Genomic DNA, 57,310 nt, shown 5'->3' on the forward strand with positions numbered 1-57,310 from the left:
GGGGTTGCCTCCGGCGTGGGGCTGGCGGAGGGGAGCGTGCGTGGCACCTCCGGGCTCTGGGCCCCGGCGGACTGGGCCGGGCCGCTGCCCAGGGAGGGGATGATGATCAGGGCCAGGCACACCGCCGCCGCCGCGGCCAGCAGGGGGATGGGATTGCGGCGGCGAGGCCGCTTCTGGGCCCGCTTGGGTTGATAATTCGTGGGCAAGTCGCACACCTCGTGTCTTATGTAATTTGTGTGGAAGCGTTCGTGCGGGGGCCGTCCCCCAGGATCAGCGCCCGGAGGGCGGGGAAGCCGTCCGCCTCCCAGGTGGGAACGACGGCCGGATCGCCGGGCAGGCGGCGGGGGTTGAACCAGGCCGTGTCCAGCCCGGCGTTTTTCCCGCCCTGGATGTCGGTGAGCAGGTTGTCCCCCACCATGAGCACCCGGGAGCGGTCGGGCTCCCCCAGGGCGCGGAGCACCGGGGCGAAGAAGGCGGGGTCGGGCTTGCTGGCCCCCACCTCCTCCGAGATGAACAGCCAGGGCACCACGTCCCGCAGGGGGGACGCCTCAAACCGGGCCCGCTGGGCCATGGCCACCCCGTTGGTGACGATGGCCAGGGTGCAGCAGGGGGCCAGCGCCCGGCACAGCTCCTCCGCCCCGGGCAGCAGGAAGGCCCCCTCCCCCAGGTGGGTCAGGTAGGCGTGGTTGACGGCGGCGGGGTCGCCGGAGCGGCCCAGGGCGCGGAGCAGCCGGGCAAACCGCTCCACCACCAGCCACTCCCGGGACACCTCCCCCCGGTCGAACTGGGCCCAGAGCGCCCGGTTGACGGCCAGGTAGGTCTCCTCCGTCTCCGGCGTGGCGGGCAGGCCGTACTCCGCCAGGGTGGTGCGGAGGGCCTCCGCCTCCGCACGGTCAAAGTCAAACAGGGTGTTGTCCGCGTCAAAGAGCACATAGTCGTAGCGTGGCATGGCAGCCTCCTTTCACCGCCGGGGTTCCCGGCGGCGGTAGCTGGTAAACAGCCGCACGGAGGAGGCCACCAGCAGCACCCCCACCGCCAGCGCCCCGGCCAGGCCCAGGGTGTGCATCAGCGTCTCCAGAAAGAGCTCCGTCTCCCCGTTGACGGCGTGCTCCATGGTGTAGTAGATGCCGCCGCCGGGCACCAGGGGAAACAGAGCCACCAGCAGGTAGCTGGTGACAGGGCACTTGCGCACCCGGGCCATCCCCTCCGACCAGGCGGAGATGACCAGGGCGGCAAAAAAGGATTGGATGATGTCGCTGTGCACCAGGGGGGCGGTGAGCAGGTAGCACAGCCATCCAAGCCCCCCGCCGCCGGCGCAGATGAGCATGCCCGCCGCGCCGTGGATGTTGAAGAGCAGGGAGAAGCCGATGCAGGCCAGGAAGGCGTAGACGCAGGGCATAAAGTAGGTGACCGTCTCCATCACAGCGCCCCACCTCCCCCGATGAGCCCGGTGACGCCCAGGCCCAGGGCGGTGCCCAGGGCGATGGCCGCCCCGATGAGCAGGGCCTCCGCCCCCTTGCTGATGCCCGCCACCATGTCGCCGGCCATGATATCCCGCATGGCGTTGGTGATGGCGATGCCGGGCACCAGGGCCATGAGGGCGCCGATGATGATCAGATCCCGGTGCGCCCCCAGGCCGGCGGCGGTGAGCAGCACCGCCGCCACGGCGGACACCGCGGCCCCCGCGATGGTCTTGAAGAACTGGTTGGCGCCGAAGCGGGCCATCAGGGTGGAGCACAGGCCGATGACCACCCCGCACAGCCCGCCGCATATCCCGTCCCGCCACGTGCCGCCGTAGAACAGGGAGAACATGCCGCAGCCCAGGAAATGGGCCGCCAGCTGGACGGGGAGGGGGTAGACCACGTGGAGGCGGGCGATGGCCCGCATGCGCCGCAGCGCCTGGTCAAAGGGGGGCGTCTCCTGGCACAGGCGGCGGCACAGGCCGTTGTACTTCTCCAGCAGGTAGATGTCGGTGCCGTGGGGGGGCATGCGCCGGATCTGGGTCAGGGGCCGCCCCTCCGGGGAGATCAGGCTGACGATGATGCAGTTGGGGATGGCAAAGACCTCTCCCCGGGGCACGCCGTAGGCCTCCAGCAGGCGGTGAATGGACTCCTCCACCCGGTAGATCTCCGCGCCGCTCTCCATGAGGCGGTAGCCCATCTCACTGACCATGTCCAGCAGCTTGTTGTAGTCCAGCTCCAATCCGGCATGCACCCGTCCTTTCGGAACCTCTGCCGCCGGGCGGGGCCGCCGCACCGATCTACAGACGGGGCAGCGGGGGGAAAAGTTGCGCCCCCCGGCGACAAATTTTGCGTTGTTTTTGGGGTACAGGGTGTCGAACCCTATACAGAGTAATCGTATCACGAAATATCCCCGCTGTCCAGAACAGACTTGTCCTTTTTTGCCCGGGCCGCCGGGATGTGCCGGGTGCCCTCTTTGCCCTGGGGTGGGAGCGGCTCCTGCCGGTGGGCGGAGCCGCTCCGGAGGCCGCGGAGGGTTAGCCGCCCAGCAGCTCCACATTCCGCCGGATGCGGGCATTGTCCGGCTCCAGCGCCAGGGCCTGCCGGGCGGCCTCCAGGGCCTCCGCCCGCCGCCCGGTGCGGTACAGGCCGATGGACAGCAGATCCCATGGCAGGCTCCCCCAGGCCCAGCCCTCGCAGATATAGGTCTGGGGCCGCGTCTCTATGGACAGGGCGGCGCGGCACAGGTAGGCCACCCCGTCCCACTCGCCGGACTCATAGAGCTGCCAGGCCAGCTCCAGCCACGGCTCCCGCAGGTGGGGCGCCTCCCCCACGGCCCGCCACAGCCACCGGCGGGCCTCCGCCTTCTCCCCCTTCTGCACGAGAGCCCGGGCGATGTAGCGCATGGAGGCGCACCGCTCGTCGGCCCAGACGGCCGAGGGCAGGGACAGGTGCCGCTTCAGGGTGCGGATGCAGTCGTCCCACCGGCCGTAGTATAGATATTCCCGGCCCAGGTAGTGGGTATTCCGGTCGTCTCCGGGAGCTTCTTCTACCGACAGCTCCAGCAGGGGCAGATACTGCCCCCGGGACTTGGACGGGTCGGGGTGGTGATCCAGCTGCACCCCCGGCGCCGCCGCCTTCCCGCCCGGCGGAAAGCCGGGCAGGCGCTCCAGCACCTCGTGAACCGGGTGCACCCACCGCCAGCCCTGCCGGGAGTGGATCTTTTCACTCCAGAACACCGTGTCCTCCCTCCCGTCGGGGCGGAAGCTCCAGGTGTAGCGGTAGGACGCCTGGACGGTGTCCGGCCCCCAGGCGCCCTCCAGCGCCGCCCGCCAGCCGGGGCGGAACACCTCGTCCAGATCGGTGCATACGCAGATGTCCGCGTCCTCCGGCACCAGGGCCAGGGAGCGGTTGCGGGCCGCGTCAAACCGCCAGGGGATGATCTCCTCCACCGCCACCACGGCGCCCAGCGCCCGCAGGCGCTCCGCCGTGCCGTCGGTGGAGCCGGTGTCCAGCACGTACACCCCGTCGGCCTCCCCCATGGAGGCCATCCACCGCGCGGCGAACCGGGCCTCGTTTTTGCAGATGGCATAGACTGCTACCTTCATATCAGAGTCCTCCGGATCAGATGCGGGGGCGGCGCAGATGCGCCGCCCCCGCTTTTGGGGCGTTCAGGAGTTGGCCAGCAGGCCGACGGCCCGCAGGTTGGCCAGCAGCTGGTTGAACTGGGTCAGCAGGGTGTTCTGGGTGGCGTTGGCCACCGCGGCCGCCGGAGTGACCGCCGGGCCGCTGGGGCCCGTGGGGCCGGCAGGGCCGGTGGGCCCGGTGGCACCCGCGGCGCCGGTGGGGCCGGTAGGCCCGGTGGCTCCCGCGGCGCCGGCAGGGCCGGTGGGCCCGGTGGGGCCCGCAGCACCGGCGGGGCCGGTGGGCCCAGTGGCACCCGCGGCACCGGCTGGGCCGGTAGGCCCGGTGGCACCCGCAGCGCCGGCAGGGCCGGTGGGCCCGGTGGGGCCCGCAGCACCGGCGGGGCCAGTGGGCCCGGTAGCGCCGTCAGGGCCGGGGATGCCCTGGGGGCCGGTGGGCCCGGTGGGGCCCGGCACGGGGCAGGGCGGCGGACAGGGCGGACAGCCGCAGGCGTGGCTCTCCATCCCGCAGCGGAAGCGGTTCATGGGGCTCTCCTCCAGGGGATAGCCCTGGGAGGGCGCGCAGAATTTAGACACGGGACATTCTCCTTCAACAGGCAGATTGCGGGGGAACGCTCTCCCGCCCTCCATCCTATGCGCCGCCGGCCGGAAACGGCACAGGGCCGGGGCCGGCATACGCCAGTCCCGGCCCTGTATTTTGGCCGCTGAATATGGCTCCCACTCAGATCGATAACCGAAAATCCTCAATCTTCTGCCTGATAATCGTCTCCGGCGCTCTGCCCGCGAGTCAGGAGCGCCACCGTCTCCACATGCTGGGTGCGGGGGAACATGTCCACCGCCTGGGCCTGCCGGAGCACGTAGCCGCGCCCGGCGAAGCGCTTCACATCCCGGCCCAGGGTGGCCGGGTCGCAGGAGACGTACACCACCCGGTCCGGGGCCATGTCCGCGATGGTGTCCACCACGTCCCCGGCCAGGCCCTTGCGGGGCGGATCCACGCAGATCACGTCGGGCCGCACCCCCTCCGCCGCCAGACGGCGGGCGGCCTCGCCGGCATCGGCGCAGAGGAAGCGGGCGTTGGTGATGCCGTTCCGGGCGGCGTTGGCGACGGCGTCGTCCACCGCCTCGGGCACCACCTCCGCCCCCCAGACGGCCCTTGCCCGCCGGGCCATGGCCAGGCCGATGGTGCCGATGCCGCAGTAGAGATCCAGCACCGTCTCCGCCCCCGTCAGGCCGGCCAGCTCCACCGCTTTGCCGTAGAGCACCTCGGTCTGGTTTGGGTTGACCTGATAGAAGGAGGGCACCGACAGGCGGAAGGTGAGGCCGCACAGGGTGTCGGTGAGGGCGTCCTCCCCCCACAGGGTGCGGTAGGAGTCCCCCAGAATCACGTTGTTGTGCTTCTGGTTCACCCCCAGCACCACCCCGGCCAGGCCGGGCTCCGCGTCCCGCAGGGCGCGCACCAGCTCCGCCTCCCGGGGCACCCCCCGGCCGTTGACCAGCAGGCAGCACAGACTCCGCCCCGCCCGGTTGGTGCGCACATACACGTGGCGCACCAGGCCGGTCTTGGCCCGCTCGTCATAGGCGGGGACGGCGTACCGGGCCATCCAGTCCTTCACCGCCGTGCGCAGGCGGCCCGCCGCCTCGCTCTGGAGCAGGCAGTCGGCCACGTCGATCACCTCGTGGCTGCGGGCCCGGTAGAAGCCGATGGCCCCCTTGGCCACGGGGAACTGGGCCTTGTTGCGGTAGCGCTCCGGGCTGGCCGCCCCCAGCACGGGGGGCAGGTCAATCTCCGCCCCGCCCAGGCGGCGCAGGGCGTCGGACACCTTGATGCGCTTGGCCTCCAGCTCCTCGGCGTAGCTCATGTGCCGCAGCTGGCAGCCGCCGGGGAAGTGGGGCAGTCGGGGCGACGCGGGCGGGGAGGGGTAGCACCTCCTGTACCGCCCCCACAAGACGGTGCGGCCCACGTGGTGAGGCACCATGCACTCTTCCCCCCGGATGCCCCCCTGGACAAACACCACCTGACCGTCCAGCCGGGCCACCCCGGCCCCGCCGCTGTCATAGCCGTCGATGGTCAGCCGGCAGAGCTGCCCCTCCCGGGGCCTGGTCTTATCCATAGACACTCACGTCCTCCATGCTTTCGTAGCTGAGGGTCACCTCAATGGGGCTGTTCACCCCGGGCAGCTCGCCGCCGGCCAGCCAGAACACATAGCCCTCCGCCGACAGGTAGAACCGCTCCGGCTGCCAGGCCACGGTGACCGCGTCCCGGCTGTCCTCCAGGCCGTACTGGGACACGAAGGCGTCCACCGCCCGCTCCCGCACCGTGTCGGCGTCGGTGAACACGCGGCTGAAGCCCAGCTTCTCCCCGGTGGCGGCGTCGAAGGTCTCGGCCAGCAGGAAGGCGGAGGGGTGGGCCGCCCCCTCGGCGGCGACGTACAGCTCCCGCCGGATGCTGATGAGGTCCTCATCCTCATAGGCCACGGTATAGGTCATCTCCTGGGTGGTGGGGGAGAAGGGGAAGCCGGCGGCCTGGGACACGTCGTAGTCCGCCACCGCCATCTCATACTGCTCCTCCGCCTCCAGCATGCGGCTGGAGCCCTCCTGCTTGTACCAGTCGTTGATGGCCGTCCCGGCGGGGCAGGCGTCGGTGTTCTGCACCAGGGGCAGGGTGAAGGAGGCCGTCAGCACCGTGGCCCCGTCGCCGGCGGTGAAGGTCTTGGCGAACACCTGGTCTCCCCACACGGGGGCCTCGGCCGCGGGGGTTGGGGTGGGGGTGGGCTCCGGCGTAGCAACGGCCGTGGGAGTGGGCTCGGCGCTGGGGGTAACGGTGGGCTCCGGCTCCGGGCCGGAGCAGGCCGCCAGCGTGAGCATCAGAGCGCCGGCCAGCAGGCCGGACAGGATTGCACGTCGTTTCATAACAGTCTCCTTTTCCAGGGGGTGGGTGGATCCTCTTCCATGCCTATTGTAATGCGCACGGAACAAAGCCACAAGCCTTGAAAGCAAAGATTTCAAGGCCCATTGGCTTTGTTCAGGTGCAGGGCTTTGGGTCTGTTTCAGCCCCAAAGCCCTGCACCTCCTGTGTCGGCATAGATATGCCGCCGCAGGAGGACGCATTGCAACAGTGTCTGAATGCTTCTCACAAGCGCCGAAATCGGCGATGGTGAGAAGCATTGCGCGGCAGTGCCGCGCGAATCGACCGCAAAGCGGTTGATTCACCAGACATTATTGTACCATCCCCCGGCCGGGCCGTAAATGGGAAAAGCCGTTTTGTAAGGTTTCGTAGCTGTTTTGTAAAAAACGGAGGGGCCCCGCCGCGCAAGCGGCGGGGCCCCTCCCCTTTGGAAAGAGAAAGATGGAAAGCAGGGCTCAGTCCCCCAGGGGGATGATGTTGAGGTAGATATCCACATTGCCGCTGAGGATCCTGATCTCGTCGCCGGAACCGGTCAGATACCAGGAGCCGGGCTGCAGCTCGCCGTTCTCCACCATGCCGCTGTCGCTGTTGGCGCCCACGCCGGCGTAGACGGGCACGGAGAGCTTCACCCAGCCGTCGGTGGAGCCTTTCAGGGTGCCGGACACAAAGTTGTCCGCCCAGTGCCACTCCCCGCCGTCTGTGCGGGTCTCATAGTCAATGGTCAAGCCATACTCCGCCAGGGCGTCCAGGCCGGCCTGGGTGCCGATGGGGGAGGCGCCAAAGCCGTAGCTCAGCGGGTCGTCGGGGTCGTCGGTGAGGTCGTCGCCGATGTAGAGAATGCCGTCGTAGGCGGTGGGGATGTGATTGTACACCTGATCCCCCTCCACGCCCCAGATCACCACGGGGGCGGCGTTGAACTCGTCGGGTTCATTGATCACGAAGCGGTAGGTGCGCTCAAAGGCCTCGCCGCCCCGGGGGGTGAAGCGAACCACCACGTCCTGGGTCTCCGCGGCCTCAAACCGGCCCTCGAACACCCGGTCAGCCTCGTTGTAGGTGATGCCGGCGGGCAGGGTGCCGGAGACGATCTCGGCGGTGAACTGGTCGGAGTCCTCCACCTGCCAGCGCAGCTCCTCATAGATCTCGTTGTAGAAGGTCTGCACCGTGCCGTCCTCCATGGTAACGTCCTCGGGGGCATGGGAGAGAATGTAGACCACATCCCGGGTGTCGGGGGCCGCGACGGAGGAGCCGGCGGTGCCGTTGACCACGGCGGCCTGCTGGGCGGCGTCGTAGCCCACCTCCAGGCCGAAGGCCTCGCTCATGGCCCGGATGGGCACGTAGGTGGTGCCGTTGTAGGCGAACACATCCACGGCGTTGCCGTTGACGTCGGTGGGGGTGAACTCCTCTCCGTTGACCAGCACCTTCATGCCGGTGAGCACCTCAATGGTGCGGGTGCCGCCGGCGGCCAGGGCGGCGGTGCCCAGGCCCAGGCACAGGGCCAGGGAGACGGCCAGAATACGGGTTGACTTTTTCACGCAGACACATCCTTTCATGGTACAACTGCCCTTTTTTGTACAAAAAAGGGGGAACTATGGCAAGCATACCACAGTTCCCGCCTCTTTTGGTGTGCGCCGCCGCACACTTTTGGGGATTATTGGCCGGTGATGGCAAAAGCGGCGCCGGGGCAGTCGGCGGCGATGTCCTCCACCCGGGCCTGGGGAACCAGCACCCCGTGGAGCCGGGGCAGGGCGGACAGGGCGGAGAAGTCCTCCACCCCGTCCAGGCCGCTGAAGGAGAAGGTCTCCAGCCCGATACAGCCCGCCAGGGGCGACAGGTCGGCGGCGGTGCAGTCAAATACGTTCAGGTTGCGCAGGCTGGGCAGGTTTTCCGCCCCCTCCAGCCCCGCCAGGCCGCCGTGTATGCGCAGATCGATGACCGGGCAGCCGGCCAGGACGGTGAGATCGTCCAGCCCCGCATCCCCCAGCTCCAGCACCGCCAGGTAGTCCAGCCCGGCGGCGGCCTCCAGGGCCTCCGCCGGCGGTGACCAGAGGAACAGCTCGTCCAGCGCCCTCAGCGCCCCCAGGGGGAACCAGTCCCCGCCGGAGACGGTGCGCCGGGCCAGAGACAGGGTGTCCAGGGGCAGCTCCGCCAGGAAGGACAGGCTGTCCAGTCCGGTGTCCGCCCCGTGGCCGGCGGACAGGTTGAGCAGCCGCAGCCGCCCCAGATCCGCCAGGGGGGAGGCGTCGGCCACGGGATTACCCCCCAGCCACAGCTCCTCCAGGCTGTCCATCTCCGCCAGGGGCGACAGGTCGGTGATCTGGTTGTCTGACAGGGCCAGCACCTCCAGCTCCAGCCTCGCCAGGGGGCTGATGTCGGTGATGGCCTGCCGGCACAGGTAGAGCTCCGTCAGGTTGGGCATGTGGGCGAGCAGAGACAGGTCGCTCACATCCCCCGCCGGGGCGGAGTACCGGCTCACGCTGTCCAGGGTACTCTCCAGCCGGTAGCCGTAGGCCGTCTCCGCTCCGAAGGTCTCCCAGCCCACCAGGGCCAGCCGCTCCACCCCCTCCAGGTCGGCGTAGGTGATCTCCCCGGCGGGCATGTCCAGCTCCGCCCGGACGGCCTTTTCCAGGCAGGCGGAGGAGAACGCCACCGCCCGGTCAGCCTGCCGCCCGGACAGGGCCAGGCCCCCCACCCCCAGGCAGAGGGCGATACAGGCCGCCCCGGCCAGGGCAATCCGCAGGCCCCTCCGGCGCTCCGGCCCCCGGAGGGCCCGGCCCAGGGCGGCGGCGGTGGGGTAGCGGTCGGCGGGGGAGAAGGCGGCGGCCTTGGTCAGCACCCGCCTGAGCCGCCGGGAGACGGGGGCCCCCTCCAGGGCGTCCCGCCCGTAGGAGCCGGTGAGCAGCCAGCTCAGGGTGGCCCCCAGGGCGTAGAGATCGGCCCGGCCGTCGGTCTGAGCGAAGCCGTACTGCTCCGGCGGGGCGGTGGAGCGGCTGCCCATGAGGCGGGTGTCGCTCTCCCGCTCCGGCTTGTACTGCCGGGCGATGCCGAAATCGATGAGGCCCACGGCCCCATCCTCCCCCAGCACGATGTTCTCCGGCTTGATGTCCCGGTGGATCACCGGGGGCTCCAGGCTGTGGAGCCGCTCCAGCAGGGCGCACACCTTTCGTCCGATGGACACGCACTGTTCCTCGGTGCAGCCCCCCGCCTTCTCCCGCCACTGCGCCAGGGTCTGGCCGGGCAGGAAGCTGCGCACCAGGTAGTGCCGCTCCCCCTGGGCAAAGCAGTCCGCCGCCAGGGGCGCCGCCCCGGCCAGGGCCGGGTAGAGCCGGGTGAGCAGGCGGAACTCCTCCTCCAGGTTCTCCCCCTCCCCGGACGCCGCCTTTAATACAAAGGGGGCCCCGTCGCACCGGCGGCGGAGCTTCCACACGCTGCGGCCGCCGTGCTCGGACAGGAGGGCCTCCGGCTCGTACACCAGCCCCACCCGCTCGGGCAGCTCCAGGCCGTCCAGCACAGCCCGATACTCCCGGCAAAATTGCTCCGTGTGGCTCACAGCAGCCCCTCCTCCCCCAGGGAGAGGAGCAGTTCGTCGGTCTCCTCCAGGCTCAGGCGGTGGCTCAGGCCGTAGAGCACCGCCGCGTCGGCGCGGCTGCGGGGGTAGAGCTCCGGCCGCCCCGCCCGGCGGAGGAGCCGCTGGGCCTCCTCCGCCCCCAGCTCCAGGGCCAGGGCCAGCCGCAGCAGGAAGTTGCGGGTGGGCGGCCGGGTGCCGTTGAACATCTGGTAGCCGTAGGAGCGCTCCAGGTAGCAGGCCCGGATGGCGTCCGCCGCCCGCCACCCCCGCTCCTCCAGCAGGCGGGAGAGGGTGCTGCTCAGCTCGAGCCGGGCAAATTCGGCGCCGGCAAGCAGCGCGGGCGTCTCTGACGCCCGGATGGCGCTGTGCAGCTCGTCGGTGGATTTCATGGCGGAATTGTCCCCCCTTACGGCCCTTCGGCCTTGTCTCTGTGTGCTCTTTGGGGATATTTTAAGGGATTTTATCCCATTTGAAAAGAGTTTACCACGTTTTCTTTCCCCACAGGTGTGCAAAACCGCACACTTTTTCATTCTCCCCCTTCCTGCCGCCGGTTTGTTCACAATTTCCCCTTTTTTATTGACAGAGGATATGATATACTAGGACACTGAATCAGCACGAAAACCCCCGGGGCCGCTGGCTTTGGGCGGAACAAGAAAGGTGAACAAGACCCATGGGACTGTTGAAGAAGCTCTTTGGCACCAGCTCGGAAAAGGAGCTGCGCGCCATCAAACCCATCGTGGACAAGATTGAGGCCCTGGACGGGGAGTATTCCAAGCTGACCGACGAGCAGCTCCGCGCCAAGACGGCGGAGTTCAAGCAGCGCGTGGCCGACGGCGAGAGCCTGGACGACATCCTGCCCGAGGCCTTCGCCGCCTGCCGGGAGGCGGCGTGGCGGGTGCTGGGCATGAAGCCCTACCGGGTGCAGCTCATCGGCGGCATCATCCTCCACCAGGGCCGCATCGCCGAGATGAAGACCGGCGAGGGCAAGACCCTGGTGGCTACCCTGCCCGCCTACCTGAACGCCCTGGCCGGGGAAGGCGTGCACATCGTCACCGTCAACGACTACCTGGCCAAGCGCGACAGCGAGTGGATGGGCAAGGTGTACCGCTTCATGGGCCTGACCGTGGGCCTGGTGATCCACGACGTGCCCCCCCGGGAGCGCAAGGCCGCCTATGACGCCGACATCACCTACGGCACCAACAACGAGTTCGGCTTCGACTACCTGCGGGACAACATGGCCATCTACAAGCAGGAGCTGGTGCAGCGGGGCCACGCCTTCGCCATCGTGGACGAGGTGGACTCCATCCTCATCGACGAGGCCCGCACCCCCCTCATCATCTCCGGCCAGGGGGATCAGTCCACCCAGCTGTACACCATTGTGGACAGCTTTGTCTCCAAGCTGAAGGGCCAGCGGGTGGCCAGCGTGGACACCAAGGAGGAGGAGGATCCCGACATCGACGCGGACTACATCGTGGATGAGAAGGCCCGCACCGTCACCCTCACCGCCCGGGGCATCGCCAAGGCCGAGCAGGCCTTCAACCTGGAGAACCTGGCCGATCCGGAGAACACCACCCTGTCCCACCACATCAACCAGGCCATCCGGGCCCGGGGCCTGATGAAGCGGGACATCGACTACGTGGTGAAGGACGGCGAGGTCATCATCGTGGACGAGTTCACCGGCCGCCTCATGTACGGGAGAAGGTACTCCGAGGGCCTGCACCAGGCCATCGAGGCCAAGGAGCACGTCACCGTGGCCCGGGAGTCCAAGACCCTGGCCACCATCACCTTCCAGAACTACTTCCGCCTGTACGGCAAGCTCTCCGGCATGACGGGCACCGCCATGACCGAGGAGGAGGAGTTCGGCACCATCTACTCCCTGGACATTGTGGAGATCCCCACCAACAAGCCGGTGCAGCGCGTCGACCACCCCGACGTGGTGTACAAGACCGAGGCCGGCAAGTTCCGGGCCATCGTGCAGCAGATCGAGGAGTGCCACGCCAAGGGCCAGCCCGTGCTGGTGGGCACCATCTCCATCGAGAAGTCGGAGGAGCTCTCCGGCATGCTCAAGAAGAAGGGCATCAAGCACAACGTATTGAACGCCAAGTTCCACGAGAAGGAGGCGGAGATCGTCGCCCAGGCCGGCAAGTTCGGCGCCGTCACCGTGGCCACCAACATGGCCGGCCGCGGCACCGACATCATGCTGGGCGGCAACGCCGAGTACCTGGCCAAGGCGGATCTGAAGAAGGCGGGCCTCAGCGACGAGATGATCGCCGAGTCCACCGGCTACGCCGAGACCGACAACCAGGAGATCCTGGACGCCCGGCGGATGTTCGCCGAGGCGGAGGCCAAATACAAGGAAGAGATCAAGGTGGAGGCGGACAAAGTCCGCGCCGTGGGCGGCCTGTTCATCCTGGGCACCGAGCGGCACGAGTCCCGCCGCATCGACAACCAGCTCCGCGGCCGCGCCGGCCGTCAGGGCGACCCGGGCGAGAGCCGGTTCTACCTGTCCCTGGAGGACGACATCATGCGCCTGTTCGGCTCCGAGCGGGTCATGGGCATGATGGAGAAGCTGGGCGTGGACGAGGACACCCCCATCGACGCCAAGATCCTCTCCAACGCCATCGAGAACGCCCAGAAGCAGGTGGAGTCCCGCAACTTCCAGACCCGCAAGACGGTGCTGGAGTACGACGACGTGATGAACACCCAGCGCCAGGTGATCTATGAGCAGCGGCGCAAGGTGCTGGACGGCGAGAACCTGAAGGACTCCATCCAGACCATGCTCACCGGCGTGATCACCAATGAGGTCAACGCCCACATGGGCGAGCTCAAGCACATGGACGCTGAGAACTGGCGGGAGGTGTGCGCCCAGTTCAGGGGCCTGTTCCTGCGGCCCGACGAGTTCAAGTTCACCGACAAGGAGCTCGAGCAGTACAGCGCCGACGAGCTCATCGGCCTGCTTCAGGAGCGGGCCAGCGACATCTACGCCCGCAAGGAGAAGGAGCTGGGCGAGCCCCTCATGCGGGAGCTGGAGCGGGTCATGATGCTCCGGGTGGTGGACGAGTACTGGATGGATCAGATCGACGCCATGCAGGATCTCCGCCAGGGCATCGGCCTGCGGGCTTACGGCCAGAACGACCCCAAGGTGGAGTACAAGCGCGAGGGCTATGAGATGTTCGAGCGTATGATCGCCGCCATCCAGGAGGAGACCCTCCGCCGCATCTTCCTGGCCCGCATCCAGGTGGGCGGCGAGGTCAAGCGGGAGCGGGTTGCCAAGGTCACCGGCGAGAGCGCCGGCGGCGACGGCACCGTCAAGAAGCAGCCCGTCAAGAAGGGCCAGAAGATCGGCCCCAACGAGCCGTGTCCGTGCGGAAGCGGGAAGAAATTCAAGAAGTGTACCTGCAAGGAGTACCATCCCGATTTATAATCGTCCAAGCGGCTTCGCCGCTCGGACGAGAGGGATACAGCCCGCTGCGCTGCGGCCGCGATTTATCGCGGCCCTACGGACAGAATCCAAACCCTGCATATCTCTATGTAGGGCCGCCATATATGGCGGCCGGCGGCCAGCCGGCACCTCTATGAAGGAGAACATCCATGAATATCACCGAACACAATCAGAACGGTTTGGTGTACCTGACCGCCGACGGCTTCGACGCCGCCGGCGGTGTGGCACACGGCTTTTCCACCCGCCGCGGCGGGGTGTCCGAGGGGATCTTCGCCACCCTCAACCTGAGCATGAACCGGGGGGACGACCCGGACAGGGTGCGGGAGAACTACCGCCGCTTCTGCGCCGCCATCGGCGTGGACGTGGGGAAGATCGTCTGCGCCAGCCAGGTCCACGGGGACACCGTGCGCACCGTCACCGCCGCCGACCTGGGCATCGGCCTGGACGAGGGGGAACCCTGGAAGGCCGACGGCCTGATCACCGACATCCCCGGCGTGGTGCTCACCATCTTCACCGCCGACTGCCTGCCCATCCTGCTCTATGACCCGGTGCGCCGGGTGGTCGGCGCGGTGCACTCCGGCTGGCGGGGCACCGCCCTGGGCATCGCCGCCAAGGCGGTGGAGCGGATGGTGGACTGCTACGGCTGCGACCGGATGGACATCCTGGCCGCCATCGGCCCCGGCATCTCCAAGTGCTGCTTTGAGACCCACGAGGACGTGCCCAACGCCATGACCGAGGCCATGGGCGCCGCCGCCCTGTCCGCCATCGAGGTGCTGCCCACCGGCAAGTTCCACGTGGATCTCAAGGCCCTCAACGCCAAGCGGCTGGAGAGCGCCGGGCTGGATCCGGCCCACATCGCCGTCTCCCCCGACTGCACCTGCTGCATGCCGGAAAAATACTGGTCTCACCGGGCCACCCACGGGGAGCGGGGAAGCCAGGCGGCAATGATCGCGTTGACGGTCTAAGGGGCATCCAATGGCGTCTTAGGGGACTCCGTCTGGACTTTTATCGGAAGCGCCCCCGGCGCTTCCGACCCCTAGATACGAGCCTGCGTGCCGGCAAAGCCGGCGACTTGGCTCGATACCCCCGGTTTCGCGCCCCGTGGCGCGGGTCGGGGTGTCTTTCCGGGAAATGAATTCCCGGAAAGACTGATTTTCCATTTCTTTTTCCCGCAGGGCGGGGAAAACGCTGCGGGGCCAAAGCCTTCCCCCCACAGGGGGGAAGGTGCCGAGCGAAGCGAGGCGGATGAGGGGGACTGCCCCCACCGCTGACGCCCCCTCATCAGTCAGCCTTCGGCTGCCAGCTTCCCCCCTGAGGGGGGAAGCCCCGGGGTGGTGGGCACCGATGCCCCCGGAAAGGAGGTCACCTGCCTTGCGAAAAATCATAGCCGCCCTGCTGGCGGCGGCCCTGTGCCTGGGGCTGGCCGGCTGCGGGCCCGCGCCGGAGCCGGAGGTGACCCCCACCCCCACGCCCAGCGCCACCCCCGCGCCGGAGCCGGCGGAGTTCGCCTTGGCCTGCTACCCGTCGGCGGGGTTCCACCCCATCACCGGCACCAACCGCACCAATCTGAACCTGGCCGGGCTGGTGTACGAGGGGCTGTTCGAGCTGGATCAGGAATTTCAGGTTCACAACGTGCTGTGCGCCTCCTATACTGTGTCCGAGGACGGCCTGACCTGGAGCTTCCGCCTGCGCCCCGGCGTCACCTTCTCCGACGGCAGCGCCCTCACCGCCGCGGATGTGGTGTCCTCCCTGGAGGCCGCCCGCACCAGCGCCCTCTACTCCGCCCGGTTTGCCGACATCGGCGCCGTGTCCGCCACGGCGGACGGCGGGGTGACCGTCACCCTCACCCGGGCCAACGGGAACCTGCCCGCCCTGCTGGACATCCCCATCGTGCGGGAGGCCGGGGCCGTCCCCCTGGGCACCGGCTCCTACGTGCTCACCGGCGCGGGGGAGAGCTGGAGCCTGACGGCCAACCCCAACTGGCGGCAGGGGGCGGAGAACCTGTCCCTGCAGTCCATCCCCCTGCGGGCCATCCACGAGGCGGACGAGCTCATCCGCGCCTTTGACACCCGGGAGGTCACCCTGGTGTCCACCGATCTGACGGGCACCAACTCCCTGGGCTTCTCCGGCTCCTTCGACACGGTGGACTACCCCACCAGCACCATGCTCTACGTGGGCTTCAACACCGTCTCCGGCCCCTGCGCCAGCGCGGCGGTGCGCCAGGCCCTTCTGCGGGCCTTCGACCGCTCGTCGGTGGTCACCGCCCGCCTGTCCCGCCACGCCCAGGCCGCCGCCCTGCCCGTCTCCCCGGTCAGCCCCCTCTACGACGCGGAGCTGGCCCAGTCCCTGGCCTACGACACCGGGGCGGCAGAGGAGCTGCTCACCCAGGCGGGGTACAGCCGCTCCGACGGGGTGTGGCAGCGGCGGGGGACGCCCCTGTCCCTCACCCTGGCGGCCCCCACCAACAACCCCACCCGGCTGGACGCGGCGGAGCTGCTGGCGGCCAACCTCACCGACCTGGGCATCCAGGCGGAGCTGGCCGCCCTGTCCTGGGACGACTATGTCCAGGCCCTGGAGGCGGGGGATTTCGACTTGTACCTGGGGGAGGTGCGCCTCACCGCCGACTTCGACCTCACCGCCCTCATCACCCCCGGCGGGGCACTGAACTACGGCGGGTACAGCAATGCCCAGGCCACCAGCCTGCACAGCGCCTTCCGGGCCGCCTCCGGCACGGCCAGGACGGAGGCGGCGGCCCAGCTCTATGCCCAGCTGGCCCAGGAGCCGCCCTTCGCGGTGATCTGCTTCAAGAACTGGTCGGTGCTGATGCAGTGGAATCAGCTCTCCGGCCTGACCCCCACCCAGCAGAACCTGTTTTACCAGTTTGACCAATGGGAAATTTCATAAAGAGAGATAGGGGAGAGTGTATGGGAAACGTATTTCGCTGTTTTGTAGAGAAGAAGTCCGGCTACGATGTGGAGGCGGAGGGGCTGTTCCATGAGCTCCGGCATACCCTGGGGCTCACCGGCCTCACCGGCGTGCGGGTGCTCCGCCGCTACGATGTGGAGGGGGTGGACGAGGCCGTCTACGCCGCCGCCCGCACCACCATCCTGTCCGAGCCCCAGGTGGATAAGCTGTGGGACGAGAAGATGCCCGCCCCCCGGGGGGAGCACACCCTGCTGGCGGTGGAGGCCCTGCCGGGGCAGTACGACCAGCGGGCCGACTCCTGCGCCCAGTGCATCCAGATGATGACCGGCGGGGAGCGCCCCGCCGTCCGGGCCGCCACGGTGTACGTGCTCCAGGGCACCCTCACCCCGGAGGAACTGGACAAGGCCAGGGGCTACCTGATCAACCCGGTGGAGAGCCGGGAGGCCGCCCTGGACAAGCCGGAGACCCTCCGGCAGAGCTACCCCGTGCCGGAGGATGTGCCGGTGCTGGACGGCTTCGCCCACATGAGCGAGGAGGAGCTGCGCCAGGTGCTGGACACCTACGGCCTGGCCATGGATCTGGCGGATCTGAAGTTCTTCCAGCAGTACATGTTTGAGGAGGAGCTGCGGGATCCCACCCTCACCGAGCTGCGGGTGGTGGACACCTACTGGTCTGACCACTGCCGCCACACCACCTTCTCCACCCACCTGGACGGGGCGGACATCGCCGACGGGCAGGTGAAGGCCGCCTATGACCGCTACCTGGCCGCCCGGGTGGAGGTGTACGGCCAGGAGAAGGCCGCGGCCCGGCCCCAGACCCTGATGGACATCGCCACCATCGGCGCCAAGACCCTGAAAAAGCGGGGCCTGCTCCCCGAGCTGGACGAGAGCGAGGAGATCAACGCCTGCTCCATCCACGTGCCCGCCAAGGTGGACGGGAAGAAGCAGGACTGGCTGCTCATGTTCAAGAACGAGACCCACAACCACCCCACCGAGATCGAGCCCTTCGGCGGCGCGGCCACCTGCATCGGCGGGTGCATCCGCGACCCCCTGTCCGGCCGGGTGTACGTCCACCAGGCCATGCGCCTCACCGGCTGCGGCGACCCCCGCACCCCGGTGGAGCAGACCCTGGCGGGCAAGCTGCCCCAGCGGAAGATCGCCCAGACCGCCGCGGCGGGCTACTCCTCCTACGGCAACCAGATCGGCCTTGCCACCGGCCACGTGGCGGAGCTCTACCACGAGGGCTACATTGCCAAGCACCTGGAGTGCGGCGCGGTGGTGGGCGCGGCCCCGGCGGCCAACGTCCGCCGGGAGCGGCCCGCCCCCGGCGACGTGGTGATCCTCCTGGGCGGGCGCACCGGCCGGGACGGCATCGGCGGGGCCACCGGCTCCTCCAAGAGCCACAACCTCAAGAGCCTGGACACCATGGCCTCTGAGGTGCAGAAGGGCAACGCCCCGGAGGAGCGCAAGCTGCAGCGGCTGTTCCGGGACGGGGAGGTCACCCGCCTCATCAAGCGGTGCAACGACTTCGGCGCCGGCGGCGTCAGTGTCGCCATCGGCGAGCTGGCTGACGGCCTGTCCATCGATCTGGACGCGGTGCGCAAGAAGTACGACGGCCTGGACGGCACCGAGCTTGCCATCTCCGAGTCCCAGGAGCGCATGGCCGTGGTGGTGGGGCCGGAGGACGTGGACGCCTTCCTGGCCGCCGCCCAGCGGGAGAATCTGGAGGCCTATCCGGTGGCCACCGTCACCCAGGAGCCCCGCATGGTCATGACCTGGCGGGGCCAGGTGGTGGCCGACCTGTCCCGGGCCTTCCTCAACACCAACGGCGCGGTGAAGCACGCCAGCGTGTCCGTCCCCGCCCGGCCGGACGGAGTGGCCCAGCCCAAGGCCCCCGCCCTGCGGGAGATGGCGGCCAGCCTGAAGTCCGCCTCCCGCCGGGGCCTCACCGAGCGGTTTGACGGCTCCATCGGCGCGGGCAGCGTGCTCATGCCCTTCGGTGGAAAGAGCCAGCGCACCCCCGCCCAGGCCATGGCCGCCCTGTTCCCCGTGCTGCCCGGGCAGGAGACCGACCAGGCCAGCGTCATGGCCTGGGGCTGCGACCCCGACCAGCTGTCCGCGGATCCCTATTCCGGCGCCCACAGCGCGGTGTACACCTCGGTAGCCAAGCTGGTGGCCGCCGGCGCGGACTACAAAACCGCCTATCTCACCCTCCAGGAGTTCTTTGAGAAGCTGCGTGCCGACCCCGAGCGGTGGGGCAAGCCCTTCGCCGCCCTGCTGGGGGCCCTGGACGCCCAGCTGGAGCTGGGCGCGGCGGCCATCGGCGGCAAGGACTCCATGTCCGGCTCCTTCCTGGAGCTGGACGTGCCCCCCACGGTGATCTCCTTCGCCATCGCCCCGGTGAAGGCCGGGGAGGTGCTCTCCCCCGAGTTCAAGGAGGCGGGCCACCCGGTGTACCTGTTCCACGGGGAGGGGCCCGAGGGGCAGAAGGCCGCCTGGGAGGAGTTTTACGCCCTCCACAAGGCCGGCAAGGTGAAGGCCGCCTGGGCCGTGGAGAACGGCGCGGCGGAGGCCGTGATGAACATGGCCTTCGGCAACGGCATCGGCTTTGCCGCCGATTCCAAGGCCGGCGCTCCCTGGTATGCCTCCCGCCCCGGCGACCTTGTGGCGGAGCTGACCGGGGACGTGGAGCTGACCCACGGCGGGAAGCTGGGCGCCACCACGGCGGAGCCGGTGATCACCATTGGGAAGGACTCCGCCCCCATTGACGAGCTGCTCTCCCTCAGCGAGGGCGTGCTGGAGGACGTGTACCCCACCCGGGCCGGCGCCTCCGGCGCGGTGAAGGCCATCTCCTGGGACAAGCGCTCCCCGGCGGTGCGCAAGCGCCGGGTGGCCCACCCCAAGGTGGTCATCCCCGTGTTCCCCGGCACCAACTGCGAGTACGACTCCGCCCGGGCCTGCCTGCGGGCGGGGCTGGAGCCGGAGATCCTGGTGGTGCGCAACCTGACCGCCGCCGACTTGGAGGAGTCCGCCCTGGCCCTGGAGAAGGCCATCCGCAAGGCCCAGATCCTGTTCCTTCCCGGCGGCTTCTCCGGCGGCGACGAGCCCGACGGCTCCGCCAAGTTCATCTGCTCCTTCCTGCGCAACCCCCGGCTCACCGACGCGGTGCACGACCTGCTGAAAAAGCGGGACGGCCTGATGCTGGGCATCTGCAACGGCTTCCAGGCGCTGATCAAGCTGGGCCTGGTGCCCTACGGCGAGATCCGGGACATGGACGACAAGTGCCCCACCCTGACCTACAACACCATCGGCCGCCACCAGAGCCGGTACGTCACCACCCGGGTGGCCTCCGTCCAGTCCCCCTGGATGCTGAAGTCCAGCGTGGGCGACCTGCACACCATCCCCGTCTCCCACGGCGAGGGCCGCTTTGTGGCCCCCCGGGCGGAGGTGAAGCGGCTTATCGCCGCCGGCCAGATCGCCACCCAGTATGTGGGGGCCGACGGCAAGCCCTCCATGGACATCGACGCCAACCCCAACGGCTCCCTGGAGGCCATCGAGGGCATCTTCTCCCCCGACGGCCGGGTGTTCGGCAAGATGGGCCACTCGGAGCGCCGGGGCCCCTACGTGGGCGTCAACATCCCCGGCGACAAGCACCAGCCCCTCTTTGAGAGCGGCGCGGAGTACTTCCGGTAACGAGTATAAAAAATGTGGGACAGCCGGCGGCTGTCCCACATTTTTTATCTGATTTTAAGGATTCCTTCAGGGCAGTTTTACCTGGGCGTGGTAAGCTGTATCCATCAAAAGGAGGAATTGCTATGCTGACGCTGTTTACCCTCGGCATCATCTGCCTGGTGGCCGTGGTGGCCATCCCCGTGGTGTTGCTCATCATCGGCCTGCCCCTGATGCTGCTGCTGGGCCTGCTGCCCTGGCTGCTGCGGGTCGCCGGCGTGGTGCTGCTCATCAAGGCCATCCTGGATCAGCCCACCCGGTGGGAGAACTTCCTGCCCGCCATCGCCGCCTTCGCCCTCTCCGTTCTGCTGGGCTGGATCTTCTGAGCCCGTGCCGGCGATGTGGGACATCCCCCGGCGGGTGCGGCTTTCCGGCCTTCTGTAGGGCGCGGCATCCCTGACGCGCCGCTTTTTACCGGGGTGTCCACCCCTCGCAGGGCGCGCCTGCGCGGCGGGCGCACCGCTTTTGCTGTCAAAAGCGGTGGGAAAACCACCAGGGCCTGCGGGCCCTGGACCCGGAGTCCATGGCGGCGGTGCGCTGTACGGACAGAGCAGAGACCGGGCCAGCATTGCCGCCCGTTCTATCGGCACTCACGTTACAGGCGCTGCCGCGCCTCGGGTTGCACGCATCGGGATTACCCTGCAAGCCCTGAAAGTTGTTGCGCTGTGCCAACTTGGCCCGCTGGGCCGCCATCGGTGCTGTGCCTCCGAACTGCACTGGCGGCCGCGGCGGCGTTTTTGCTAGGGCTTGTTTGAAAATTGGCGATGTGTCCAGCGGCGAGGAATTTTGGGCCGCTGGCAAGCAATTTTTTCGCAGGAATCCTGACGGATTTCAAGGAAAAATTGCGCCGTCCAGGGGGCAAAAGGCCCGCCGATTGGGCATGTTGACATGTTTCAAACATGCCCTAGGGCAGCCGCTCCGCCCGCAGAGCGCCGCCGCTGCCGGTGACGCCATAAAAGGCGTACTCGCCGGGCTTCAGGGTGGAGGCGGCCAGGGCGGCGCGCACGGCGTCCAGATCCTCTGGCTGGAAGCGCACCGCGATGCCGCAGCCCAGGGAGATCTCCCGCAGCACCGGCATGGTGAGCACATCCGCCACCCCCCGGAGCACCTTCTGGGCGTAGATGGCCCCGTAGGTGGAGGTGAAGGTGATCACGCCGTAGTCCATTACAGGGAGATCACCTTGCCCGCCTTCTGCATGCGGGTGACAATGTCGTACATGTTGCTCACCGTGCCCACCCGGAGCCGGTCGGTGAGGCCGTAGAAGTTCAGGCAGGTGCCGCACACCAGAATCTCCACCCCGGCGGCGGACAGGGCCTTCAGGTGCTCCACGACCTGCTCGTCCAGGGTGGGCAGCTTGACCCCGGCGTTCATGAAGAGCACCGCCCCCGGCTTGTCCTCCCCCTGGGAGAGGGTGTAGAAGAACATGCGCATCAGGTTGGTACCCAGCTCCCGGTCGCCGTCGCCGATGATGTCCCGGCCCACAAACACCGCCCAGTCGCCGCCGGGGGCGGGCAGGGGGGAGTTGACCGCCTCCTCGCAGGCGGCGCAGCCGGTGCGGGTGAACGTGACAGAGAACACGCCCTCCGCCTCGGCGGCGGCGGCGTCAAAGCCCTGGTTTTCCGCTAAACGCTTCAGGTTTTCCACCGCCGTGGTGTTGTCCACCAGGACGGTGAAGGTGCTCTCTCCGGCGGAGATGGCTTTCTTTGCCATGATCACTGGGGTGGGGCAGGCCTTGCCCCGGGCGTCGATGATGGGAGACATGGGCTCACGTCCTTTCCTGTTCGGTAAGGCCATTATAACGCCGCAGGGGCCAAAATGTAAAGAATTCATGAAGAAAGCGGAAGCCTGCCCGGCTTCCGCTTTTTTACCGCCCGGATTTGTGGTATACTGGGTTGCGAATTTCCCGGAAAGGAGGCGGACAAGTGGATCTGCTCTTACAGTGGCTGACGGACAACCCCCAGTTCTGCGGCTGGTTCACCACCCTGGTGCGGTTTCTGTTTCCCATACTGGCCCTGATGATCCTGATCCGAACCATCCACTCCCTGCTGATGGTGCCCTGCCTGCCGGAGGTGTGGGCCTACCTGACCCTGCCCAACGGCGCCCAGGAGCCGCTGACCCACTGGGAGAACATCCTGGGCCGGGGCGGCAACTCCGACGTAATCCTCAACTACCCGGTGGTGTCCCGGCAGCACGCGGCCCTGATCCGCCGGGAGGACGACACCTGGACGGCCTACGACCTGGGCTCCAAGGGGGGCGTGACGGTGAACGGCAGGGCGGTGGCGGACTCCGCCCCCGTCCAGTACGGAGACGTGATCGGCCTGGGGGGCGTGGAGACGGTGCTCCTCCCCCTCTCTCCCGAGGAGAAGGCCCAGCGCCGCCAGCGCCGGCGGGCCTACCGGCCCGTGTCCCCCTGGCTGGGGCTGATCCTCCTCACCGTCTTCCAGGTGCTTACCGCCGTACAGCTCACCATCAGCGAGGGGGCCAACGCCACGGCGGTGATCCCCCTGACCTTCCTGCTGCTGACGGGGGTGATGTGGCTCTACTTCCTGGTGCTGCGGGCCTGCCGGCAGGTGGGCTTTGAGATGGAGACCATCGCCTTCTTCCTGTCCACCCTGTCCCTGGCGGTCACCGCCTCCTCCAACACCGGGGCGCTGCTCAAGCAGTTTTTGTGCGTGGCTATGGGCCTGGCCGGCTTCCTGGTGCTGGGCGTCTTCCTGCGGGATCTGGATCGTGCCAAAAAGATCCGCTGGCTTATGGCCGGGGCGGCCATGGCCCTGGCGGCGGTCACCCTGCTGCCCGGCGTGCCCACCCAGTACGGCGCGGCCAACTGGCTCACCATCGCGGGGGTGTCCGTCCAGCCGTCGGAGCTGGCGAAGATCTGCTACATCTTCGCCGGGGCCGCCACCCTGGAGCGGCTCTTCCACAAGCGGAACCTGGGGCTGTTCATCCTGCTCACCGGCGTATGCCTGGGCTGCCTGGCCCTGATGAGCGACTTCGGCACCGCCGCCATCTTCTTTGTCACCTTCCTGGTGATCGCCTACCTCCGCTCCGGCGACTGGGCCACCCTGGCCCTGATCTGCGGCGGCGGGGTGTTCGCCGTGCTCACCGTGCTCTCCCTCAAGCCCTACATCCTCCGCCGCTTCGCCACCTGGGGCCATGCCTGGCAGAACGCCTCCACCGGCAGCGGCTACCAGCAGACCCGCACCATGGCCTCCGCCGCCTCCGGCGGGCTGGTGGGGGTGGGCCCCGGCGAGGGCTGGCTCCACAACGTGGCCGCCGGGGACACCGACCTGGTGTTCGGCATGCTGTGCGAGGAGTGGGGGCTGATCATCGCCCTGCTGGCGGTGGGCTCGGTCATCACCCTGGCGGTGTTCGCCGTCCGGGCCTGCCGGGCGGGGCGGAGCTCCTTCTACGTCATCGCCGCCTGCGCCGCCACCTCCATGATGGTGTTCCAGACCTGCCTCAACGTGTTCGGCGCGGTGGACATCCTCCCCCTCACCGGCGTCACCTTCCCCTTTGTGTCCAACGGGGGCACGTCCATGATCTCCTCCTGGGGGCTGCTGGCCTTTTTGAAGGCCACCGACACCCGGCCCAACGCCAGCTTTGCCATCCGGCTGCCCTCCCGGCGGGAGGATCGGAAAAACGCCGCCCTGGCCCCCCAGGCCGGGGAAGAATGGGAGGCGGACTATGAAGAAAATTGAAAAACGGGCCCTGCTCTGCCTGCTCCTGGCCGGCGCCCTGCTGGCGGGCACGGTGCTGTTCGTGGGCCGCTTCCTGGTCAACGGCTCCTCCTGGGCCTCCTTCCTGCCGGTGTTCAGTGGGCAGCCCGCCACCGGCCGGGTGCTGGATCGGGACGGGGATGTGCTCACCTGGGTGGATGAGGACGGGAAGCGCCGGTACTATGACGGGGCCACCGTGCGGGAGGCCACCCTCCACGCCGTGGGGGACGCGGAGGGCCGCATCGGCACCGGGGCCCTGGTGGCCTTCGCCGACAGGTTGTCCGGCTACAACCTGCTCACCGGCTCCTACTCCCCCCTGGGCCAGGGCAACGACCTCTACCTCACCCTGGACGCCCGGTACAACTATATTGCCTACCAGGCCCTGGGCGGCCGCAAGGGGGCGGTGGGGGTGTACAACTACAAGACGGGGGAGATCCTCTGCATGGTGTCCGCCCCCTCCTTTGACCCGGCCAATCCCCCCGACATCCAGGACGGGGACGAGCGGTACGACGGCGTGTACCTCAACCGCTTCCTCTCCGGCACCTTCACCCCCGGCTCGGTATACAAGACCGTCACCCTGGCCGCCGCCATTGAGAATATCCCCGATTTGTACGACCGCACCTGGACGTGCACCGGCTCCACCACCGTGGGGGACGGCACCGTCACCTGCCCCTACGCCCACGGGGAGCAGGACATCTACGCCGCCCTGTCCAACTCCTGCAACGGGGTGTTCGCCCTCCTGGCCGACGAGCTGGGGGAGGACGTGCTGGCCCGGTACACGGAGAAAGCGGGGCTCACCGCCTCCTACTCGGTGAACGGCATCCGCACCGCCGCCGGCTCCTTCAGCCTGGACGGCCTCACCGCCAACGAGCTGGGCTGGGCCGGTGTGGGCCAGTACAACGACCTGGTGAACCCCTGCGCCCTCATGGTGTACATGGGGGCCATCGGGGGCGGCGGCAGGGCCGCCGTGCCCGAGCTGATCCTGAAAACGGAGAACGCCCTGGGCCTGCCCTCCCTGCCCGCCTTCACCAAACAGACGGGCACCCTGATCGCCGCCGACACCGCCGAGCGCCTGGCGGACATGATGGGGCGCAACGTCACCGACCAGTACGGCTCCTCCCGCTTCCCCAACATGGACATCTGCGCCAAGAGCGGCACCGCCGAGGTGGGGGGCGGCAAGTCCCCCCACGCCTGGTTCGCCGGATTCCTCCGCAACGAGGACGCCCCCTACGCCTTCGTGGTGCTGGTGGAGAACGGCGGCTCCGGCGCCGACGTGGCCGGCGCCGTGGCCGCCCAGGTGCTGGACGCGGTGGTCAACGGGTATTGATTCCTGTGGGACACATGCCCGGTGGGGCGCGACGACTCGGCGCACCCAATGGGGCCCCCCGCGGCGACCCAACGGAGTGGTCGTCGTGGGGAGAGGAGGCCCAGCGGAGGGAATGAGCTTTCGCGTTTACGCGGAAGCGAATGATCCGCAGCTTGGGCCGACGATGTAGGGGCGACCTGTGGTCGCCCGCTGTTATCGGGGCTCCCCGGGGGCGGGCCTGCCCGGCCGGGGCACCGCTTTCTTTCCGAAAGAAAGCGGTGGGAAAGAAAGGGCCGGGGGTTCTTTTTTGAGGTGGCTTCGCGTTGATTTTCATCGAAGGTGCCCCCGGCACCTTCGACCCCCGGCGCCCCCCAATACGGGGGTTCACGGCGGCGGTGGGCTGTACAGATCAGGCAAAAACCGGGCGTGCATCCACGCCCGGTTCCTTTTTGTGTCCGTCACAGGCGCTGCCGCGCCTTGGGTTGCCCGCGTCGATCACCCGGCAGGCCCTGACAGCGGCTGCGCTGTACCGACCGGGCCCGCCGGGCCGCCGCCGGTGCCATGCCGCTGAAATACTCTGGAGGGTGCGGCGGCGCACAGCACGTTTGGGCCCTGCATACCCGTAGGGCGGGGGCTTGCCCCCGCCGCCCGTTTCTCACAAGCCGCAGGTTCGGCGGGGAACCGGTGGCCCAGCAAATGATCCGCAGCCTGGGCCGACGCTGTAGGGGCGGATATCATCCGCCCGGAGCGGCCGGGCACAGGCCGCGGCTTCGGCAGGGAGAAAGAAGTCCAGCGGCAGGTACCCGTTCTACAGCTCCTCCAGGATGCCCCGCAGCAGCCAGGCGTGGGCGTCCGCCTCCCCGGACAGCTCCTCGTAGAGCTGCCGCAGGCAGGGGTCGGCGGTCTCCGCCGCCGCGGCCTGATAGGCGGCGGCCGACCGCTGCTCGGCCATGAACCGCTCCCGCAGGGCGGCGGCGAAGGGGGTACGGGAGGCGGGCCCGGCGGGCCGCTCTGCGGGCCAGTAGCGCACGCCGGAGATCAGGAAATAGGCGGTGGACAGCCGCTTGGCATGGCGGCGCTGGTCGGCGGCGATGGCGGAGAGGATTCGGCCGCTGTTCCCCTGGGCCCGGCGGGAGAGGGCCTGATAGCTCCGCCAGTCGGCCAGCGTCCTGTCCACAAACTGCTGGAGCTGGCCGCCGTAGATGGCCGAGGCCGCCCCCAGGCAGGGCACGTTGTGCTCCTCGCCCGCCACGGGTCGGCCTGGCGGGTCGGAGGCGGCCACGGCGGGCAGGGCCGGCGGGGCCTCCCGGACGGCGGGGGACGCGGCCGGCTCCGCCGGCAGGACGATGGGGCAGTCGGGGCGGGACTCCGGCATGACCCGCCGCCACACCCGCTCGAAGGTCTCCTGATCACACTGGCTGGAAAGATGCTCTTGTTCCATGGACAGCGCCTCCTGACGATTTGAATTCACCTTATCCTATGCGAATAGTGTAATTTTTGCCCCGGCAGGGTTGTATTTTCCAGCACGCCATGATAAAATAACACCCTGTAAAGCAAGCCATGTTACAAAGGAGCGACAGCCAATGCTGGAGATCAAGCATCTCAGCTACCAGGTGGAGGACGAGACCGGCGGGGAGCTGGGCATCCTCAACGACGTATCCCTCACCGTAGCCGACAACCAATTCGTGGTGATCACCGGCCCCAACGGGGGCGGCAAGACCACCCTGGCCAAAGCCATCATGGGCCTGGTGCGGCCCACGGGGGGCACCATCTCCTGGAACGGCACCGACATCACCGATCTGGACATCACCCAGCGGGCCCGGCTTGGGGTGAGCTACGGCTTCCAGCAGCCCCCCCGGTTCAAGGGGCTGAAGGTGCGGGATCTCCTGTCCCTGGCCTCCGGCAGGGAGAACCTGAAGCGGGAGGAGGCCTGTCAGTACCTGACCAAGGTGGGCCTGTGCGCCGGGGACTATATCGACCGGGAGGTGGACGCCTCCCTGTCCGGCGGCGAGGTCAAGCGCATTGAGATCGCCACCATCCTGGCCCGCAAGGCCGGGCTCATGATCTTTGACGAGCCGGAGGCGGGCATCGACCTGTGGTCTTTTGCCAAGCTGACCGAGACCTTCCAGGCCATCCATCAGCGGCGGGAGCACACCCTGATCATCATCTCCCACCAGGAGCGCATCATCAACCTGGCCGACGAGATCGTCATGATCGGCGACGGCAAGATCCAGAAGCAGGGCCCCCGGGAGGAGATTTTCCCCGAGATCCTGGCCAACACGGCCTCTGGATGCAGTTATCTGACAGAGGGGGCGAACTGAACATGGATCAAGCGGAATGGAAGCTGCTGAAGGAGATCGCGGATCTGGAGAAGACCCCCCAGGGGGCCTACAACATCCGCCGCAACGGGCAGCTGGACTCCCGGAACAGCACTGCCAACATTGAGATCACCACCAAGACCGAGCCGGGCAAGTCTGGCATCGACATCCACGTCAAGCCGGGCACCAAACACGAGTCGGTGCACATCCCGGTGATCATCAGCCAGACCGGCCTGAGCGAGCTGGTGTACAACGACTTCTACATCGGCGACGACTGCGACGTGGACATCGTGGCCGGCTGCGGCATCCACAACACCGGCTGCGAGACCAGCCAGCACGACGGCGTGCACACCTTCCACATCGGAAAGAACTCCAAGGTGCGCTATGTGGAGCGGCACTACGGCGAGGGCCCCGGCACCGGCAGGCGGATCATGAACCCCCAGACGGTGGTGTACCTGGAGGAGGGGGCCTCCCTCAACATGGAGAGCGTGCAGATCCGCGGCGTGGACTCCACCAAGCGGGAGACCAAGGTGGTGGTGGGCCCCAACGCGGAGGCTGTGATCACCGAAAAGCTGCTCACCCACGGGGAGCAGACCGCCGAGAGCGACATGGAGATCATCCTGGACGGGGAGGGGGCCAGCGGCCGGGTGGTGTCCCGGTCTGTGGCCCAGGACAACTCCCAGCAGGTGTTCTACCCCAAGATGACGGGCAACGCCAAGTGCTTCGGCCACGTCCAGTGCGACTCCATCATCATGGGGGAGGCGAAAATCTCCTCCATCCCCGCCATCGTGGCCAACCACGTGGACGCCCAGCTGATTCATGAGGCCGCCATCGGCCGCATCGCCGGAGATCAGATCCTCAAGCTCATGACCCTGGGCCTGACGGAGCAGGAAGCGGAGGAGAAGATTCTTGACGGATTTTTACAGTAAGCTGCTGGCGCGGGTCAATGAGAGCGGCTGCTTTGCCCCCCACAACCACATCTACGTCACCGAGCTGAGGGACGACCACAGCGCCTCCGGAGTGCTGGAAATCCAGCCCTCCAGCCTCAATCCCCTGGGGATTGTCCACGGCGGCGCCCTGGTCACCCTGGCCGACACCGTGGCCGGGACGGCCGCCTACACCACCGGCAAGACCTGCGTGACCCTGGACTGCTCCATGCAGTACCTGTCGCCGGGCACCGGGACGCGCATCCACTGCACCGCCGTCCCCAAAAAGCTGGGGCGCACCGTGCTGGTGTACGACGTGTCCCTCACCGATGACAGCGGCCGGCTAGTGGCCTCCGGCACCTATACCTTTTTTGCCGTGGAGCCCCACGCGCCGGGCGACGTCCCGCCCGAGGGGCGCTGACGCCGGCTCTGCGCCCGCCGCCGGCTTCTATGCCAGCCCCGCCCCGCGCCCCTTCGGGTGCGGGGCGTTTTTCTGCCCGGACACTGATTTTTCGCCGGGAGGGGCAAATTCTGCACATGCACTACAAAACAGGAATTTCGTATGTTATTTATATAGGGTATTGTGCGGAGGCGTCCGCCCCCACGGACATCTTTCAAACCGACTGCGAGAGGAGAGGCGTCCATGAGACAGGCCGTATGGCAGTTCCTGCGGATCCCGCCGGAGATCCGGGAGGAGTTCTGGCAGAACTCCCTGCAGAAAAACCGGCTGTCCCTGCTGGTCATCTGCATCATGATCTTCGGCATGGAGCTGTATAACATGGCCCGCGTGCTGTTCCTGTCCAGCTCCGGCCTGGGCACCCTGAACAACCGCATCTACTTCGGCATGTACTGCTCCCTCCTCCTGGCCGCGGCGCTCTCCCTGGCGCTGCAGCAGCTCACCCGCCGGGCCTCCTCCGGCGTGCAGTGGGCGGTTCAGTACGTCTCGGTGCTGTTCTTTTTCCTGTGGCACATCTGCCTGAACGCCTATGACCTGTCCCGGAGCCCCGGCGGGGCCACCATCACCTTCCTGACGGCTGTTCTGGGCCTGGCGGTTTTCATCCAGATGCCCGCCCGGTACAGCATCCCCTGCTATGGCGGCGGCTGGGCGCTGTTTCTCCTGCTCACCCGCGCCACCCTGGACAGCGGGGATCGGATCAACCTGACCTTTACCGCCATTGTGGCCCTGGCCGTCTCCCTCACCACGGCCCGCCACGCTGTGATCACCCTCTCCCAGCGGCGGGAGATCCGGGAGATCAACGCCCACCTGCAGAAGCTGCTGGAGCTGGATCCCCTCACGGGGCTGCTCAACAAGACCGCCTTCCAGGCCCGGGCGGAGGCCCGGCTGGCCCGGGGCGGCGAGGCCCTCACCCTGTTCATGCTGGATCTGGACGGCTTCAAGGCCGTCAACGACGTGTACGGCCACCCCTGCGGCGACTTTGTGCTCCAGGAGGCGGGCCTCCGCCTGCGCAGCGTCCTCCCCCCGGACACGGACATCGGGCGCATCGGCGGGGATGAGTTCGCCGCGCTGCTCCCCGGCGCCCGGGGGTCGGCGGAGCTGGAGCGCACCGGGGGGCGGCTCATCCGCGAAATCTCCGCCATCCGCTGGCAGGAGCGGGATGTGGGCGCAGGGTGCAGCGTGGGCATCTGCCAGGCCGCCAGGCCCGGCGCCTCCTACGCGCAGCTCTACCGGGAGGCCGACCAGGCCCTCTACCGGGCCAAGCACCAGGGCCGGGGGATGTGCGTGCTCACCCGGCTGCCGGAATAAAGCTCCATGCCCGGCCGCCCCGAAGGGGCAAATGGCGCATCTCAGCGCCCTGCCGCGCTTTTGCAGAGCCTCAAGCGCCTGATGTCTCATCAGGCGCTTGAGGCTGTCGATAAACCCTCCAGCCAAAGGATTCGGAGGGAAGGATAGTGTGAAAGGCTGCCCCGCAGGGCGTTTCGGAGCGCAACCGCCGCAAAGCGGCGGCACTTGGCGCGGAGATGAACCGTCAGGGTCCCCTTTCGCGTTAGATCAAACAACTTTTTGAAACTTTTTTGAAGTTTCAAAAAGTTCAGCAGCCTGTCGAAAAGACTTTTTCGACAGGCTGAAGCGCCTGATGTCTCCATCAGGCGCTTTTTTGATGCTTTTATCCGGCGGGCTCTGCCGGCAGGCGCTCATAGAGCTCCATCTGCCGGTGGAGGCGGGCGGCCAGCTCCGGCGCGGCAAAGCCGCCGACGGCTGTGCAGTGAATCTGCCCCGTGCCAAGGTTTTGCCGCATGCAAAACGCTTGTATGGCGCAAACGCGCCGCCGGCCAGAAGGCCGGATCTTCCGAGTTGTAAATACCCGGATGGGTCTGGCATTTCACGTCGGAGAAGAGTCCGCTTTGCTCTGATGCCTATCTATACCTGCGGCAAAAAGATGCCATCCGGGCCCGCTCCCTTGCTCTGCCTATCCATTTGAGTCCCACTGCGTTGGGCCCGCAGTGGGACATCATACTTGGGGGGTAAATTTCCGATGTTGAGAAAATATTGTTTTTAAGAGCCTTCCAATCCGAGGAGTCCTGGGAAGCATAAGCGTAAGCGATAATCGACAGGGAAGGAAAGCTGAATGTTCGCAGCCTTTTGAAACGCCGGGGGGCGCTGCGGCCCAGGGAATGCCGGGAATTTCGGCTGGCAATCCGGCAGCGGACAGCCCCTTTACAAACAGAAATCCTTGTATTATGATAGGGGCCATCCGGACAGAAGGAGGGTTTTTATGGAACAACTCAGCTATGAGGCACTGAGACGGCGGCACTACAACGGCTATCTCCTGGATCGGGCCCCGGAACGGGTGCTGCAGTTTGGAGAGGGCAACTTCCTGCGAGGCTTTGCGGATTACTTTATCGATGTCATGAACGAGCGGGTAAACTTTCAGAGCAAGGTGGTAGTTGTCCCGCCCGCTTCTGCCGGGAAGACGGGGCGCATCAACGGTCAGGAGGGGCTTTATCAGCTCTGCCTGCGGGGACGCCTGGACGGAGCGGCTGTGGATCAGCGCCGGGTGATCAGCTGCATCAGCAGAGCGGTAGACGTCTATGAGGCGTACGAGGCCTTTCTGGAAACCGCCCGCAACCCGGATATGCGCCTGATCATCTCCAATACCACAGAGGCCGGCATTGTCTACGATCCCTCCTGCACTCCGGAGGATCGCCCCCCTGCCAGCTTTCCGGCCAAGCTGACCCGCCTGCTGTGGGAGCGGTATCAGGCCGGCCTGCCCGGCTATCTGATCCTCCCCTGTGAGCTGATTGCCGATAACGGAGCCGTGCTGCGGGACTATGTCCTGCGCCATGCCAGGGACTGGGCGCTGGGGGAGGGGTTCCTCCGGTGGCTGGAGGAGGAGAACACCTTCTGCAGCACCCTGGTGGATCGGATTGTCACCGGCTATCCCCGGGAACAGGCCGATGCCATGAACAGAGCCTTCGGCCTGGAGGATCGGCTGTTGGACGTGGCGGAGCCCTTCGGATTGTGGGTGATCGAGGGCCCCGAGGAGCTTGCGGAGCAGTTCCCTGCGCCCCAGGCCGGCCTGCCGGTGAAATTTGTCCCCGACCACCACCCCTACAAGGAGCAGAAGGTGCGCATACTCAACGGCGGGCACACGGCCATGGTAGCCGCCGCCTATCTGGCGGGCCACGACATTGTGCGGGACAGCATGGCGGATCCGGCTGTGCGCGCCTACCTGGAAGGGGCGCTTTTTGAGGAGATCATCCCGACCCTCTCGCTGCCCCGGGAGGACTGTGAGGCCTTCGCCCGGGCGGTGGAGGAGCGCTTTGACAACCCCTATATCGACCACCGGCTTCTGGATATTGCCCTCAACTCGGTCTCCAAATGGCGGGCGCGGGTACTGCCCAGCGTGGAGGCCTATCTGGCGAGATTCCGCGCGGTTCCCCGCCGCCTGGCCTTCTCCTTCGCGGCTCTGTTCGCATTTTACAGCCAGGGATGCCGGAATGGTGAGGCCTACCCGATCCGGGATGATCCGGCGGTGCTGGCATTTTTTGCAGAGCATCGGGACGGGGACGCGGCGGCGCTGGTGAGCGGCTTCGCGGCCCGGCAAGATTTCTGGGGGAGGGATCTGGCGGAGCTGCCCGGCTTCGTGCCGGCGGCGGCCCGCGCACTGGAACAGATCCGCGCCCGGGGGATGTCGGCGGCCCTGGCCGCCTGCGGCAAGGGGGCGGAAGCATGAGCCGGGCGCTGCGGATTCATCCCATGGACAATGTGGCGGTGGCCCTGACCCCCATCGGGGCGGGGGAGACCGTTGCGGTGGAAGGGGCGGCGGTTGCCGCCCGCCAGGATATCCCCCAGGGACACAAGGTGGCCCTGGCCCCCATCGCTGCGGGTGCGGAGGTGGTCAAATACGGCTGCCCCATTGGCAGGGCAAAGACAGACATCCGGCCGGGAGAGTGGGTACATACCCACAATCTGGGCACCGGACTGGAGGCCGGCACCGCCGTGGAGGCCCGCGTGGCGGGGCCGGGGGAGTCCTCCCTGCCGCCGGAGACCTTCCAGGGGTACCGACGGAGGAGCGGCGGCGTGGGGATCCGGAACGAGCTGTGGATTGTCCCCACAGTGGGCTGCGTCAACGGTGTGGCCCAGACACTGGCCCGCCGGCTTGGGCCGGAGCTGGAGGGAAAGGTGGACGGCGTGTACGCCTGGCCCCACCCCTATGGCTGCTCCCAGATGGGCGACGATCAGGAGCATACCAGGCACATCCTCTGCGGGCTGATCCGCCACCCCAATGCCGGCGGCGTGCTGGTGCTGGGCCTGGGCTGTGAGAACAGCAGCATCCAAGTGCTTCAGGCGCTGCTGAAGGACTGGGACGAGGAGCGGGTGGCCTTCCTGGAGTGCCAGTCTGTGGAAGACGAGCTGGCGGAGGGGGAGCGGCTGCTGCGCGGCCTGGCAGACCGGGCGGCCGAGGATCGGCGGGAGGCCATCCGTGCGGAGGAGCTGGTAATCGGCCTGAAGTGCGGCGGTTCCGACGGCCTGTCCGGCATTACGGCCAACCCCCTGGTGGGCCGTGTCACCGACCGGCTGACCGCCATGGGCGGCTCTGCCCTGCTGGCAGAGGTGCCGGAGATGTTCGGGGCGGAGAGCGTGCTCTTCCGGCGCTGCGCCGATGAGGCGGCGGCCCGGGCCCTGCCCGCCCTGGTGGAGGACTTCAAGGACTACTTTGTCCGACATGGGCAGGTGGTCTATGAAAACCCGTCGCCGGGGAACAAGGCGGGTGGCATCACCACGCTGGAGGAGAAGTCGCTGGGCTGCGTCCAGAAGGGCGGAACCGCCCCGGTGGCCGATGTGCTCCGCTATGGGGAGCGGGTGCGCAGGCGCGGCCTGTCCGTGCTCCAGACCCCGGGGAACGACCTGGTGTCCACCACCGGGCTGGCGGCGGCGGGCGCGCACCTGATCCTCTTCACCACCGGCCGGGGCACCCCCTTCGGTGCGCCGGTGCCCACCCTCAAAATCGCCACCAACTCCGCTCTGGCCGGACGGAAGGGCGGGTGGATTGATTACGACGCCGGCGGGCTGGCCCGCGGGGACGGCTGGGAAGCGCACACCAGCGCGCTGTTCCGCCTGGTGCTGGACACGGCCTCCGGAAACCCTACCCGCTCCGAGCGGGCGGGGTATCGGGAGATTGCCATCTGGAAAGACGGCGTCACCCTATAAGTGATAATGGTATAGAAAGGCTCGCCGCAGGATACCCGCGGCGGGCCGGAGGCTGTCGATAAACCCTTGAGCCAAAGGCTTCGGAGGGAAGGATAGTGTGAAAGGGAACCGTCAGGGTTCCCTTTTGCGTTGGATCAAACAACTTTTTGAAACTCTTTTGAAGTTTCAAAAAGTTCAGCAGCCTGTCGAAAAGACTTTTTCGACAGGCTGAGGCCCGCCGCGGGATATCCGCGGCGGGCCTTTGCTTCAGAATGAGGCGTGGAGCATGGTGTTGATGGCCTCCTGATAGGAGAGCTGGATGTGATCGGACAGAAGCTGGCAGGCGTCCTCCATCCGCTGCTCGATGATGGCGTCCAGAATGGCGATATGCTCCCGGTTACTGACCTGATAGCGGCTGGGCCGCCAGGCGGTGATCCGGATCAGGTTCAGGTAGTCGGTGAGGCTGCGCATCAGGTGGGAGGCGTACTGGTTATGCAGGGTATCCACCAGCGCCAGGTGGAACTGGTTGTCCAGATCAATCAGCGGCGCGGCGGTCTGCCCGGCGTTGCTGGCCTCGTCGTCCTGGTGCTGGATGAGCTGGCCGCGCATGTCCAGCGCCCACTGGAGATCCACCCGGTAGAAGCACTGCCGGAGCACCAGCGGCTCCAACAGCAGGCGGATTTCAAAGATATCGTGGATGTCCTTGGGGGTGGGGCGGGTGATTTCGATGCCGCGGCGGGGGTGCACCCGAACCAGGTTGTCCTGCGCCAGGGCCAGAATCGCCTCCCGCACCGGTGTCCTGCCCAGGCCCAGCAGCTGCTGAAGCTGGGCCTCATTGACAAACTGCCCCGGAATCAGATCTTTCTGAAGAATCATGGTTTTGATCTGGTCGTACGCAATCTGGGACAAACTGCCCTGCCGCTTTTCCGCCACTGCCGCCATTGACATTGCCTCCTGATATATGTGATGGGTTCGGAGAACCCTTCGAGCCAAGCCCTTTATCCACCCAATTATAGCAGTATCTTTCTGCGCGGTCAAGGTGTCCGGGTATGGGTTGGAGGGGGTATGTTTGTAGTAAATTCACAATTTCAAAGATTTGAAAATTATTTTCATGATAGAATTGCCAGTTTACCACTTGACGGGACTGGCAAACTATGTTACAGTTTGGCTTGTAGATATATTACAGATATATCACAAGGCCGCGCGCCATTCTTTGGACAAAACCCCCAGCGCACGCCCGGCGCGTGATGACCCGCTGAGGCCGGAGGGGGCGGGGCGCCGGAAAGGACGGAAAGCCATGAAAGCATTCCTGGATGAAGATTTCCTGTTGGACACTGACACGGCGAAAGAGCTCTACCACGGCACGGCGGAGCGGATGCCCATACTGGACTACCACTGCCATGTGAGCCCCAGGGAGATCGCGGAGGATCAGGTCTTCCACAATCTCACCCAGCTCTGGCTGGGCGGGGATCATTACAAATGGCGCCTGATGCGGGCCAACGGGACGGATGAAAAATATATCACCGGAGACGCCTCCGACTTTGAGAAGTTTCAGGCCTGGGCCGCCGCCCTGGAGCGGGCGGTGGGCAATCCCCTGTACCACTGGAGCCACCTGGAGCTGCGGCGCTACTTCGGATATGAGGGCCACCTGACGGCGGCCAATGCCGGGGAGGTCTGGGAGCACTGCAGCAGGGTGATCGGCGATGGCATGCACGTGCGGGAGATCCTGCGCAAGTCCGATGTGACGCTGCTGTGTACCACCGACGATCCGGCAGACAGCCTGGAGTGGCATGAGAAGCTGGCCGCTGACGACACCCTGGAGACCAGAGTGCTCCCGGCGTTCCGGCCGGACAAGGCCGTCAATGTGGAGAAGCCGGACTTTGCCGGTTACATAGACAGGCTCTCCGGGGCCTCCGGCATACCTGTCACCGGCTGGGAGAGCCTTACGGCCGCGCTGGATGCGCGGATGGATTTCTTTGCGGCCCGGGGCTGCAAGGTGTCCGACCACGGCCTGGACAACCTGTGCTTCCTTCCCGCCTCGGAGGCGGAGCTGGACGGCATCCTGAAGCGCCGCCTGGCGGGCGAGGCGGTCAGCCGCCAGGAGATGTGGCAGTATAAATCGGCCCTGCTGAGCTTCCTCGCCCGGGGGTACGCCAGGCGGGACTGGGCCATGCAGCTCCACTTCTCCGCCCAGCGGGACAACAACCGCCGGATGTTCCGGCTGCTGGGGCCGGATACCGGCTACGACTGCATCGGCCCCGGGGTGAATCTGCCGGATCTGGCCCGCTTCCTGAGCGGCCTGGAGGAGAGCGGGGAGTTGCCCCGCACCGTCCTCTACTCCCTGGAGCCGGGCGACAATGCGGCGCTGGTGAGCCTGATGGGCTGCTTCCAGAGCCCCGGCACGGCGGGCAGGCTGCAGCATGGCTCGGCCTGGTGGTTCAACGACCACCGGCTGGGCATGGAGGCTCAGCTTACCAATCTGGCCGCCGGCGGCCTGCTGGGCAACTTCATCGGCATGCTGACCGACTCCCGCAGCTTCCTGTCCTACACCAGACATGAGTACTTCCGCCGGATCCTCTGCGGCCTGCTGGGCCGCTGGACGGAGAACGGCGAATTCCCGGACGACCGGCCCGCGCTGGAGCGGCTGGTGGCAGACATCTCCTATCGAAACAGCATCCGCTACTTTGGATTTGAGCAGTATCACTTACGGGGGGCAGATACGGTATGAGTATGATCAGCGTTAAGGGGCTCCAGAAGAGCTTCGGCAAGCACGAGGTGCTCAAGGGCATCGACATTGACATCGAGCCTGGAGAGGTGGTGGCCATCGTAGGCCCCTCCGGCTGCGGCAAGTCCACCTTCCTGCGCTGCCTGAACCTGCTGGAAAGGCCCACGGGAGGACAGATCCTCTACCACGGCATTGATCTGGTCAGCGCCGACAGCAAGAGTGCCACCAAAGAGCTGCTGAGCATGGGCATGGTGTTCCAGCAGTTCAACCTGTTCCCGCATCTGACCGTGATTGACAACATCATGCTGGCGCCCACGCTGGTAAAGAAGCGGGACAAAAAGGACTGCGAGGAGCAGGCCCTGAGCCTGCTCAAGACCGTTGGGCTGGAGGACAAGCGGGATGCCTACCCCAACCAGCTCTCCGGCGGGCAGCAGCAGCGCATCGCCATCGCACGGGCCCTGGCCATGAAGCCGGAGCTGATGCTCTTTGACGAGCCCACCTCCGCCCTGGATCCCGAGATGGTGGGAGAGGTGCTGGACGTCATGAAGAAGCTGGCCGCCGACGGCATGACCATGCTGGTGGTGACCCACGAGATGGGCTTCGCCCGCGAGGCGGCCGACCGGGTGATCTTCATCGACGGCGGCCACATCGTGGAGGACAGCGAGCCCGGTGAATTCTTCGCACATCCCAAAAACAAGCGCCTTCAGGATTTCCTGAGCAAGATGCTCTGATTCACAACATTCAAGGAGGAAGCAAAACATGTCTCAGATCAAGGTGGCCCGCTACAGCGGCGTCAAGTATGACTTTGTCAACGGCTACGCCCGTGTGCCCGTTCTGGAGGGTGAGTTCGATCAGGCCCACTTCGCCCACTGCGCCCTGCAGCCCGGCTGCTCCATCACTCCGGATGTCTACTCCGTGACCGAGCATAACCAGCTCTTCATCTTCACCAAGGGCAAGGGTTATGTGACCACCCCCCGTCAGGCCTGGAACATCAAGGAGCCCGGCGTCTTTGTCCCCGAGTTTGACACGGAGCGCTTCACCATCACCTGCTCCGCCGACAGCAAGCAGCCCCTGGAGTTCCTCCATATCATCACCGAGCTGAGTGATTACGATAAGAACTGCCTGGTGGAGTCCCGCATGGTGCTGCCCCGGTTCCGCGGCATCTCCGAGGGGTGGACTTACGACGAGGACTTCAAGGACAACGACACCACCACCTCCATCATGCTGCTGGAGCACCGCAACCTGGGCCGCCTGTCCATGGGCTGTGTCCGCGGCACCGGCCCCATCGAGATCGGCCAGCACATCCACAACGAGCTGGCCCAGTGGTACTTCCCGCTCCCCGGCTCCGAGTTCATCTACACCGCCGGCGGCGAGGAAGTGAAGATGACGGGCGGCGATCTGTCCTTCACCCCCACCGGCTTCTGGCACGGCAGCAAGGTGGAGGCCGGCAAGCAGTGCGACTACATCTGGTTTGAGATGTGCATCGACGGCTATCCGGGAGAGATCAAGTAAGCAAAGCAGCGCAGCATCCGAATCAAAAAATCATAAACACAACATTCACTGTAAAGGGGAATTTGCCATGGCTCTGGTTAAAATTTCGAGAGGTGCCGATATCAAGCACGAGTATACCAACGGCGTGTCCCGCGTGCCCATCCTGGAAGGGGCCTACAAGGACGCCAAGGTGGAGCGGATCTCCCTCCAGCCCGGCGCGGATCTGACGCCGGAGACCTACTCCAAGACCGAGCACAACCAGGTGTTCCTGGTTACCGCCGGCAAGGGCTATATCGTCACTCCCCGCCGTGTCTACAACATTACCGAGGTCTCGGTGTTCGTGCCCGACTTCGATAAGGAATCCTTTACCTTCCACTGCGCCGCTGACGCCAAGGAGACGATGGAGATCGTCCACTTCGTCACCGAGCTGAGCGACTATGACAAGACCTGCCTGAAAGAGGCCCACCTGACCCTGCCCCGGTTCCGCGGCGTATCCCAGGCGTGGCACTACAAGGAGGACTTCACCGGCGCCGACATCCAGCAGATGATGATGATCGAGCACCGCAACCTGGGCCGCCTGTCCATGGGCGCCAACTTCGGCACCGGCCCCAACTACATCGGCCAGCACATCCACAATGAGCTGGAGCAGTGGTACATCATGCTGCCCGGCGCCTCCTTCACCTATACCGCCGAGGATGAAAAGATCCACGTGCAGGGCGGCGACATCACCTTTACCCCCCATGGCTCCCACCACGGCAGCGAGTGCGCCGAGGGCGAGAAGTTCGCCTATGTGTGGTTCGAGCTGTGTGAGAACGGCTATCCCGGCGAGATCAAGTAACCCATGTCCGAAAGCTGGATCCTGCTGGGTTCCAACGGGCAGTATGTGCGCAGGCCCCTGGATGCCTTCCTGGCGGATATGGGGGAGCTGAGGCTGAAGTCTCTGGACTTCGTCCCACAGCCCCCCCACCTCTGGCTGAGCCACGCGGAGTATGAGGAGCCGGCCCCCCTGCTGGAGAAGCTGGCGGCGGCGGGCCTGCGGATCTCAGTCCTCACGCCGCCGGCCTGCCGTTACTCCATCACCGCGCCCCGGGGAAGGCAGCGGGAGGCCACGGTGGATTATTACCGGAACAGCATTGCGCTGGCCCGCGCCCTGGGGGCCGGGCAGGTGGTGCTGGGCGCGGCGGGCGCCTGCTGGGATCTGACGCCGGAGGCGCTGCTCCAAAACGCGGCGGAGGTGCTGGAGCGCCTCTGCCCCGCGGCGGAGGCAGCGGAGGTATCCCTGCTGCTGGCCCCGGTCATGGGGCCGGAGACTCCGCTGATCGCCGAGTCCCCGGTGCTGGGCCGGGCGGAGGAGTTCTCCGGGCTGCTCCGCCGGTTGGAGAGCCCCGCCCTGGGCGTATGCCTGGACACCAATGTGATGGCCTCCTGGGGGGACACCATTCCCCGGTGGTTCGACCTGCTGGGGGAGAAGACCGGCCTGATCCGCCTGTGCGACGGCAACAGCCACGGCTGGCGGGCCTGGGGCGAGGGATGCCTGCCCATGGAACGCTTTGCGGAACAGCTGCGGTCGGCGGGCTATGCCGGGGCGCTGTCCCTGCTGCTGCCGGGGGATCGCTACGGCGGCAACCCGGACTGGCCCCACCGGCGGGCCGTGGAGGCCCTGACGAGAGGAGGGGCGGCATGAGCGGAATCAAGCGCAGCCAGCTGGTCAACATGAACCAGCACTACCGGCGCTTCTCCCTGGACTATTTCCTGGACTGCCAGCAGCGGCTGGATATTGGGCAGATCGAGCTCTGGTGCGGCGCGGCCCACTTCTGGCTGGATCACACCGGCTATGACGACGTGCCCGCCCTCCGGCAAAAGCTGCGGGATCACGGCGTGCGGGTGGTGTCCGTCACCGCGCCCAGCATGGCCTATCAGTATCAGTACGCCTCCCAGGAGCCCCTGGGCCTGGAGTACTCCTTCCGCTACTTCTCCAACGCCATCCGCCTGGCTTCCGAGCTGGGGGCCGACCGGGTGGTGGTCAACTCCGGCTGGGGCTACTGGGGAGAGGACGAGACGGCCATGTGGGCCCGCTGCCGGGATCACCTGGGCCGGCTCTGCCGGGTGGCGGAACCCCTGGGGGTAAAGCTGGCCATGGAGTCCCTCCGGGCCGACGAGAGCAACCTGGTCAACAGCCTGGAGCGGGCCCGCCGGATGTACCGGGAGGTAAACCACCCCAGCCTGAAAATGATGGTGGACAACATTGCCACCGGCGCGGCGGGGGAGAGCCTGGACGACTGGTTCGATGCCTTTGGGGAGGATCTGATCCACATGCACTTCCTGGACGGCGACCCCTGGCTGCACAACGTCTGGGGGGATGGGAACACCTCCCTGTCCGCCCAGCTGCAATCCCTGAACGACCACCACTACACCGGCTATCTGGTGCAGGAGGTGGCGGACGAGCACTACTTCTCCGATCCCTTTGCCGCCGACCGCCGGAATTTCCGGGTTCTGGAGCGGTTTGTGGAGGATTAGCGTTATTTTCCGGCGGCTTTCCGCCGGCGAATAAAAACTCTGAAAGGAAAAGGTGAAAAGAATGAAACTCAAGAAGCTTGTACCCGCTGCGCTGTCTCTCGCGCTGGTGCTCTCCCTGGCCGCCTGCGGCGGCGGCACCACCAACTCCCCCGCGCCCGAGACCGACTCCCCCGCTGCCAGCACCGACTCTCCCGCCGCCAGCACCGAGACTGCCGCCCCCGAGGACGACGGCTCCCTGCAGCGGGTTCTGGACGCCGGCGTGCTGACCGTTGGCAACGAGGGCAACTGGATCCCCTACGTGTACAACGAGGACGGCACCGGCGACCTCACCGGCTTCGAGGTGGAAGTGGCCCGTGAGATCGGCGCCCGCCTGGGCGTGGACGTGGAGTTCCAGACCGCCGACGGCTGGGACCCCGTGCTGGCCGGCCTGGACGCTGGCCGCTACGACGTGGTGGTCTGCGGCGTGAACCCAGACCCCGATCGCCAGGAGAAGTACGCCTGCTCCATCGCCTACGCTGAGAACCCCTACTGCCTGGTGGTGAACGGCGACAACACCGACATCACCTCCTTCGAGGATCTGGAGGGCAAGCTGTGCATCAACTCTCCCTCCTCCGCCGCCGGCCGGATCGCCCAGCGCTACGGCGCCACCACCGCTGACGGCGACCTGACCGCCGCCATGGAGCAGCTGAACACCGGCCGCGCCGACGGCCATATCAACAATGTGGCCGCCGTGGAGGAGTACATGGAGAGCCGCCCCGAGGTCAACGTGAAGATCGCCGCCATCTATGAGCCCGCCGAGGAGAACCGCTACGAGATCGAGTCCTCCGTCATGTGCCGCAAGGAGGACCAGAGCCTGTGCGACGGCATCTCCGAGGTTCTGCAGGAGATGATCGACGACGGCTTCCTCTATGACCTGACCGTGGAGTACTTCGGCCAGTCCGTGGCTGACAGCACCAGCATCTATCAGTAATCCATCCGCTTATCCGTAAGACCATCCGCCTGGGTGGCTGCCCGCGGGCAGCCACCCAGCCCTTAAAAACCAAAATTTGATGAAGGAGGTGGGCCGCTGTGGAACAAATCCAACTGGTGATTGAATCATTCTGGCCCATGTTCAAAGCTGGCTTACTGATCTCCGTCCCACTCATGCTGGTCTCCTTTGCATTGGGACTCGTGCTGGCCTTTATCCTGGCGCTGATGCGCATGTCCAAGATCAAGCCCTTCAAGGCCATCGCCTGGTTTGTGGTGTGGGTGATCCGCGGCACGCCTCTTCTGGTTCAGATCTACATCATCTACTTCGGCCTGCCCTCGGTGGGCCTGGTTCTGGATCCCATCCCATCGGCCATCCTGGCCCTGACTATCAGCCAGGGCGCCTATAACTCGGAAGTCATCCGCGGCGCCCTGACCTCCATCCCCAAGGGACAGTTTGAGGCCTGCCGCGCCCTGGGCCTGAACAAGCTCCAGACCATGGGCCGCGTGGTTATCCCCCAGGCCGCCCTGGTGGCGGTGCCCGCCCTGTCCAACTCCTTCATCAGCCTGCTGAAGGATACCTCCCTGGTCTCCACCATCACCGTGGCCGAGATCATGATGACGGCCAAGGGCATCATCGCGGTGCAGTTCCAGCCCCTGCTGTTCTACTGCGAGGCCGGCGTTGTCTACCTGATCTTCAGCACCGTCCTGACCAGACTGCAGGGCATGCTGGAGAAAAAGCTGGGCAAGCACCTGGTGGACACCAGAGCCTGACAAGAGAGGCTGAGACGACACCATGTTACATTTGAATATGCAAGGTCTGCGGGATCGCGGGGCGTGGGAGGCGGCGGGCATCAAGCTGCCCGGCTACGACATCCCCGCCATGCGGGAGCGCACCTGGCGCGCCCCTGTGTGGGTGCACTTCGGCGCGGGCAACATCTTCCGCGGCTTCCTGGCCGCAGCCCAGCAGACCCTTTTGAATAGCGGAGCGGCCGACACCGGCATCCTGGCCGCCGAGTCCTTTGACTTCCAGATCATCGACCACGTCTACACCCCCTACGATGATCTGAGCCTGCTGGTGCGGATGCGCGCCGACGGCACCGACGAAAAAGAGGTCATCGCCAGCGTGGCCGGCGGGCTCAAGGCCGACTGCGCCGGCCCCGACTGGGCCCGGCTGGCAGAGCTCTTCCGCGCCCCCAGCCTCCAGATGGCCAGCTTCACCATCACCGAGAAGGGCTACGCCCTCACCGATCTGGAGGGGAAGCCCCTGCCGGTGGTGGAGCGGGATCTGGCCGCCGGGCCCGACGGCCCCCGGCACACCATGTCCATCGCGGCCGCCCTGCTGTACCGCCGCTATCAGGCGGGGGGCGCGCCCATCGCCATGGTGAGCATGGACAACTGCGCCCAGAACGGCAAGAAGCTGCGGGACGGGGTGCTGGCCGTGGCCCGGGGCTGGCAGGAGCGGGAACTGGTGCCCGCCGCCTTCCTGGACTGGCTGGAGAACCCCGCCTGTGTGAGCTTCCCCTGGTCTATGATCGACAAGATCACCCCCCACCCCTCCGAGAGGGTGAAGGAGGCGCTGGAGGGGCTGGGCCTGGCGGATATGACCATCTCCAAGACCAACACCGGCACCCTGATCGCCCCCTTTGTCAACACGGAGATCACCGAGTACCTGGTGCTGGAGGACGCCTTCCCCAACGGCCGCCCGGCCCTGGAGAAGGCCGGGGTATACCTGACCGACCGCACCACGGTGGAGAAGGCGGAGAAGATGAAGGTGGGCACCTGCCTCAACCCGCTGCACACCGCCCTGGCGGTGTACGGCTGCCTGCTGGGCTATACCTCCATCTCCGCCGAGATGGGGGATCCGGATCTGCGGGCGCTGGTGGAGCACATCGCGGAGGAGAGCCTCCCGGTGGTGGAAGATCCCGGCATCCTCAGCCCCAGGGCCTTTATCGACGAGGTGCTCAACGAGCGCTTCCCCAACCCCGCCATCCCCGACACCCCCCAGCGCATTGCCGCCGACACGTCCCAGAAGATCCCGGTGCGCTACGGCGGAACGCTGCGCCGCTATGCCCAGCGGCCGGAGCTGGAGCTCTCCTCCCTGGTGTTCGCCCCCCTGGTGTTTGCCGGCTGGTGCCGGTATCTGCTGGGTGTGGACGATCAGGGCCGGGAGATGCCGGTCAGCCCCGACCCCATGGCGCCCCAGCTCCAGGCCCACCTGGCGGGCATCCGTCTGGGGGAGCCGGACAGCTGTACGGCTCAGCTGCGCCCCATCCTGTCCAACGCCGCCATTTTCGGCGTGGATCTGTACCAGGCCGGGCTGGGCGGGCGGGTGGAGGAGATGTTCCGTGCCATGCTGGCCGGCCCCGGCGCGGTACGCGGCACCCTGCGCCACTATTTATCGCTCGCAGGAGCATAAGGAGTAATCAGCCATGAAGATGACATTTCGCTGGTACGGGAGTCAGATGGATCCCATACCGCTGCGATACATCAGACAGATCCCCAACATGAGCGGTGTGGTCACCTCCCTGATGGATATGCCCGCCGGGGCCCTCTGGCCCACGGAGCGGATTCAGGCCATGAAGGAGGAGGTCAACGCCGCCGGGCTGGAGATGGAGGTCATTGAGAGCGTCAACGTCCACGAGGACATCAAGCTGGGCCTGCCCAGCCGGGACGAGTACATCGACAACTACCGGGAGACGGTGCGCCGGCTGGGCCGGGCGGGCGTAAAGGTGATCTGCTACAACTTCATGCCGGTCTTTGACTGGACACGCACCGACCTGGCCAAGCCCCGTCCCGACGGCTCCACCGTGCTGGCCTACGACCAGTCGGTGATCGACCGGATCACGGATCCCCAGGCGTTTGCGGATCAGATCCAGCAGGGGGCGGGGGAGTTTGAGATGGCCGGCTGGGAGCCGGAGCGGATGAAGGAGCTCAAGGAACTGTTCACCCGGTACAAGAGCGTCTCCCACGAGGATTTGTTTGCCCATCTGGAATACTTCCTCAAGGCGGTCATCCCGGTGTGCGAGGAGTACGGCGTGACCATGGCCATCCATCCGGATGATCCCCCCTGGGATCTCTTCGGTCTGCCCCGTATCTATACCTGCCGGGAGAACATGCGCCGCATCCTGGATCTGGTGGACAGCCCCTGCAACAGCCTGACCCTGTGCTCGGGCTCCCTGGGCTCCAACCCCGCCAACGACATTCCCGCCCTGGTGCGGGAGTTCGGCGGGGAGGGGCGCATCGCCTTCGCCCATGTGCGGAACATCCAGTTCACCGGCCCCGGCCAGTTTGAGGAGGCGGCCCATTTCTCCGCAGACGGCAGCCTGGATCTGTATGAGATCATGAAGGCGCTCTATGATGTGGGCTTCCAGGGGTACATCCGCCCCGACCACGGCCGGATGATCTGGGACGAGAAGGGAAGAGCCGGCTACGGCCTGTACGACCGGGCCCTGGGCGCTTCCTACCTCAACGGCCTGTGGGAGGCCATCCAGAAAGACCATCGATAAAAAAGAAGCCGCATCCGGAAGAGGGACTGGCGCCCTGCGCCGGATGCGGCTTTCGTTTTGCAGAAAGGATGAGCAAGCATGGATCCCATTTTGGAACAGATCTACCGCATCGGCGTCATCCCGGTGATCGCCATCGACGATGCCAGCAAGGCCGTACCCCTGGCCCGCGCTCTGGTGGCGGGCGGGCTGCCCGCCGCGGAGGTGACCTTCCGCACGGCCGCCGCCCAGGAGGCCATGGAGGCGATTACGGCCCAGGTGCCTGAGATGCTGGTGGGCGCGGGCACCGTTCTCACCCATGACCAGGTGGATCGGGCCCTGGCCGCCGGCGCCAAGTTCATCGTCAGCCCCGGCTTCAATCCGGACACGGTGCGCTATGTCCAGTCCAAAGGGGCGCTGATGCTGCCCGGCACGGCCACCCCCGGCGAGATGGAGCAGGCCATGGCCCTGGGACTGGACGTGGTGAAGTTCTTCCCCGCTGAGCAGAACGGCGGTGTGGCCAAGCTCAAGGCGGTGGCGGGGCCCTACAAGACACTGAAATGGATGCCCACCGGCGGCGTCAACGCCAAAAATCTGATGGACTATCTCTCCTTTGATCAGATCGTCGCCTGCGGCGGCACCTGGATGGTGAAAAAGGATCTGATTGAGGCGGAGAACTGGACGGAGATCACCCGCCTGGCCCGGGAGGCGGTGGACACCATGCTGGGCCTCACCCTGGCCCATGTGGGCATCAACTGCGCCGACGCCCAGGAGTCGGAGCGCACGGCGAAGGCCATCTGCGGGCTGTTCGGGTTCCCCTATCGTGCGGGCGGCGCCTCCAACCACGCGGGATCGGCGGTGGAGTGCACCAAGGCTCCCGGCCCCGGCACCCACGGGCACATCGCCATCGCCGCCAACAACCTGGATCGGGCCATTTACCACCTGGAGCTGCGCGGCGTGGAATTTGACCGGAGCACCCTGAAAACCGATGCCAGGGGCCGGGCCAAGGCGGTCTATGTGGCCGGTGAGTTCGGCGGCTTTGCCATCCATCTGGTACAGAAATAAGGAGGTATTCCACCATGAGCAAGCGCATTGTCACCTTTGGAGAGATCATGCTCCGGCTGGCCCCCAACGGCTACTACCGGTTCTTCCAGAACGATCAGATGCAGGCCACCTTCGGCGGCGGGGAGGCCAATGTGGCGGTCTCCCTGGCCAACTACGGCATGGACTCGGTCTATGTGACCAAGCTGCCCGCCCATGCCATCGGACAGGCGGCGGTGGACTCCCTGCGGTACTTCGGCGTGGACACCTCGAAAATCGTGCGCGGCGGCGACCGCGTGGGCATCTATTACCTGGAGAAGGGCGCCTCCCAGCGGGGCAGCGTGTGCATCTATGACCGGGCGCACTCCGCCATTCAGGAGGCCCGGCCGGATGACTTCGACTGGGACGCCATTCTGGACGGGGCGGACTGGTTCCACTTCACCGGCATTACCCCGGCCCTGGGGCCCAACCTGGTGGAGATCTGCAGGCAGGCCTGCCAGACGGCCAAGGCCAAAGGCGTCAAGGTATCCTGTGATCTGAACTACCGGGGCAAGCTGTGGACTCGGGAGGAGGCCCGGGCCGCCATGACGGAGCTGTGCCGGTATGTGGATGTGTGCATCTCCAACGAGGAGGACGCCAAGGACGTGTTCGGCATCGAGGCCGCGGACACTGATATCACCGGCGGCAAGCTGAACAAGGAGGGCTACAAGTCCGTGGCCAGGCAGCTGGCCGACCGATTCGGCTTTGAAAAGGTTGCCATCACCCTGCGTACTTCTATCTCCGCCAGCGACAACGACTGGGCCGGCATGCTGTACGATGGGGAGAACTGCTGCTTCTCCAAGGAGTATCACCTGCGTATCGTGGACCGTGTGGGCGGCGGCGACAGCTTCGGCGGCGGGCTGATCTACGCCCTGCTCAACGGCAGGGATACCCAGGGAGCCATTGAATTTGCCGTGGCGGCCTCCGCACTGAAGCACTCGGTGGAAGGGGACTTCAATCGGGTCACCGTAGCCGAGGTGGAAAAGCTGGCCGGTGGCGACGGTTCCGGCCGGGTTCAGCGCTGAAACAAAACACCCCCATGTGCCCGGGGCGGAACCGGCCGGTTCCGCCCCGGGCCTTACTATGCATAAATAGTGTTATCAGGCGGAAAAGGAGGGGTGCGCATGCGAAAGAGACACGTGGATAAGGTGAGAATGGCGGTGGAGCGGCTTATAGACGGGCCTGAGGCATCCCTCCGGCGTCTCTGCGCCGGAATCAGACAGCCCCCTTGTGGCTCTGCGGCATCTGTATTATAATGTCTGCTGAATAAAACGCTATGGGATCTATTCGCACGGCACGGCCGCGCAATTCCTCCCGCAAGCGCCGATTTCGGCGCTTGCGGGAAGAATTCAGCCATTGCTGCAATGTATCCTCCGGCGGCGGGGATATGCCGCCGCCGGAAGCGCCTGTGCAGAGCCGATGGGCCTTGAAAGCCCTGCTGTTCAAGGCTTTTGACTTTGCCCGGCAGGCATTGCAGCAGGCGGTGAAAAGGGGGAAACGCCATGTACCTGAGTGATGACGCCCGGGCGGTATTTGACGCCATGCGGGAGGGCATTACCATCATCGACACCGAGGGGCGCATTGTCTTCGGCAACCGGGCCTACCGGGAGTTCCTCAACAAGGAGGCCGGAGGGGACATCGGCCCCATTGAGGGCTGCAAGCTCCGGGAGCTGCGCCCCGGCGCCCGGCTGCCGGGGGTGCTGGAGGCGGGCAAGCCCATCCTCCACATCACCCGCCAGGAGATCCAGGACTTCTATTTCGTCAACATGTACCCCATCTACGAGGACGGGGAGCTGAAGGGCGGCGTGTCGGTGGTGACCTTCCTGGAGGACGCCTACCAGGCCAAGGAGGAGCTGGAGGCGGCGGAGGCCCGGAGCAAGCAGGTGCTCCGCCGCCTCAACAGGGCCAACGGCGCCCGGTACACCTTCGACGACATTGTGGCCGTCAGCCCGGAGGCCATGCAGGTGAAGGAGCTGGCCCAGCGCATTGCCGCCACAGACGCCACGGTGCTGCTGGAGTCGGAGAGCGGCACGGGCAAGGAGCTCTACGCCCAGGCCATCCACAACGCCGGCGCCCGCTCCGCCGGGGTGTTCGTGGCCATCAACTGCGCCAACTTCAACGCCAACATGCTGGAGTCGGAGCTCTTCGGCTATGCCGAGGGCGCCTTCACCGGTGCCAAGCGGGGCGGCAAGATGGGCCTCTTCGAGGCCGCCGCCGGCGGCACCCTCTTTCTGGACGAGATCTCCGAAATGGACATCGGGCTCCAGGCCAAGCTGCTCCGTGTCCTCCAGGAGCGGCGGTTCCGCCCGGTGGGCGCGGTCAAGGAGCTGGAGGCCGACGTGCGGGTGATCGCCGCCTGCAACGCCTCCCTGCCCGACTATGTGGCGGAGGGGAAGTTCCGGAAGGATCTGTACTACCGCCTCAACACCTTTGCCCTGCACATCCCGCCCCTGCGGGAGCGGCCCGGCGATATCCCGCTGCTGGCCCGCACCATCCTGGACGAGCTGGGACACAGGCTCCGCCGCCCCTTCACCCTCACCGACGACGCGGTGGAGTGCCTCCAGGCCCACGACTGGCCGGGCAACGTGCGGGAGCTGCGCAATGCCCTGGAGTTCTCCGCCTATCTCACCCCCTCCGGGGTGATTGACCGGGCGGCCCTGCCCAGCGATCTGATCCGGCGGAGCGAGGACGCCGGCCTCACCCTGGCCCAGAGGACACGGAACTTTGAAAAGCGGGAGATCCGCCGCCTGCTGGACAAGAACGGCGCCGGACTGGAGGGCAAAAAGAAGACCGCCGCCCAGCTGGGCATCTCCCTGGCCAGCCTGTACAACAAGCTCAACGGATAGTTCTAAAATTCTGGAAACCCATTCTAAAAATTTAGAATCGCAGCGGTTTCAGGGGGTGCGGGGAGCGCGCCCAAGGTGACCATTTGGTTTATTTCCAGAATTTTAGAACAACCTTTTTTGTGCCCCGGCTGCCCCCGGGGCGCTGCCGCCGCCGCATCCCCTTGTGCCCCAAGGCTTTGAAAAATTTTTTCATCGTTCTTCCTCTTTTGGCATCCGCTTTGCATATAGGCATATACAGGCAACATTGGAGAGGTTGCTAATTCAAAAGAGGAGGTCTCTACATGCTAGCAGCACTTGGTTTCATCACGGTCATAGCCATGCTTATCCTGATTATGACCAAGAAAGCGTCGCCTGCGGTGGCCCTGATCATCGTTCCCCTGATCACCGGCATCATCGCCTGCGCGTTCATCGTCACTGACCCGGAGGGCGCCCCTGGGGTGGTCAACTTCGCGGCCAACGTCAAGAGCCTTGGAGGGATGATCGCCGGCGATGACGGACTGCTGTCCGTGGCCGCCACCGGCGTCATGTTCATCTTCTCCATCCTGTTCTTCGGCATCCTGACCGATGCCGGCACCTTCCGCCCCATCATCGGCGGCATCACCAAGCTGGTGGGCACCAACCCCATCCTGATCGCCATCGGCACCTCCATCCTGGCCATGATCGTCCACCTGGACGGTTCCGGCGCGGTCACCTTCCTGATCTGCGTGCCCCCGCTGGTGCCCCTGTATGACGCCGTGGGCATGAAGCGCACCACCCTGGCCACCATCGTGGCCATGTCCGCCGGCACCATGAACATCCTGCCCTGGGGCGGCCCCACCATCCGCGCCGCCACCGCCCTGAACGTGGACGTGGTAAGCGAGCTGTTCATGCCTGTGCTCCCCGCTGTGCTGGTGGGCCTGGCCCTGGACGTGGTTCTGTCCGCCCTGCTGGGCGCCCGTGAGAAGGCCCGCCTGGGCACCGTCAAGCTGACCAGCGCCGAGTTCAAGATGGCCGAGCTCACCGAAGAGGAGAAGAAGCTGGCCCGTCCCCACCTGTTCTGGGTCAACATCATCCTGATCATCGCCGCCATCGTCACCCTGCTGTTCTCCGGCTTTGCCCCCGCGGTGGTGTTCATGATCTTCTACGTGCTGGCCACCGTCATCAACTACCCCAAGGTGGCCGATACCAAGGCCCGTGTGGATGCCAACGCCAAGAGCGCCATCATGATGTGCTCCGTGCTCTTTGCCGCCGGCGCCTTCTGCGGCATCATGACCGGCACCGGCATGATCACCGAGATGGCCAACACCCTGGTGTCCATCATCCCCCACTCCCTGGGCAAGTTCTTCCCCGTCATCGTGGGCATCATCGGTATGCCCGCCTCCCTGCTCTTTGACCCCGATTCCTTCTACTACGGCGTGCTGCCCGTGCTGGCCCAGACCGCCGAGGGCTTCGGCGTGGCCGGTGTCAACGTAGGCCAGGCCGCCATCCTGGGCCAGATGACCGTTGGCTTCCCCGTCTCCCCGCTGACCCCCTCCACCTTCCTGCTGGTGGGTCTGGCCGGCGTGGATCTGGGTGAGCACCAGAAGAAGACCATCCCCATCCTGTGGCTGGTCTCCCTGGTCATGCTGGTCGTGGCCGTTCTGACCGGCGGCATCACCATCTGAATCCCTGTCTGACCTTGGGCGCGGCGGCCCTGCGGGCCACAGTCCGTCGGAGCGCCGCGCCCTCCTAACAATCTTTGAAAGGAAGAAGCTGCGCAATGAAAACCATCCGAATCGGCAGCGGCGCGGGCTACGCCGGCGACCGCCTGGAGCCCTCCCTGGAGCTCATCGAGAAGGGCAATCTGGACTACATCAGCTACGAGTGCCTGGCCGAGCGCACCATCGCCATCGGCCAGCAGGCCAAGCTGAAGGATCCCACCAAGGGCTACAACGGCCTGCTGGAGCACCGCATGGAGAAGGCCCTGCCCCTGTGCTGGAAGCACAAGGTGAAGCTCATCACCAACATGGGCTCCGCCAACCCCCAGGCCGCGGCCAAGAAGTGCGTGGAGATCGCCCGCAAGCACGGCCTGACCGGCATGAAGATCGCCTGTGTCACCGGCGATGATCTGCTGCCCGTCATCGACAAGTACATGGACACCGAGGTGTGGGAGACCCACGAGCCTCTGTCCAAGCTGCCCGGCGAGATCGTCTCCGCCAACGCCTACATGGGCGTGGAGGGCATCCTGAAGGCCCTGGAGCAGGGCGCCGACGTGGTGATCACCGGTCGCGTGGCCGACCCCGCCATCTTCATGGCCCCCGCCATCCACGAGTTCGGCTGGTCTCTGGAGGACTGGGACAAGCTGGGCAAGGGCACCATGATGGGCCACCTGCTGGAGTGCGGCGGCCAGGTCACCGGCGGCTACTTCGCCGAGCCCGGCAAGAAGGACGTACCCGGCGTGGGCCACCTGGGCTTCCCCATCGTGGAGATCGCTGAGGACGGCTCCTTCTTTGTCACCAAGGTGCCCGAGGCCGGCGGCATGGTCACCGTGGAGACCTGCTCCGAGCAGATCGTCTATGAGATTCACGACCCGGAGAACTACCTGACCCCCGACGTGGTGGCCGACTTCAAGCAGGTCAAGTTCACCGAGGTGGAGAAGGACAAGGTTCAGGTGGAGGGCGCCACCGGCAAGCCCAAGACCGACACCTTCAAGTGCTCCATCGGCTATAAGGACTGCTTCATCGGCGACGGCGAGATCAGCTACGGCGGCCCCGGCTGCCTGGCGCGCGCCAAGATGGCTCTGGACATCGTGAAGGAGCGGCTGGAGCTGGTGGCCCCCGGCCAGTTCGACGAGCTGAAGTTCGACCTGATCGGCTGCAACAGCCTGTACTGGAACCCGGACTACAAATACAACCAGGAGCCCAGCGAGGTTCGCGTCCGGGTGGCCGGCCGCGCCAAGACCAAGGCCGTCGCCGACCTGGTGCCCAACGAGGTGGAGGCCCTGTACACCAACGGCCCCGCCGGCGGCTGCGGCGCCGTCAAGCGCACCCGCGACATCGTCTCCGTGGCCTCCATCCTGGTGGATCGCAACGATGTCAAGCCCGAGGTCGAGCTGTTTGAAGTCTGATTCTGGTACAGAAAGGAAGCGTTGAGTCATGAAACTCTGGGATATCGCACACTCCCGCACCGGCGACAAGGGCAACATCTCCAATATCTCCCTCATCGCCTATGACCCCAAGGACTATGAGCTGCTCCGTGAGAAGGTCACCGCCGAGAAGGTGAAGGAGCACTTCAAGGGCATGGTCAAGGGCGAGGTGGTTCGCTATGAGCTGCCCAACATCCACGCCCTCAACTTCGTCATGTACGCCGCCCTGGGCGGCGGCGTGACCCGCTCTCTGTCCGTGGACATGCACGGCAAGGGCCTGTCCTCCTATCTGCTGGACATGGAGATCTAACAGGCAAACGCACAGACGCCGCGGAAGCGCAGCTTCCGCGGCGTCTGTGCGTTTGCAGCCGGATGGGCTCAGCCCTCCCTGGAGCAGATGGCCATAGAGGCCTTCATGGAGGGGGCGATGGCGATCAGCGCGGTGACATAGGCCACCACAAAGATGGCGGGCACCTTGGTGATCCAAAAGCCGAAGAAGGCGCCGCCCAGGGCGAAGCCGGCCTCGCAGAACATGAGGATAAAGCTCATGAGGATCACGATGACGAACACAATGGCCAGGGTGCGGACAAAGTAGGCGGCCGCGCCGCCCGGGTTCTTGATGCCCACGGCCTTGACGAACCTGTTGCCCATGGCGGGCAGGTCGATGATGGTCTCCAGGGTCAGGTTGAGGCAGAAGCCCTGGATCATGCCCACCACAAAGGTGGGCACGGACAGGGTGCCCTGCCCGGCCTGGACAAAGAGGGTCACCACCAGGGTGATGAAGAAGGCCAGGAAGATGTTGAATACCAGGGGGAATTTACTCTTTTTGCACATAGTCGGTTCCTCCTCGAACAGTCGATTACCAGTTGTCCTTGTTTTCCGCGTAGACCTGGGGCAGGATGGTGGCCAGGTGGCCGAACTCCTTCAGGTTGTGGGCAAACAGGCCCATGGGCACCTCGGGGGGCACGGAGACGCCGTCGGGCACCAGCTTGACCAGCTGCCCGTCCACCAGGCCGTAGCCGATCCAGAACCGGGAGCGCAGCTCGATGCCGCCGGGGATCTCCCGCACAAAGTGGGTCATGATGGCGGCCACGCCCTGGCCGGGCACGGGCCCGTGGCCGTTGGCACAAATCAGGGCGGCGCAGGCGTCGGTGCCCACCTTCTCCTCCTCGTAGCCCAGCTCGTGGGGATAGCGGAACTCCAGGATCAGCTCGTCCGGGCCGCCGCCGATGTCCTCCTTCACGTGGTGGCAGGTGCCCCAGGTGCGCTCCCGCATGGGCAGACTCTGATCCAGGGTCTTGGCCCGGTTCTGCTGGCGGGCGTAGTAGTGATCCTCGGGATCCCAGATGCGGTAGCGGAGATCCTCCAGGCTGTGCCAGGCGAACCACCACTCGAACATCTCGGGGGTAACGCCGGGCATCTCGGTCTTGTTGGCCAGATAGCCGGTGCCGTTGGGCATGACGCACCAGCCGATCTCACAGGGCAGGTAGCCGGGCCGGAACAGCTCGTTGCGATCCTCAATCTTCAGGGCCAGAGCGGGGTCGATGGGGCCGCCCTCCAGGATGGCAATCTTTTCCCCCGGGATGGGGGTGATGGGCAGGTCGTAGAACTTGGCGTAGGGCAGGGCGCGCTCTTCCGGGGTCAATACAGGACGCTGACTCATGACTGATACACTCCTTTGCTGTTGTGGAAGACTTCTGCCTCCCTGTTATGCAAAAGGAGGGCCAACTTTTCCGCCGATGCCCGGATTCCCTGGGGCCGTATGCAAAATTTTGATTGTAACCCGTCTCCTGCCCCCGGTTTTGCGAAAATGAATTGTCTTTTTTCTGTACATATGCTAGGATAAATGTAAGAAATCTGTACAGGTGGTGGTATGGTGAATACCCTCTATCTCTCCGAGACGGAGCTGCGCACCCGGGGCGGCGCCCTGGATCGGATGCTGGACAGCCTCTTTGACAACGGCATCCTGCTGGATCGGGACTGCCGGATCCTCTATATCACCGCGTCGGATCAGAAGGAGCTGATCGGGCAGCACGTCTCCGTCATCGACCAGGTCTCCCCCTTTGAGGCGGTGCTCCGCTCCGGCCGGCCCCAGCTGGATCTGCTGCTGGAGCTCCACGGCCGGCAGTGCCTGTCCAGCCTTTTCCCCGTCTCCGACGGGGAGGGGATCATCGGCGTGGTGGGCACCATCACGGTGCGCAGCCTGGCCCGGCTCAAGCGGGTGGCCACCCGCATCAGCGACCAGGACGAGGGCTTTCAGGGGCTCTACCGGGGGCTGTCCCGCATCGACAGCGGCTACAACCTGGAGGATTTCCGGGGGGAGAGCCCCGCGGTGAAGGATCTGCTGGAAAAGGCCCGCAAGGCGGCCAACAGCGGGGAGAGCGTGCTGATCCTGGGGGAGACGGGCACCGGCAAGGAGATCATCGCCGGCGGCATCCATGCCGAGCGCCACCGGGGCCGCCCCGCCCCCTACGTCACCATCAACTGCACCGCCATTCCGGAGCAGCTGATGGAGGCGGAGCTCTTCGGCCATGAGAAGGGCGCCTTCACCGGGGCCACCGAGACCCGCCTGGGCAAGTTCCAGCTGGCGGGGGACGGGGATATCCTGCTGGACGAGATCGGGGACATGGATCTGAACATGCAGTCCAAGCTGCTGCGGGTGCTGGAGTCCCGGGAGTTTGAGCGGGTGGGCGGCCGGGAGAGCATCCCCCTGCGGGCGGGGATCATCGCCTCCACCAACCAGAACCTGCTGGCCATGAGCGAGCGGCGGGCCTTCCGGGCGGATCTCTACTACCGCCTGTCCGCCATTGAGCTCTACCTGCCCCCGCTGCGGGCCAGGCCGGAGGACATCCCCATGCTCATTGACCACCTGTGCGCCCAGAAGGGGGGCCGCCTCCATCTCACCTCACAGGCCATGCTCTATCTCCAGCGGTACGCCTGGCCGGGCAATGTGCGCCAGCTGAAAAACCTGGTGGGCCGCTGGCTGGTGTTCTACGACGGGGTGCTGATCACCGGGGAGCGGGTGGTGACCGAGCTGACCGTCGGCCAGCGCAGCTATAACGAGGCCTTCGGGGTTTCCGATCCCCTGGCCGGGCCGGCGCCGGAGACCCCCGCAGGCACCGCCGGGCCGCCCCGCACCCTGGCGGAGCAGGAGCGTGCCGCCGTGGAGGGGGCCCTGGCCTGGGCGAGGGGCAACCGCTCGATGGCCGCCCGGGCGCTGGGGATCTCCCGCACCGCCCTCTACCAGAAGCTGGAACGGTTCCGGCTGCTGTGAGCGCAAAAAAGAGCCCCGGACGGCTTTGCCGTCCGGGGCCCGGTTTTACGCAGGGATTATGTGTCTCAGGTGTCGTCCTCAATGAGGCCGTAGCCGCCGTCGTTGCGCTTGTAGACCACGGCGAAGGAGCCGTCGTCGTCGGCGTTCTTGAAGGCGAAGAAGGTGTGATCCACCAGGTTCATCTGGAGCACCGCCTCCTCCACCGTCATCAGCTTGATGGGGAAGCGCTTGGTGCGGACGATCCGGAACTCCTCCTCTTCCTCCCCCTCGGGGGCGAAGGAGGACATCTCCTCCACATCCACCGAACGGGAGAAGGCGTCCTGGCGCAGGCGCTTCTCCAGCCGGGCCTTGTTCTTGCGCAGCTGACGCTCCACGGAGGAGACCGCGGCGTCGATGGTGGCAAACATATCGGAGGTGCTCTCGGCCACACGGATGATGGTGCCGCCGGAGCGGATGGTCAGCTCCACGTTGTTGCGGCCCTTCTCCACGCTGAAGACCACGGCGGCCTCCGTATCCGCCTTAAAATAACGGTCTAATTTGCCCACCTTTTTCTCCGCGTAGGCGTGAACCTTGTTGGGCAGGTTGACCTTTTTGTCTGTGAACACGAACTTCATAGTTTTCAGCTCCTTCCACCCTCCGGGGAGGGTTATGGTACAGCGGGCGGCTGGCCGTCCTCTGTATGTTGATTATACCACGAAGTCAGCCGGTTGTCACAGCTTATTTTGTGAATTTTTCCGATTCGAATCAATTGCTGCCGCAGGAGCCCTGGCCGCAGTCGTGGTCATGGTGATGGCCGCAGTCATGGCCCTCGCCGTGGTCGTGGTGGGCGCAGACGGTGTCGGGGTCGTAGCTCAGCCGGCCGGCCAGCAGGGCCTCCACCTGGGCGTCGGCGCCGCCGGAGGCGCCGGGGTAGAGCTGGATGCCGACCTGGGCCAGGGCGTTCCGGGCTCCGCCGCCGATGCCGCCGCAGATCAGGGCGTCCACCCCGTACTCCCGCAGGAAGCCGGCCAGGGCGCCGTGGCCGCTGCCGTTGGTGTCCACCACCTGGCTGGACACCACCCGGCCGTCCTCCACCTCATAGAGCTTGAACTGCTCCGTGTGGCCGAAGTGCTGGAACACCTGTCCGTTTTCATAGGTTACCGCGATTTTCATCTCAAACATCCTCCTTATATTGAATGGGCCGATGGCAGGTTCCGCAGCCGCAGCGCCCCCGTGGGCAGTCCCGCCGGGCGCAGTCCCGGCCGGCGCACCCCGCCGCATGGGGGCACAGCTCGTAGCTGCCGCCGGCGATCACCAGCTCCCGCCCCTCCACCAGGGCCAGGGCCAGCTTGCGCCGGGCGGCGTCGTATACCTGCTGCACGGTGGAGCGGGCCACCCCCATCTGCCCGGCGCACTCCTCCTGGGTGCAGCCCAGCAGATCCAGCAGGCGGATGGCCTCCAGCTCCTCCAGGGCCAGCGCCACACTGCCCTCCGCCGCCCCGTCCAGGGGGCCGAAGCGGCTGCACCGGGGCAGGGCACAGATGCGGCGGCATTTCTTGGGCCTGGGCATGGGATCTCCTCCGTTTCTGGCTGTGCGCGGCTGTGTCGCGCGAATAAACCGCTGTGTGGTTTATTCGTCAGATCGTATTATAGCACGTTTCTGGCATATGTCAATAATATGGCTTACTTCACTCAAACAGCGCGTTAATCTGCTCGAATCCGCATTAAGCAAAACCTTAATGTGTTTATTTAC

General features: G+C 66.2%; 51 protein-coding genes. 30 read left to right on the plus strand and 21 right to left on the minus strand.

Features of this window, described 5'->3' with window-relative positions; translation table 11 throughout:
• The 11 genes from B5E42_RS14060 to B5E42_RS18965 all read right to left on the minus strand — a co-directional run.
• On the minus strand, window positions 1–206 hold a 206-nt coding region (locus B5E42_RS14060), incomplete at its 3' end, for a hypothetical protein (protein ID WP_204244420.1).
• Window positions 207–223: 17 nt separating this feature from the next.
• Window positions 224–949, minus strand: coding sequence for a YjjG family noncanonical pyrimidine nucleotidase (locus B5E42_RS14065; RefSeq protein ID WP_087240753.1), 726 nt, complete (start codon window positions 947–949; stop codon window positions 224–226).
• Window positions 950–961: 12 nt separating this feature from the next.
• Entirely contained in the window at window positions 962–1,420 is a 459-nt protein-coding gene (locus tag B5E42_RS14070; RefSeq protein ID WP_242967176.1) for a threonine/serine exporter family protein, read from the minus strand.
• The gene (locus B5E42_RS14075; RefSeq protein WP_207651648.1) at window positions 1,420–2,202 is read right to left on the minus strand and encodes a threonine/serine exporter family protein; all 783 of its coding nucleotides are present in this window, start codon (window positions 2,200–2,202) and stop codon (window positions 1,420–1,422) included. The genes B5E42_RS14070 and B5E42_RS14075 overlap by 1 nt, the downstream gene beginning before the upstream one ends.
• 295 nt (window positions 2,203–2,497) lie before the next feature.
• Window positions 2,498–3,568, minus strand: a complete 1,071-nt coding sequence (locus B5E42_RS14080) for a glycosyl transferase family 2 (RefSeq protein WP_087240759.1) — start codon at window positions 3,566–3,568, stop codon at window positions 2,498–2,500.
• 63 nt (window positions 3,569–3,631) lie between these two features.
• A complete protein-coding gene (locus B5E42_RS14085; protein WP_242967157.1) occupies window positions 3,632–4,180 on the minus strand; it encodes a collagen-like protein in 549 nt (182 codons plus the stop codon).
• A gap of 167 nt (window positions 4,181–4,347) precedes the next feature.
• Window positions 4,348–5,715, minus strand: a complete 1,368-nt coding sequence (gene rlmD, locus B5E42_RS14090) for a 23S rRNA (uracil(1939)-C(5))-methyltransferase RlmD (protein ID WP_087240761.1) — start codon at window positions 5,713–5,715, stop codon at window positions 4,348–4,350.
• Window positions 5,708–6,514 carry a hypothetical protein gene (locus B5E42_RS14095; RefSeq protein WP_087240763.1) on the minus strand — a complete coding sequence of 269 codons (807 nt, stop codon included), beginning with the start codon at window positions 6,512–6,514 and terminating at the stop codon, window positions 5,708–5,710. Before B5E42_RS14095 ends, rlmD begins: the two co-directional genes overlap by 8 nt.
• A gap of 450 nt (window positions 6,515–6,964) precedes the next feature.
• Window positions 6,965–8,041: a stalk domain-containing protein gene (locus B5E42_RS14100; protein WP_162613995.1), complete on the minus strand. Its 1,077-nt coding sequence runs from the start codon at window positions 8,039–8,041 to the stop codon at window positions 6,965–6,967.
• Between the two features lie 116 nt (window positions 8,042–8,157).
• Window positions 8,158–10,056, minus strand: a complete 1,899-nt coding sequence (locus tag B5E42_RS14105; RefSeq protein ID WP_141242548.1) for a leucine-rich repeat domain-containing protein — start codon at window positions 10,054–10,056, stop codon at window positions 8,158–8,160.
• Window positions 10,053–10,463 (minus strand): helix-turn-helix domain-containing protein, encoded by a 411-nt coding sequence (locus B5E42_RS18965; RefSeq protein WP_141242549.1) that lies wholly within the window; start codon window positions 10,461–10,463, stop codon window positions 10,053–10,055. Before B5E42_RS18965 ends, B5E42_RS14105 begins: the two co-directional genes overlap by 4 nt.
• A 281-nt stretch (window positions 10,464–10,744) precedes the next feature.
• Between B5E42_RS18965 and secA the strand changes: the two genes are divergently transcribed.
• The 5 genes from secA (at window position 10,745) to B5E42_RS14130 (ending at window position 20,495) form a co-directional block, all read left to right on the plus strand.
• A complete protein-coding gene (secA, locus tag B5E42_RS14110; RefSeq protein WP_087240769.1) occupies window positions 10,745–13,498 on the plus strand; it encodes a preprotein translocase subunit SecA in 2,754 nt (917 codons plus the stop codon).
• A gap of 167 nt (window positions 13,499–13,665) precedes the next feature.
• Complete coding sequence (gene pgeF, locus B5E42_RS14115; RefSeq protein ID WP_087240771.1) at window positions 13,666–14,481, plus strand: peptidoglycan editing factor PgeF; 816 nt, start codon at window positions 13,666–13,668, stop codon at window positions 14,479–14,481.
• A 406-nt stretch (window positions 14,482–14,887) separates the two neighbouring features.
• Window positions 14,888–16,420 carry an ABC transporter substrate-binding protein gene (locus B5E42_RS14120; RefSeq protein WP_087240773.1) on the plus strand — a complete coding sequence of 511 codons (1,533 nt, stop codon included), beginning with the start codon at window positions 14,888–14,890 and terminating at the stop codon, window positions 16,418–16,420.
• A gap of 20 nt (window positions 16,421–16,440) precedes the next feature.
• A complete protein-coding gene (locus B5E42_RS14125) occupies window positions 16,441–20,133 on the plus strand; it encodes a phosphoribosylformylglycinamidine synthase (RefSeq protein WP_087240775.1) in 3,693 nt (1,230 codons plus the stop codon).
• Window positions 20,134–20,255: 122 nt separating this feature from the next.
• Window positions 20,256–20,495, plus strand: a complete 240-nt coding sequence (locus B5E42_RS14130) for a phage-shock protein (protein ID WP_087240777.1) — start codon at window positions 20,256–20,258, stop codon at window positions 20,493–20,495.
• A gap of 578 nt (window positions 20,496–21,073) precedes the next feature.
• Here the strand turns inward: B5E42_RS14130 and B5E42_RS14140 are convergent.
• Entirely contained in the window at window positions 21,074–21,334 is a 261-nt protein-coding gene (locus B5E42_RS14140) for a DUF3343 domain-containing protein (protein ID WP_087240781.1), read from the minus strand.
• Window positions 21,334–21,930 (minus strand): sulfurtransferase-like selenium metabolism protein YedF, encoded by a 597-nt coding sequence (yedF, locus tag B5E42_RS14145; protein WP_087240783.1) that lies wholly within the window; start codon window positions 21,928–21,930, stop codon window positions 21,334–21,336. The genes B5E42_RS14140 and yedF overlap by 1 nt, the downstream gene beginning before the upstream one ends.
• A gap of 161 nt (window positions 21,931–22,091) precedes the next feature.
• Here yedF and B5E42_RS14150 point away from each other — a divergent pair, with 161 nt between their 5' ends.
• Both B5E42_RS14150 and B5E42_RS14155 read left to right on the plus strand, forming a co-directional pair.
• Complete coding sequence (locus B5E42_RS14150; RefSeq protein WP_087240785.1) at window positions 22,092–23,870, plus strand: FtsW/RodA/SpoVE family cell cycle protein; 1,779 nt, start codon at window positions 22,092–22,094, stop codon at window positions 23,868–23,870.
• The gene (locus B5E42_RS14155) at window positions 23,857–25,215 is read left to right on the plus strand and encodes a penicillin-binding transpeptidase domain-containing protein (RefSeq protein ID WP_087240787.1); all 1,359 of its coding nucleotides are present in this window, start codon (window positions 23,857–23,859) and stop codon (window positions 25,213–25,215) included. The genes B5E42_RS14150 and B5E42_RS14155 overlap by 14 nt, the downstream gene beginning before the upstream one ends.
• A gap of 787 nt (window positions 25,216–26,002) precedes the next feature.
• Here the strand turns inward: B5E42_RS14155 and B5E42_RS14160 are convergent.
• Window positions 26,003–26,635 (minus strand): rubrerythrin, encoded by a 633-nt coding sequence (locus B5E42_RS14160; RefSeq protein ID WP_087240789.1) that lies wholly within the window; start codon window positions 26,633–26,635, stop codon window positions 26,003–26,005.
• Between the two features lie 142 nt (window positions 26,636–26,777).
• Between B5E42_RS14160 and B5E42_RS14165 the strand changes: the two genes are divergently transcribed.
• From B5E42_RS14165 to B5E42_RS14180, 4 genes are all read left to right on the plus strand, one after another.
• Window positions 26,778–27,515, plus strand: a complete 738-nt coding sequence (locus B5E42_RS14165; RefSeq protein ID WP_087240791.1) for an ATP-binding cassette domain-containing protein — start codon at window positions 26,778–26,780, stop codon at window positions 27,513–27,515.
• A gap of 2 nt (window positions 27,516–27,517) precedes the next feature.
• Window positions 27,518–28,441: a SufD family Fe-S cluster assembly protein gene (locus B5E42_RS14170; protein ID WP_087240793.1), complete on the plus strand. Its 924-nt coding sequence runs from the start codon at window positions 27,518–27,520 to the stop codon at window positions 28,439–28,441.
• The gene (locus B5E42_RS14175) at window positions 28,422–28,859 is read left to right on the plus strand and encodes a PaaI family thioesterase (RefSeq protein ID WP_087240795.1); all 438 of its coding nucleotides are present in this window, start codon (window positions 28,422–28,424) and stop codon (window positions 28,857–28,859) included. Before B5E42_RS14170 ends, B5E42_RS14175 begins: the two co-directional genes overlap by 20 nt.
• A 222-nt stretch (window positions 28,860–29,081) precedes the next feature.
• Complete coding sequence (locus B5E42_RS14180) at window positions 29,082–30,203, plus strand: GGDEF domain-containing protein (protein WP_087240797.1); 1,122 nt, start codon at window positions 29,082–29,084, stop codon at window positions 30,201–30,203.
• 361 nt (window positions 30,204–30,564) lie between these two features.
• Here the strand turns inward: B5E42_RS14180 and B5E42_RS19905 are convergent, their stop codons facing one another.
• Window positions 30,565–30,696: a propionyl-CoA synthetase gene (locus B5E42_RS19905; protein ID WP_141242552.1), complete on the minus strand. Its 132-nt coding sequence runs from the start codon at window positions 30,694–30,696 to the stop codon at window positions 30,565–30,567.
• 477 nt (window positions 30,697–31,173) lie between these two features.
• Between B5E42_RS19905 and B5E42_RS14185 the strand changes: the two genes are divergently transcribed.
• Window positions 31,174–32,634: a tagaturonate reductase gene (locus B5E42_RS14185; RefSeq protein ID WP_087240799.1), complete on the plus strand. Its 1,461-nt coding sequence runs from the start codon at window positions 31,174–31,176 to the stop codon at window positions 32,632–32,634.
• Window positions 32,631–34,112, plus strand: a complete 1,482-nt coding sequence (locus B5E42_RS14190; protein WP_087240800.1) for an altronate dehydratase family protein — start codon at window positions 32,631–32,633, stop codon at window positions 34,110–34,112. The genes B5E42_RS14185 and B5E42_RS14190 overlap by 4 nt, the downstream gene beginning before the upstream one ends.
• A 246-nt stretch (window positions 34,113–34,358) precedes the next feature.
• Here the strand turns inward: B5E42_RS14190 and B5E42_RS14195 are convergent, their stop codons facing one another.
• Window positions 34,359–35,033 (minus strand): GntR family transcriptional regulator, encoded by a 675-nt coding sequence (locus B5E42_RS14195; RefSeq protein WP_162613996.1) that lies wholly within the window; start codon window positions 35,031–35,033, stop codon window positions 34,359–34,361.
• Between the two features lie 355 nt (window positions 35,034–35,388).
• On the opposite strand from B5E42_RS14195, the gene uxaC reads away from it, so the two are divergent.
• From uxaC to B5E42_RS14275, 16 genes are all read left to right on the plus strand, one after another.
• On the plus strand, window positions 35,389–36,819 hold the full coding sequence (gene uxaC / locus B5E42_RS14200) for a glucuronate isomerase (protein ID WP_087240804.1): 1,431 nt from the start codon (window positions 35,389–35,391) through the stop codon (window positions 36,817–36,819).
• 2 nt (window positions 36,820–36,821) lie between these two features.
• Entirely contained in the window at window positions 36,822–37,547 is a 726-nt protein-coding gene (locus tag B5E42_RS14205) for an amino acid ABC transporter ATP-binding protein (RefSeq protein ID WP_087240806.1), read from the plus strand.
• 28 nt (window positions 37,548–37,575) lie between these two features.
• Window positions 37,576–38,328, plus strand: a complete 753-nt coding sequence (locus B5E42_RS14210; RefSeq protein WP_087240808.1) for a cupin domain-containing protein — start codon at window positions 37,576–37,578, stop codon at window positions 38,326–38,328.
• Between the two features lie 67 nt (window positions 38,329–38,395).
• The gene (locus B5E42_RS14215; protein ID WP_087240810.1) at window positions 38,396–39,145 is read left to right on the plus strand and encodes a cupin domain-containing protein; all 750 of its coding nucleotides are present in this window, start codon (window positions 38,396–38,398) and stop codon (window positions 39,143–39,145) included.
• A 3-nt stretch (window positions 39,146–39,148) separates the two neighbouring features.
• Complete coding sequence (locus B5E42_RS14220; RefSeq protein ID WP_087240812.1) at window positions 39,149–39,991, plus strand: sugar phosphate isomerase/epimerase family protein; 843 nt, start codon at window positions 39,149–39,151, stop codon at window positions 39,989–39,991.
• Window positions 39,988–40,824 (plus strand): TIM barrel protein, encoded by an 837-nt coding sequence (locus B5E42_RS14225; RefSeq protein ID WP_087240814.1) that lies wholly within the window; start codon window positions 39,988–39,990, stop codon window positions 40,822–40,824. The genes B5E42_RS14220 and B5E42_RS14225 overlap by 4 nt, the downstream gene beginning before the upstream one ends.
• Before the next feature lie 61 nt (window positions 40,825–40,885).
• On the plus strand, window positions 40,886–41,794 hold the full coding sequence (locus B5E42_RS14230; protein WP_087240816.1) for a transporter substrate-binding domain-containing protein: 909 nt from the start codon (window positions 40,886–40,888) through the stop codon (window positions 41,792–41,794).
• 98 nt (window positions 41,795–41,892) lie between these two features.
• Window positions 41,893–42,564: an amino acid ABC transporter permease gene (locus B5E42_RS14235; protein ID WP_343214198.1), complete on the plus strand. Its 672-nt coding sequence runs from the start codon at window positions 41,893–41,895 to the stop codon at window positions 42,562–42,564.
• 22 nt (window positions 42,565–42,586) lie between these two features.
• Complete coding sequence (locus B5E42_RS14240; protein WP_087240818.1) at window positions 42,587–44,209, plus strand: mannitol dehydrogenase family protein; 1,623 nt, start codon at window positions 42,587–42,589, stop codon at window positions 44,207–44,209.
• A gap of 13 nt (window positions 44,210–44,222) precedes the next feature.
• Window positions 44,223–45,299, plus strand: a complete 1,077-nt coding sequence (uxuA, locus tag B5E42_RS14245) for a mannonate dehydratase (protein WP_087240820.1) — start codon at window positions 44,223–44,225, stop codon at window positions 45,297–45,299.
• 78 nt (window positions 45,300–45,377) lie between these two features.
• Window positions 45,378–46,340 (plus strand): bifunctional 4-hydroxy-2-oxoglutarate aldolase/2-dehydro-3-deoxy-phosphogluconate aldolase, encoded by a 963-nt coding sequence (locus B5E42_RS14250; RefSeq protein WP_087240822.1) that lies wholly within the window; start codon window positions 45,378–45,380, stop codon window positions 46,338–46,340.
• A gap of 14 nt (window positions 46,341–46,354) precedes the next feature.
• Entirely contained in the window at window positions 46,355–47,380 is a 1,026-nt protein-coding gene (locus B5E42_RS14255; RefSeq protein WP_087240824.1) for a sugar kinase, read from the plus strand.
• A 477-nt stretch (window positions 47,381–47,857) separates the two neighbouring features.
• Window positions 47,858–49,201: a sigma 54-interacting transcriptional regulator gene (locus tag B5E42_RS14260; RefSeq protein WP_087240826.1), complete on the plus strand. Its 1,344-nt coding sequence runs from the start codon at window positions 47,858–47,860 to the stop codon at window positions 49,199–49,201.
• A 281-nt stretch (window positions 49,202–49,482) separates the two neighbouring features.
• Window positions 49,483–50,844 carry a citrate:proton symporter gene (locus tag B5E42_RS14265; RefSeq protein WP_087240828.1) on the plus strand — a complete coding sequence of 454 codons (1,362 nt, stop codon included), beginning with the start codon at window positions 49,483–49,485 and terminating at the stop codon, window positions 50,842–50,844.
• A 95-nt stretch (window positions 50,845–50,939) separates the two neighbouring features.
• Window positions 50,940–52,286 carry an acyclic terpene utilization AtuA family protein gene (locus B5E42_RS14270; RefSeq protein ID WP_087240830.1) on the plus strand — a complete coding sequence of 449 codons (1,347 nt, stop codon included), beginning with the start codon at window positions 50,940–50,942 and terminating at the stop codon, window positions 52,284–52,286.
• Window positions 52,287–52,314: 28 nt separating this feature from the next.
• A complete protein-coding gene (locus tag B5E42_RS14275) occupies window positions 52,315–52,614 on the plus strand; it encodes a hypothetical protein (RefSeq protein WP_087240832.1) in 300 nt (99 codons plus the stop codon).
• A gap of 68 nt (window positions 52,615–52,682) precedes the next feature.
• On the opposite strand, the gene B5E42_RS14280 is transcribed toward B5E42_RS14275, so the two are convergent.
• Together B5E42_RS14280 and B5E42_RS14285 are read right to left on the minus strand one after the other, a co-directional pair.
• Entirely contained in the window at window positions 52,683–53,138 is a 456-nt protein-coding gene (locus tag B5E42_RS14280; protein WP_087240834.1) for a hypothetical protein, read from the minus strand.
• 25 nt (window positions 53,139–53,163) lie between these two features.
• Window positions 53,164–53,967 carry a phloretin hydrolase gene (locus B5E42_RS14285; RefSeq protein WP_087240836.1) on the minus strand — a complete coding sequence of 268 codons (804 nt, stop codon included), beginning with the start codon at window positions 53,965–53,967 and terminating at the stop codon, window positions 53,164–53,166.
• Window positions 53,968–54,180: 213 nt separating this feature from the next.
• Between B5E42_RS14285 and B5E42_RS14290 the strand changes: the two genes are divergently transcribed.
• Complete coding sequence (locus B5E42_RS14290; protein ID WP_087241146.1) at window positions 54,181–55,578, plus strand: sigma 54-interacting transcriptional regulator; 1,398 nt, start codon at window positions 54,181–54,183, stop codon at window positions 55,576–55,578.
• Between the two features lie 65 nt (window positions 55,579–55,643).
• Here the strand turns inward: B5E42_RS14290 and raiA are convergent, their stop codons facing one another.
• The 3 genes from raiA to B5E42_RS14305 form a co-directional block, all read right to left on the minus strand.
• Window positions 55,644–56,192 carry a ribosome-associated translation inhibitor RaiA gene (gene raiA, locus B5E42_RS14295; RefSeq protein ID WP_087240838.1) on the minus strand — a complete coding sequence of 183 codons (549 nt, stop codon included), beginning with the start codon at window positions 56,190–56,192 and terminating at the stop codon, window positions 55,644–55,646.
• A 130-nt stretch (window positions 56,193–56,322) separates the two neighbouring features.
• Window positions 56,323–56,730 carry a NifB/NifX family molybdenum-iron cluster-binding protein gene (locus B5E42_RS14300; protein ID WP_087240840.1) on the minus strand — a complete coding sequence of 136 codons (408 nt, stop codon included), beginning with the start codon at window positions 56,728–56,730 and terminating at the stop codon, window positions 56,323–56,325.
• A gap of 1 nt (window position 56,731) precedes the next feature.
• Complete coding sequence (locus B5E42_RS14305; RefSeq protein WP_087240841.1) at window positions 56,732–57,127, minus strand: DUF134 domain-containing protein; 396 nt, start codon at window positions 57,125–57,127, stop codon at window positions 56,732–56,734.
• Window positions 57,128–57,310: the final 183 nt, after the last annotated feature.

It is taken from the genome of Flavonifractor sp. An10 (assembly GCF_002161215.1).
Lineage (GTDB): Bacteria > Bacillota > Clostridia > Oscillospirales > Oscillospiraceae > Flavonifractor > Flavonifractor avistercoris.

Coding starts and splice junctions, on each gene's coding strand:
- B5E42_RS14065 (WP_087240753.1), bottom strand. CDS start 949: ATGCCACGCTACGACTATGTGCTCTTTGACGCGGACAACACCCTGTTT.
- B5E42_RS14070 (WP_242967176.1), bottom strand. CDS start 1,420: ATGGAGACGGTCACCTACTTTATGCCCTGCGTCTACGCCTTCCTGGCC.
- B5E42_RS14080 (WP_087240759.1), bottom strand. CDS start 3,568: ATGAAGGTAGCAGTCTATGCCATCTGCAAAAACGAGGCCCGGTTCGCC.
- rlmD (WP_087240761.1), bottom strand. CDS start 5,715: ATGGATAAGACCAGGCCCCGGGAGGGGCAGCTCTGCCGGCTGACCATC.
- B5E42_RS14095 (WP_087240763.1), bottom strand. CDS start 6,514: ATGAAACGACGTGCAATCCTGTCCGGCCTGCTGGCCGGCGCTCTGATG.
- B5E42_RS18965 (WP_141242549.1), bottom strand. CDS start 10,463: ATGAAATCCACCGACGAGCTGCACAGCGCCATCCGGGCGTCAGAGACG.
- secA (WP_087240769.1), top strand. CDS start 10,745: ATGGGACTGTTGAAGAAGCTCTTTGGCACCAGCTCGGAAAAGGAGCTG.
- pgeF (WP_087240771.1), top strand. CDS start 13,666: ATGAATATCACCGAACACAATCAGAACGGTTTGGTGTACCTGACCGCC.
- B5E42_RS14125 (WP_087240775.1), top strand. CDS start 16,441: ATGGGAAACGTATTTCGCTGTTTTGTAGAGAAGAAGTCCGGCTACGAT.
- B5E42_RS14130 (WP_087240777.1), top strand. CDS start 20,256: ATGCTGACGCTGTTTACCCTCGGCATCATCTGCCTGGTGGCCGTGGTG.
- B5E42_RS14140 (WP_087240781.1), bottom strand. CDS start 21,334: ATGGACTACGGCGTGATCACCTTCACCTCCACCTACGGGGCCATCTAC.
- yedF (WP_087240783.1), bottom strand. CDS start 21,930: ATGTCTCCCATCATCGACGCCCGGGGCAAGGCCTGCCCCACCCCAGTG.
- B5E42_RS14155 (WP_087240787.1), top strand. CDS start 23,857: ATGAAGAAAATTGAAAAACGGGCCCTGCTCTGCCTGCTCCTGGCCGGC.
- B5E42_RS14160 (WP_087240789.1), bottom strand. CDS start 26,635: ATGGAACAAGAGCATCTTTCCAGCCAGTGTGATCAGGAGACCTTCGAG.
- B5E42_RS14165 (WP_087240791.1), top strand. CDS start 26,778: ATGCTGGAGATCAAGCATCTCAGCTACCAGGTGGAGGACGAGACCGGC.
- B5E42_RS14170 (WP_087240793.1), top strand. CDS start 27,518: ATGGATCAAGCGGAATGGAAGCTGCTGAAGGAGATCGCGGATCTGGAG.
- B5E42_RS14180 (WP_087240797.1), top strand. CDS start 29,082: ATGAGACAGGCCGTATGGCAGTTCCTGCGGATCCCGCCGGAGATCCGG.
- B5E42_RS19905 (WP_141242552.1), bottom strand. CDS start 30,696: ATGCGGCAAAACCTTGGCACGGGGCAGATTCACTGCACAGCCGTCGGC.
- B5E42_RS14185 (WP_087240799.1), top strand. CDS start 31,174: ATGGAACAACTCAGCTATGAGGCACTGAGACGGCGGCACTACAACGGC.
- B5E42_RS14190 (WP_087240800.1), top strand. CDS start 32,631: ATGAGCCGGGCGCTGCGGATTCATCCCATGGACAATGTGGCGGTGGCC.
- B5E42_RS14195 (WP_162613996.1), bottom strand. CDS start 35,033: ATGGCGGCAGTGGCGGAAAAGCGGCAGGGCAGTTTGTCCCAGATTGCG.
- uxaC (WP_087240804.1), top strand. CDS start 35,389: ATGAAAGCATTCCTGGATGAAGATTTCCTGTTGGACACTGACACGGCG.
- B5E42_RS14205 (WP_087240806.1), top strand. CDS start 36,822: ATGATCAGCGTTAAGGGGCTCCAGAAGAGCTTCGGCAAGCACGAGGTG.
- B5E42_RS14210 (WP_087240808.1), top strand. CDS start 37,576: ATGTCTCAGATCAAGGTGGCCCGCTACAGCGGCGTCAAGTATGACTTT.
- B5E42_RS14215 (WP_087240810.1), top strand. CDS start 38,396: ATGGCTCTGGTTAAAATTTCGAGAGGTGCCGATATCAAGCACGAGTAT.
- B5E42_RS14220 (WP_087240812.1), top strand. CDS start 39,149: ATGTCCGAAAGCTGGATCCTGCTGGGTTCCAACGGGCAGTATGTGCGC.
- B5E42_RS14225 (WP_087240814.1), top strand. CDS start 39,988: ATGAGCGGAATCAAGCGCAGCCAGCTGGTCAACATGAACCAGCACTAC.
- B5E42_RS14230 (WP_087240816.1), top strand. CDS start 40,886: ATGAAACTCAAGAAGCTTGTACCCGCTGCGCTGTCTCTCGCGCTGGTG.
- B5E42_RS14240 (WP_087240818.1), top strand. CDS start 42,587: ATGTTACATTTGAATATGCAAGGTCTGCGGGATCGCGGGGCGTGGGAG.
- uxuA (WP_087240820.1), top strand. CDS start 44,223: ATGAAGATGACATTTCGCTGGTACGGGAGTCAGATGGATCCCATACCG.
- B5E42_RS14250 (WP_087240822.1), top strand. CDS start 45,378: ATGGATCCCATTTTGGAACAGATCTACCGCATCGGCGTCATCCCGGTG.
- B5E42_RS14255 (WP_087240824.1), top strand. CDS start 46,355: ATGAGCAAGCGCATTGTCACCTTTGGAGAGATCATGCTCCGGCTGGCC.
- B5E42_RS14260 (WP_087240826.1), top strand. CDS start 47,858: ATGTACCTGAGTGATGACGCCCGGGCGGTATTTGACGCCATGCGGGAG.
- B5E42_RS14265 (WP_087240828.1), top strand. CDS start 49,483: ATGCTAGCAGCACTTGGTTTCATCACGGTCATAGCCATGCTTATCCTG.
- B5E42_RS14270 (WP_087240830.1), top strand. CDS start 50,940: ATGAAAACCATCCGAATCGGCAGCGGCGCGGGCTACGCCGGCGACCGC.
- B5E42_RS14275 (WP_087240832.1), top strand. CDS start 52,315: ATGAAACTCTGGGATATCGCACACTCCCGCACCGGCGACAAGGGCAAC.
- B5E42_RS14280 (WP_087240834.1), bottom strand. CDS start 53,138: ATGTGCAAAAAGAGTAAATTCCCCCTGGTATTCAACATCTTCCTGGCC.
- B5E42_RS14285 (WP_087240836.1), bottom strand. CDS start 53,967: ATGAGTCAGCGTCCTGTATTGACCCCGGAAGAGCGCGCCCTGCCCTAC.
- raiA (WP_087240838.1), bottom strand. CDS start 56,192: ATGAAGTTCGTGTTCACAGACAAAAAGGTCAACCTGCCCAACAAGGTT.
- B5E42_RS14300 (WP_087240840.1), bottom strand. CDS start 56,730: ATGAAAATCGCGGTAACCTATGAAAACGGACAGGTGTTCCAGCACTTC.
- B5E42_RS14305 (WP_087240841.1), bottom strand. CDS start 57,127: ATGCCCAGGCCCAAGAAATGCCGCCGCATCTGTGCCCTGCCCCGGTGC.